Here is a 56,615-nt window from a genome sequence, read left to right on the forward strand (position 1 = left end):
ATCTGTGGCCGTTCCCTGGTGGGCCACGTCCTCGCCGCCGCCGGTGAACTCGACCCGGCGCACCTGGTCGTCGTCGTGGGCCACGCCCGCGAGAAGGTGACCGCGCACCTCGCCGAGATCGCTCCCGCCGTCCGTACCGCGGTGCAGGAGGAGCAGAACGGCACGGGGCATGCCGTGCGGATGGGTCTGGAGGAGTTGGGCGGTTCCGTGGAGGGGACCGTGGTGGTGGTGTGTGGTGACACGCCGTTGCTGACGGGTGAGACGTTGCGCCGGCTGTCGCAGACGCACGCGGCGGACGGGAACGCGGTGACGGTGCTGACGGCGGAGGTGCCGGACGCCACCGGTTACGGGCGGATCGTGCGGGACGGCTCCGGTGCGGTGACGGCGATCGTGGAGCACAAGGACGCGTCGGCGGAGGTGCTGGCGGTCCGGGAGATCAATTCGGGTGTGTTCGCGTTCGACGGTGCGCTGCTGGCGGATGCTCTGAAGCAGGTGCGTACGGACAACAGTCAGGGTGAGGAGTACCTGACGGATGTGCTGGGGATCCTGCGGGGGGCGGGGCACCGGGTGGGTGCGTCGGTGGCGGGGGATCACCGGGAGATCGCGGGGATCAACAACCGTGTGCAGTTGTCGGAGGCGCGGCGGATCCTGAACGACCGGTTGTTGACCGCGGCGATGCTGTCGGGTGTGACGGTGGTGGATCCGGCTTCGACGTGGGTCGATTCGGCCGTGACGTTCGAGCGGGATGTGGTCGTCCATCCGGGTACGCAGTTGCATGGTGCGACGCATCTCGCGGAGGGGTGTGAGGTGGGTCCGAACACGCGGTTGACGGACACCGTGGTGGGTGCGGGGGCGCGGGTGGACAACACGGTGGCGGTGGGTGCCGAGGTGGGTCCGGAGGCGTCGGTGGGTCCGTTCGCGTATTTGCGTCCGGGGACGCGGTTGGCGCGTAAGGGCAAGATCGGTACGTATGTGGAGACGAAGAACGCGTCGATCGGTGAGGGGACGAAGGTTCCGCATCTGTCGTATGTGGGGGATGCCACGATCGGCGCGTTTTCGAACATCGGTGCGGCGAGTGTGTTCGTCAACTATGACGGGGAGCACAAGCACCACACGACGGTCGGCTCGCACTGCAAGACGGGTTCGGACAACATGTTTGTGGCACCTGTCACGATCGGGGACGGCGCTTACACGGCTGCCGGCTCGGTGATCACGAAGGATGTGCCGCCCGGTTCGCTGGCCGTGGCCCGTGGTCAGCAGCGGAATATCGAGGGTTGGGTGGCTCGCAAGCGTCCGGGGAGTGCTGCGGCGCAGGCCGCCGAGGAGGCTTCCCGGGGGTCGGCCGAGGAGGGCTGACCGGATTTTGCCGGCTCGAAGACGGCGTACCGTGATAAGTGCACATCTGCACGCCCACCTGCTGCGACACCTCTGAGGAGACAGTGCTGTGACCGGGATCAAGACGACCGGCGAGAAGAAGATGATGCTCTTCTCCGGCCGCGCACACCCCGCGCTTGCCGAGGAGGTCGCCCGTCAGCTGGGGGTCGGGGTCGTTCCGACGAAGGCCTTCGACTTCGCCAATGGCGAGATCTATGTGCGGTATCAGGAGTCGGCTCGTGGTGCCGACTGTTTCCTGATCCAGAGCCACACGGCTCCGATCAACAAGTGGATCATGGAGCAGTTGATCATGATCGATGCGCTGAAGCGTGCTTCGGCGCGGTCGATCACGGTGATCGTGCCGTTCTACGGTTACGCGCGGCAGGACAAGAAGCACCGGGGTCGTGAACCGATCTCGGCGCGTCTGATCGCGGATCTGATGAAGACGGCGGGTGCGACGCGGCTGCTGGCGGTGGATCTGCACACGGATCAGATCCAGGGCTTCTTCGACGGTCCGGTGGATCACCTGTTCGCGCTGCCGCTGCTGGCGGACTACGTGGGTGCGAAGGTGGACCGTTCGAAGCTGACGGTGGTGTCGCCGGACGCGGGTCGTGTGCGGGTGGCGGACCGCTGGTGTGACCGGCTGGGTGCGCCGCTGGCGATCGTGCACAAGCGCCGGGACAAGGACGTGGCGAACCAGGTCACCGTGCACGAGGTGGTCGGTGAGGTGAAGGGCCGCGTGTGTGTGCTGGTGGACGACATGATCGACACGGGTGGCACGATCTGTGCGGCGGCGGACGCGTTGTTCGCGCACGGTGCGGAGGATGTCATCGTGACGGCGACGCACGGTGTGCTGTCGGGTCCGGCGGCGGACCGTCTGAAGAACTCGCGGGTGAGTGAGTTCGTGTTCACGGACACGTTGCCGACGCCGATCGAGCTGGGTGAGTCGCTGGACAAGATCAAGGTGTTGTCGATCGCGCCGACGATCGCGCGTGCGGCGCGTGAGGTGTTCGAGGACGGTTCCGTGACGAGTCTGTTCGACGAGCAGTAAGGGTTCTGCGGTCGGGCGTCCGTGCGGGCCCCGATGATCGTTTTGGGTGCGGCCTCCTGGTCCGAGTAGACTGCTTCAGTTGCTCGGCGAGGGAGGCCGTACCGCTTCGGTGAAGTCGTACGGCGGTCCGTTATCGACGCGCTCTTCGTAGCAGGCCGTTCGTGGCCGGGTGACCACGTCCGTTTCTGACTTCGAGGAGTGACCATGTCCGAGGTAAAGATCTCCGCGACCACGCGCACCGAGTTCGGCAAGGGTGCCGCGCGCCGTATCCGTCGTGAGAACAACGTTCCGGGTGTCCTGTACGGGCACGGTTCGGACCCGCTGCACCTGACCTTCCCGGGCCACGAGCTGCTGCTGGCGCTGCGTACGCCGAACGTGCTGATCGCGCTGGACATCGACGGCAAGTCGAACGAGCTGGCGATCCCGAAGGCTGTGCAGCGTGACCCGCTGAAGGGTTTCCTGGAGCACGTCGACCTGCAGCTGGTGCAGCGTGGTGAGAAGGTCCAGGTCGAGATCTTCGTGCAGGCCGAGGGTGAGCTGGCGCCGGGTGGCAACCTGCTGGAGCACGTCCTGTCGGCGCTGCCGGTCGAGGCCGAGGCGACGCACATCCCGGATGGTGTGACCGTGTCCGTCGAGGGTCTGGCGGCCGGTGCCTCCGTCCTCGCCAAGGACATCGAGCTGCCCTCCGGCGTGACGCTGGCCGTCGAGGAGGACACGGTGGTCCTCCAGGTGCTGGCCGCGCAGGCCGAGGAAGCGCCCGAGGGCGAGGGTGAAGAGGCCGCCGAGGCCTGATCCTCCGGGTGAGTCGTTTCGTCGGCCGCTGTTCCCGTGCGGGGCAGCGGCCGACGTGCAGGGAGGCGCGTGTGCGCGGGTGCGGACGGCGCGTGTGGAGGAGGCATGGGCGTGACGACGGACGAGGCCGGCGCGGCGGGTCCCTGGCTGGTGGTGGGGCTGGGGAATCCGGGGCCGGGGTATGCGATGAACCGGCACAACGTGGGGTTCATGGTGGCGGATCTGCTGGCGGAGCGGATGGGCGGCCGGTTCAAGCGGGCGGGGAAGGCCCAGGCGCAGGTGGTGGAGGGCAGGATCGGTCCTCCGGGTCCGGGGAACCGTCGGGTGGTGCTGGCGAAGCCGATGTCGTACATGAATCTGTCGGGTGGTCCGGTGAACGCGTTGCGGGACTTCTACAAGGTCCCGGTGGGGCGTGTGGTGGCGGTTCATGACGAGCTGGACATCGACTACGGGACGCTGCGGTTGAAGCTGGGTGGCGGGGACAACGGTCACAACGGGCTGAAGTCGCTGACGGGTGCGTTCGGGCGGGATTATCACCGGGTGCGGTTCGGGATCGGCAGGCCGCCGGGGCGGATGCCGGTGGCGGATTTCGTGCTGAAGGACTTCTCGTCGGTGGAGCGCAAGGAGCTGGACTACTTCGTGGACCGTGCGGCGGACGCGGTGGAGTGTCTGGTGATCGAGGGGTTGGAGCGGGCGCAGGGGACGTACAACTCGTGACCTGCTGAGGGGGCTTCGGTGGGGTTGTCCGGTGTGGCCCCCCAGTGGAGTTGACCGACTGCGAGGTCATGGCCAAGGATCTCGGCCATGTCTCCCGCTGCCCGTTCCTCCCGTGGCACCTCCGCCCTGCGCTTCGGCCGGTTCGCGGCGATGGGCACGGTCGCCGCGCTGATCCTGATCGCGGGGGTGTGGGCGTCGTGGGGTACGGCGCAGCACGCGATGCTGACGAAGGGGCGGGAGCGCGGCACGGTGGAGGTCGCGCGGTGTGCCGGGGGGACGTGTGCCGGTCCGTACGCGCCGCTGTCCGCGGGTTCGCAGCCGCGTGCGGAGGTGCGGCTGGAGCGTTCGGTGGCCGTGGAGGAGGGCCGGACGTACACGGTGGTGCTGAAGCCGGGGGGCGTGGAGGGGGTCCGTGGGGGGCCTGCGGGGATCCTCTACGCGTGGGTGCCGCTGGGGGGTGCGCTGCTGCTGGCGTCGGTGGTCGTGGCGGGTGGTCTGCGGCGGACGCGGGTGGCGTGGGTGATGGCGTTGTCGGGGGCGGCGCTGCTGACGGGGGCGTTCGTGGTGGTCTGAGACGGGGTGTGCCCCCGGTCCCGTACGGGGTGTACGGGACCGGGGGCACTGTCGTCTTCCAGCGGCGTCTTCCGGGTCAGCCGGTGTTGCGCAGGCCGGCGGCGACTCCGTTGACGGTGAGCAGCAGGGCGCGGGCGAGCAGCGGGTCGGGCTGTTCGCCGGCTTCGGCGGCGTCGCGCTGGCGCTTGAGGAGGGCGACCTGGAGGTAGGAGATGGGGTCCAGGTAGGCGTCGCGGATGCTGAAGGTCTGCCTGAGGACGGGGTCGGCGTCGAGGAGTTCCTGTTCGCCGGTGACGCGCAGGACCTCGGTGACGGTGAGTTCGTGTTCGGCCTTGATGGTGTCGAAGACGTGGCGGAGCTCGTCGGGGACGAGGGTGTCGACGTAGTGCTGGGCGATGCGCAGGTCGGTCTTGGCGAGGGTCATCTCCACGTTGGAGATGAAGTTGCGGAAGAAGTGCCACTGCTGGTGCATCTCGTCGAGCACGGTGTCGAGGCCGGCTTCGCGCAGGGCCTTGAGGCCGGAGCCGACGCCGTACCAGCCGGGGACGATCTGCCGGGACTGGGTCCAGCCGAACACCCACGGGATGGCGCGCAGTCCGTCGAGCGAGACGCCGGAGCCGGGGCGGCGGGAGGGCCGGGAGCCGAGGTGCAGGTCGGCGAGCTGGTCGACGGGGGTGGAGGCCAGGAAGTACGTGGGCAGGTCGGGGTCCTCGACCAGCCGCCGGTAGGCGGTGTGGGCGGCGTCGGAGACGAGGTCCATGGCGGCGTCCCAGCGGGCGAGCGCCTCGACGGACTGGCGGGGTGCGGTGTGCAGGGCGGACGCCTGGAGGGTGGCGGCGACGGACAGTTCGAGGTTCTCGCGGGCGAGGGCCGGGATGAGGTACTTGTCGGAGATGACCTCGCCCTGTTCGGTGACCTTGATCTCGCCTTCGAGGGTGCCCCAGGGCTGGGCGAGGATGGCGTCGTGGGTGGGGCCGCCACCGCGGCCGACGGTGCCGCCGCGGCCGTGGAAGAGGCGCAGGCGGACGCCGTAGCGGTGGGCGACGTCGCGCAGGCGGCGCTGGGCGCGGTGGATCTCCCACTGGCTGGTGGTGATGCCGCCGAACTTGGAGGAGTCGGAGTAGCCGAGCATGACCTCCTGGACGTCGCCGCGCAGGGCGACGAGGCGTCGGTAGGAGGGGTCGGCGAGCATGTCCTCGAGGATGGTGTCGGCGGCCTTGAGCTCGTCGGTGGTCTCCAGGAGGGGCACGATGCCGATCTTGGCCCAGCCGGCGTGCAGGTCGATGAGTCCGGCCTCGCGGGCGAGGACGGTGGCGGCGAAGACGTCGTCGGCGCCCTGGCACATGGAGATGATGTAGGACTCGATGACTTCGGGTCCGAAGACGGTGAGGGCGCGCTTGACGGTCTGGAAGACGCCGAGGGTCTTCTCGCCGGCGGCGTCGACGGGGGCCGGGGTGGGGGCGAGGGGCCGCCTGCTGCGGAGTTCCTTGGCGAGGAGCTTGGAGCGGTAGTCGCGGGGCATGTCGGCGTAGCGCCAGGATTCCTCGCCGAGTCGGTCGAACAGCTGGCCGAGGGCGTGGTGGTGGGCGTCGGCGTGTTCGCGTACGTCCATGGTGGCGAGCTGGAGGCCGAAGGCGGCGAGGGTGCGGATGGTGCGGGCGAGGCGGCCGTCGGCGAAGAGTCCGCCGCGGTGTTGGCGCAGGGAGGTCTGGATGATCCGCAGGTCGGCGAGGAGTTCGCCGGTGCCGAGGTAGTCGCGGCCGGGTTCGTGGGGGGTGCCCTTGGCGAGGCGGAGCTTGGTGTTCTCCAGCTTCTGGCGGATGCAGGTGGCCTTGAGCCGGTAGGGCTCCTCGGCGTTGAGGCGCTTGTAGCGGGGGCTGATCTCGGGGAGGGCGTCGAGGTCGGCCTGGAGGGAGGTGAGCAGTTCCTCCGTGGCGCCCGCGTAGCGGATGGAGTTGGAGAGGAAGCCGCGCAGTTCGTCGATCATCTCCAGGGCGTCGTTGATGCCGTGTTCGTGCTGGAGGATGAGGACGTCCCAGGTGACCTGGGGGGTGACGTTGGGGTTGCCGTCGCGGTCGCCGCCGATCCAGGTGCCGAAGGTGAGGGGGCGGGTGTCGTCGGGGAGGTGGACGCCGACGCGTTCCAGTTCGGCCGTCAGGTCCTCCAGGACGTCGCCGACCGCGCCCGCGTGGAGTTCGTCGAGGTAGTAGATGGCGTTGCGGGCCTCGTCGGCGGGTTCGGGGCGGGCGACGCGCAGTTCGTCGGTCTGCCAGACGAGGTCGATGTTCTCGGCGAGGCGGGTGTCGAGGCGGCGCCGGTCGCTGGCGATGACGGGGGTGTCGAGGAGGGCGGCGATCCGGCGGAGCTTGTTGAGGACGGAGCGGCGGGCGGCCTCGGTGGGGTGTGCGGTGAACACGGGCCGGATGTTGAGGTTGCGGACGGTGTCGCGCAGGTGCTCGGGGTCGGCGTCCTTGAGGCGGTCGGCGGTGCGGGAGAGCAGTCCGCCCTCGGCGGCGCGGCGGGCGCGCAGTTCCCGGCCGCGGTGTACCTGTTCGGTGACGTTGGCGAGGTGGAAGTAGGTGGAGAAGGCGCGGACCAGCTTGGCCGCGGTCTGCAGTTCGGTGCCCCGCAGCAGCTCGGCGGCGGCCTCGCCGTCCTCACGGGTGAGTCGGCGTACCTTCTCGACGAGGTCGAGCAGTTCCGGGCCTTCCTGCCGTACCAGGGTCTCTCCCAGGAGATCACCCAGCCGGCGGATGTCGGCACGCAGCTCGCTGTTCGTGGTCGCCGTGGATACGGTCTGATCGTCGGCACTGCTCACAGGTGCGGCTCCTTGCAGTGTTGAAGCTCGTCTGGAGGGAACCCGGACGAGCGTCTCGCACGGCGTGTGCCGCCTGCGGGCCGGACGTCCGGGAAGGAAATCAGAGCGGACCGCGCTGTCCGACCGACTTCCAAGGATAGGTGTCGACCCGGACGCGCAGGCTCACGGGCTCTTGCCGTCGGGCGACGCACTGCCATACTTACGTTGCCGTAGGTTACGGAACCGTAGGGAACACTGCTGCTCCGTTCGCCCGGCACCCACCCTCAGTCCACATACCCCACAGGGGAACGCATGACCTCACGTCCCGATGTGCTCGACGAAGTCTCGAAGCAACGCCCGTCCGACGACGCAGTGTCCTCCGCCACGCTGGGCGGGGAGCGCAAGCGCTCCATCGAGCAGATCACGCTGCTGCTCTTCATCACGGTGCCGTTCCTGGCGCTGGTGGCGGCGGTGCCGCTGGCGTGGGGGTGGGGGGTGAGCTGGCTGGACCTCGGTCTGCTGGTCTTCTTCTACTTCCTGGGGTGCCACGGCATCACGATCGGTTTCCACCGTCATTTCACGCACGGTTCGTTCAAGGCGAAGCGGCCGCTGAAGATCGCGCTGGCGATCGCCGGGTCGATGGCGGTGGAAGGGCCCCTGGTGCGGTGGGTGGCCGATCACCGCAAGCACCACAAGTTCTCCGACGACGAGGGCGACCCGCATTCGCCGTGGAAGTACGGGGAGACGGTCCCGGCGCTGATGAAGGGCCTGTGGTGGGCGCACATCGGCTGGATGTTCGACGAGGAGCAGACGCCGCAGGACAAGTACGCCCCGGATCTGATCAAGGATCCGGCGCTGCGGGCGATCTCGCGGCAGTTCATCCTGTGGACGGTGGTGTCGCTGGCGCTGCCGGCGCTGATCGGCGGTCTGGTCACCATGTCGTGGTGGGGGGCGTTCACCGGGTTCTTCTGGGGATCGCTGGTGCGGGTGGCGCTGCTGCACCACGTGACGTGGTCGATCAACTCGATCTGTCACGCGGTCGGCAAGCGGCCGTTCAAGTCGCGGGACCGTTCGGGCAACGTGTGGTGGCTGGCGATCCTGTCGTGCGGTGAGTCCTGGCACAACCTGCACCACGCGGACCCGACGTCGGCGCGGCACGGTGTGGAGCGCGGGCAGCTGGATTCCTCCGCCCGTCTGATCCGCTGGTTCGAGCAGCTGGGCTGGGCCTCCGACGTGCGGTGGCCGTCACGCTCGCGTATCGATTCCCGGCGTCACACCCCGGAGGGCGGCGCCCGGCGGGGGAAGGAAACCGCCGAGACGGCATGATGGTCGTCGTGGCGACCGACTCCAGCAGCACCCCGAGCAATGACAAGCCGCGGCGTGCGCGCCGCACCCGGATGACCGGCGCGGAGCGCCGCCAGCAGCTGCTGGAGATCGGCCGCACCCTCTTCGCGGCGAAGGGTTTCGAGGGCACGTCGGTGGAGGAGATCGCGGCGCGGGCCGGGGTCTCCAAGCCGGTGGTGTACGAGCACTTCGGCGGCAAGGAGGGCCTGTACGCGGTGGTGGTGGACCGGGAGATGCGGCGGCTGCTGGACATGGTGACCGGTTCGCTGACGGCCGGTCACCCCCGGGAGCTGTGCGAGCAGGCGGCGTTCGCGCTCCTGGACTACATCGAGGAGTACACGGACGGTTTCCGCATCCTGGTCCGTGACTCGCCCATCCCCCAGTCGACGGGGTCGTTCGCGTCGCTGATCTCGGACATCGCCACCCAGGTGGAGGACATCCTGGGCCGTGAGTTCAAGTCCCGTGGCTTCGACCCGAAGCTGGCCCCGCTGTACGCGCAGGCGCTGGTGGGGATGGTGGCGCTGACGGGGCAGTGGTGGCTGGACGTGCGCAAGCCGAAGAAGGCGGAGGTGGCGGCGCACCTGGTGAACCTGGCCTGGCACGGGCTGGACGGCCTGGAGCCGAAACCCCGGCTGATAGGCCACCGCAAGAGCTGAACCAGCTCGGCGACCTCGTCCGTCGCGCGGCCCGCGGCAAGGAGACCATCGCTCTGCGCATCGGCGGGTATCGGGTCCTTTACGCCATCGACGACCACATCATCCGCATCCTGGTCGCCCGTGTGGGGCGTACGCCCTGAGATCAACTCCGCTTGCTCGCCACCGCGAAGACGCGGCGGAAGGGGAACGGGGTGCCGTGGGGGCCGGGCGGGTAGGCGGCGCGCAGGGCTGCCCGGTAGTCGGCGACGAAGGCCTCCCGGGCGTCCGGGTCGCCGTCGAGGGCGGTGAGGACGGGCCGCAGGGCCGTGCCCCTGACCCAGTCGAGGACCGGGTCCTCCCCCCGCAGCAGGTGGATGTAGGTGGTCTCCCAGGCGTCGGTCGCGCAGCCGAGGGCGGTGAGGTGCTCCAGGTAGGTCTCCGGGCGGAGTACGGCCTCCTCGTGGCGCAGCACGCCGGACAGGCGGGCGCGCCAGGGCGGGGAGGCGGCCAGTTCGCGCAGCAGGGTGTGGCTGGGGGCGTCGAAGTTGCCCGGCACCTGGAAGGCGAAGGCGCCGCCGGGGGTGAGCCCGTCGACCCAGTCGCCGAACCGGTCCGCGTGCCCCGGCACCCACTGCAGGGTGGCGTTGCTGACGATCAGGTCGTGCGGCTCCCGGGGCACCCAGGTGCGGACGTCGGCGTGGGCGAAGTCGAGCCTGTCGCCCGCGTGGTCGGTGCGGGCCCGGTCGAGCATCTCGGGCGAGTTGTCGTAGCCGGTGATGCGGGCGGTGGGCCATCGGGCGGCGAGGAGGGCGGTGACGTTGCCGGCGCCGCAGCCGAGGTCGGCGATGCGGGCGGCCTCCCGCGGGAGGTCCGGGACGCGGGCGAGCAGGTCGGTGAAGGGCCGGGTGCGGTGACCGGCGTGACGGAGGTACTGGGCGGGGTCCCAGAGGGGGGTGGTGTCGGGCACGGGGCCTCCCGGTGGCCGGAGGGGTGACGGGTACCCCCACCCTCACCCCCGCACCTCTCGACGTCAAGAAGCTCGACATCAAGAGACTTCACGTCGACACAACCACTACACTGCTTGTCATGGAGGACGAGGTCGATCGGCTGGTCGCAGCGTGGCGCCGGGAGCGCCCGGACCTCGACGTGGAACCGCTCGAGGTGCTCAGCCGGGTGAGCAGACTGGCCCGGCACCTGGACCGGGCGCGCCGCCTCGCGTTCGCCGAGCACGGCCTGGAGTCCTGGGAGTTCGACGTCCTGACCGCGCTGCGCCGCGCGGGCACCCCGTACCAGCTCTCCCCGGGGCAGTTGCTGACCCAGACGCTGGTCACGTCGGGCACCATGACCAACCGCATCGACCGCCTCGCCAAGAAGGGCCTGGTGGAGCGGCTGCCCGACCCCAGTGACCGGCGCGGCGTCCTGGTCCGGCTCACCGACGAGGGACGGGACCGCGCCGACCAGGCGCTGGCCGGGCTGCTGGCGCAGGAGCGGGCGATCCTCGCGGAGCTCACTCACGCCCAGCGAGGCGAACTGGCCGGGCTGCTACGCCAGTTGACCGCCCCGTTCGACAACATCCCCGGTTAGGTCGACGGGGCCGACCCCGGCCCGCCGGGCGAGGGCCACCGCGGCGAGGGTGGAGTGCACGCCCAGCTTCCCGAGGACGTTCTGCATGTGCGTGCGCACCGTGTGCGGGGACAGGAACAGGCGCTCGGCGACGGCCTTGCGCCCCAGTCCCGCGACCATGCACCGCAGCACCTCCCGCTCGCGCGGGGTCAGGGACTCCACGAGCCGTTCGCTCTCGGTGCGGTGCCGCCGGGCGGCGGTCAGTTCCCGCAGCACGCCCGTGAGCAGCGCGGGCGGCAGGTGCGTCTCGTCGCGCAGCACGCCCCGTATGACGGTGAGGAGCCGGTTCAGCGAGCAGTCCTTGGCCACCCAGCCGGAGGCTCCCGCCTGGAGGGCGAGCGCGGCCCGGGCCGGGTCGTCCTTCTCGGCGAGGACGACGGTGCGTACCTGCGGCTGCGCCGCGCGCACGCCGGTGACCAGCGCTATCCCGTCGACGAGCCCGTCCTCGTCGCCCGCCTGCACGGGGACGGCCGGCCGGCCGCCGGGCACCTTGCCGCCCAGATCGGCGTCGACGAGCGCGACGTCGAACCGCCGCCCCTCGGCCGCCGCCCGCTCCAGGCAGCGCAGCGCGGCAGGGCCGCTGCCCGCCGCGGACACGTCGACGTCGGGCTCCGCGGCCAGGGCCGCGGCCAGCGACTCGGCGAAGATGCGATGGTCGTCGACGACCAGGACTCGAATGCGAACCACGAAACCCCCTCCCCCGTGCTCTTCCCAGAGCAGGGGACTACCCCATCGTCACGGGACGACACCGGCGCGGATGGGGCGCCGAGGCCGCTGTCACCTCACCTGCTGGACGCGGGACGGGCCGCCGCGGCCACACCGCCGCCGCCGTACGGTCGCCGCCACCCCCGCCCGCGACGCCGCACCCGGCTGTCTCGCCCCCTGAACGGCACCGGCCCCCACCGGCACTGTTCATCAGAGTACGGGCGGGGGCCGGGAGCGGAAGGCAATTTGCAGAACTGGCGGCCTTGCGCGTTTATGGTGAGCCGCATGTTTCGTCTTGAGACAGAAGTCGACAGGGCCCGACGTGATCTGCTCCACCGGCGGCTGAAGGCCACCAACACGGCGGCGTCACCGGTGCTGCGCGCCCTGCGCGGAACCCCGGGCGAACGACAGGCGCCTTTGCACGTGTGGGCGTCGGACGCGAACGGTGATCTCGCCGGCGGCCTGGTCGGCCACACCTGGACGACGTGGCTGCACGTGACGTACCTCTGGGTGGACGCCCGCCACCGCGGGGCAGGCCTGGGCTCCCGCCTGCTGAGCGAGGCGGAACAGCTCGCCGCCGGCCGCGGCTGCACGGCCTCCCGCGTGGAGACCTGGGACTTCCAGGCCCCGGACTTCTACCGCCGCCACGGCTACGACGTGGTCTGCGTGATCCCCGACTACCCGCCGGGGATCACGGAGTACACCCTGACCAAGCGGCTGGCCTGAGCGTCAGCGCACCCGCCGCGCACCCGCCGAGGGCACGGCCTCGAAAACGCGGGGGGCGGTGTACCCGGCCGTCGCGAACGCCTCCTCGACGGCCTTGGTGATCCCGGGGACGCCGGCCTCCTCCGTCAGGACGATGGCCGAGCCGCCGAAGCCGCCGCCGGTCATCCGCGCGCCGAGGGCGCCGGCGTCCACCGCCGTGTCCACCACCAGGTCCAGCTCCGGGCAGGAGACGCGGAAGTCGTCACGCAGGGAGGCGTGCCCCTCGATCAGCACCGGGCCGATGGCGCGAGTGTCCCCGGCCTCCAGCAGCGCCACCACCCGCTCGACCCGCGCGTCCTCCGTCACCACGTGCCGGACCAGCCGGCGGACCTCCTCCTCGTCGCCGAGGCGCCCGAGCGCCGCGTCGAGTTCCTCGTGCGGCAGGTCCCTGAGCGCGTCGACGCCCAGCAGGGCCGCGCCCTTCTCGCAGCCCGCGCGGCGCTTGCCGTACTCGCCCTCGCTGTGGCTGTGCTTGACCTGCGTGTCGACGACGAGCAGGCGCAGTCCCTCGGCGGCCAGGTCGAAGGGGATCTGACGCTGGGACAGGTCACGGGTGTCGAGGAACAGGGCGTGGCCGCTCTCGCAGCACGCGGAGGCCGTCTGGTCCATGATGCCGACCGGGGCGCCGACGTAGACGTTCTCCGCCCGCTGGCACAGGCGGGCCAGCTGCCGGCCGCGCAGGTCCAGTTCGTACAGGTCGTTCAGGGCCAGCGCGACGACGACCTCCAGGGCGGCCGACGACGACAGGCCGGCGCCGGCCGGGACCGTGGAGGCGAGGTGGATGTCGGCGCCGGTGACCGGGTGCCCGGCCTCGCGCAGCGCCCACACCACGCCCGCCGGGTAGGCGGTCCACCCCTTGTCGGTGCCGGGGGTCAGGTCCTCCACGCGCAGCCGCGCGACGGGCGCGTCCACGTCGGCGGAGTGCAGGCGCAGGACGCCGTCGTCCCGCCGGGACACCGCCGCGACGGCGGTGTGGGGCAGCGCGAACGGCATGACGAAGCCGTCGTTGTAGTCCGTGTGCTCGCCGATGAGGTTGACCCGGCCCGGTGCCGCCCACACCCCCTGCGGCGCGGCCCCGTACAGCTGCTCGTACCGCTCGGCCACCGACCCCGCGACGGCCGCGCTGGACTCGCTCATGCCCTGACCCCTGATCCTTCGTTGCCTACTGGTTGACCTGCTCGGCGCGCGCCCGCGTGAACTCCCACGCGTCCGCGACGATCCCCGCGAGGTCCGCGCGTGACGGGTTCCAGCCGAGCTTCTCGCGGGCCGTGGCGGCGGACGCCACCAGGACCGCCGGGTCGCCGCCCCGGCGCTCCGCGACGACCTCGGGGATCGGGTGCCCGGTGACCCGGCGCGCGGTCTCGACGACCTCGCGGACGGAGAAGCCGTTGCCGTTGCCGAGGTTGCAGATCAGGTGCTCGCCGGGCGCGGCGGCCCCCAGCGCGAGCAGGTGGGCCTCGGCGAGGTCGGCGACGTGGATGTAGTCGCGCACGCAGGTCCCGTCGGGCGTCGGGTAGTCGTCGCCGAAGACGGAGATGGCCTCCCGCCGGCCCTGCGCCACCTGGAGCACGAGCGGGATGAGGTGCGACTCGGGGTCGTGGCGCTCGCCGTACCGCCCGTACGCCCCGGCCACGTTGAAGTAGCGCAGGGAGACCGCGCCCAGGCCGTGGGCCTTCGCCTCACCGGTGATCATGTGGTCGACGGCGAGCTTGGAGGCGCCGTAGGGGCTGGTGGGGCTGGTCGGGGCGGATTCCAGGATCGGCACCTGCTCGGGTTCGCCGTACGTGGCGGCCGTGGAGGAGAACACCAGCCGGCGCACGCCCGCCTCGCGCATCGCCGCGAGCAGCGCCATGGTGCCGCCGACGTTGTTGTCCCAGTACTTCTCCGGCTTGACCACCGACTCGCCGACCTGGGAGTAGGCGGCGAAGTGCAGCACGCCGTCGAAGGACGGGTTCAGCCATGTGGCGGAGTCGCGGACGTCGCCCTCGATGAACGTCGCGTCCGCGGGGACGCCCTCGCGGAAGCCGGTGGAGAGGTTGTCGAGCACGACGACCTCGTGACCCGCCTCGATCAGATGCTGGGCGACGACACTGCCGACATACCCCGCACCCCCGGTGACCAGGTATTTCCCGCTCATGAACCCGCTACCTCCCGCAGTCGCTCGGCCGCGCGCTCCGGCGGCACGTCGTTGATGAACACGTTCATGCCGGATTCGGAACCCGCGAGGAACTTCAGCTTGCCGGAGGTGCGGCGGATGGTGAAAAGCTCCAGATGGAGCGCGAAGTCGTCACGCGTGACGCCGTCGAACTCCTCCAGCACGCCGAACGGCGCCTGGTGCCAGGCCGCGATGTACGGCGTGGGGGGCTCACCTTCGCCGAAGATCCGGTCGAAGCGCCTCAGGAGTTCCAGATAGACCTGGGCGAACTCCGCGCGCGCCGCCTCCTCGAGGCCGAGCAGGTCGGGCACCCGGCGCCGCGGGTACAGGTGGACCTCGTAGGGCCAGTGCGCCGCGTACGGCACGAACGCCACCCAGTGTTCACCCTCCAGGACGATCCGCTCGCCGGCGAGTTCCCGCTCCAGCACGGCGTCGAACAGGTTCTCCCCGCCCGTCGCCTCCTTGTGTGCGGCCACTTGGCGGAGCGTCAGGGCAGTGCGGGGGGTGGTGAAGGGGTAGGCGTAGATCTGCCCGTGCGGGTGCTGGAGGGTGACGCCGATCTCCGCCCCCCGGTTCTCGAAGCAGAACACCTGTTCCACGGAGGGAAGATGCGACAGCTCGGCCGTCCGGTCGGTCCAGGCGTCCAGGACCAGCCGCGCCTGCCGCTCGTCCAGGCGGGCGAAGGAGGCGTCGTGGTCGGAGGTGAAGCAGACGACCTCGCACCGGCCCGAGTCGCCCGCCAGCGAGGGGAAGCGGTTCTCGAAGACGACCACGTCGTACGAGGAGTCGGGGATCTCGCTCAGCCGCTCCCCTTCCGAGGGGCACAGCGGACACTCGTCGGCCGGCGGGTGGTAGGTACGGCCCTGCCGGTGGGAGGCGACGGCGACGGAATCGCCCAGCAGCGGATCGCGGCGGATCTCGGACGTGGTGACGGTGGCGTCCAGCGGGCGGCGGTCCACGGCGTCGCGCACGGTGTCGTCGGCGAGGTCGTAGTAGATGAGCTCACGGCCGTCGGCCAGCCGGGTCGACGTCTTCTTCACAGCCGCACTCCTCCACACCCACCAACCACTCAACACAATCAAACATAACACATCACAACTCACCAGCGAACTGCTGCCACCGCAATCAAACAAAGAACATCACCGACGGTGTTCAATCACTGAACACGGAAGCACACGTTCCGCACCGGTTCAGTCACCGAACGAAGCGAGTGTGTATGCGAACCCCCACATATCTGGCTGCCGAGCTTCGACTCCCCACCAACTGGCTGGACTACACGATCCTCGGGATCTACTTCGTCGTCGTGCTGGGCATCGGCCTCGCCGCCCGCCGCTCGGTCAAGACCAGCCTCGACTTCTTCCTCTCCGGCCGCTCCCTGCCCGCCTGGGTCACTGGTCTCGCCTTCATCGCGGCCAACCTCGGCGCCACCGAGATCCTCGGCATGGCCGCCAACAGCGCCCAGTACGGCGTCTACACCACCCACTGGTACTGGATCGGCGCCATCCCCGCGATGGTGTTCCTCGGCCTGGTGATGATGCCCTTCTACTACGGCAGCAAGGTCCGCTCGGTCCCCGAGTTCCTGCTGCTGCGCTTCGACCGGGCGGCCCACCTGTTCAGCTCGATCCTCTTCGCGGCCGCCGCCATCCTGATCGCCGGCGTCAACCTGTACGCCCTCGCGATCGTCGTCGAGGCGCTCCTCGGCTGGCCGCAGTGGGTGGCGATCGTCGTCGCCGGGTTCTTCGTCCTGGCCTACATCACCCTGGGCGGCCTGTCCTCGGCGATCTACAACGAGGTCCTGCAGTTCTTCGTCATCCTGGCCGCGCTCATCCCCATCACGGTCCTCGGCCTGAAGAGCGTCGGCGGCTGGGACGGCCTGTCCGACTCCCTCACCGAGTCGCGCGGCGCCGACTTCATGACCTCCTGGGGCGGCACGGGCATCGGCAGCGACAACCCGCTCGGCGCGAACTGGCTGACCATCGTCCTCGGCCTCGGGTTCGTCCTCTCCTTCGGCTACTGGACGACCAACTTCGCCGAGGTGCAGCGCGCCCTGTCCGCGAAGAACCTCTCGGCGGCCCAGCGGACCCCGCTCATCGCGGCGTACCCGAAGATCTTCATCGTGTTCCTGGTGATGATCCCCGGCCTGGTCGCGGCGGTCCTCGTCCCGCAGATCGGCACCGCCGACTCGGACCTGCAGTACAACGACGCCATCCCGTACCTGATGCAGCAACTGCTGCCCAACGGCGTCCTGGGCATCGCCGTGACCGGCCTGCTGGCCGCGTTCATGGCGGGCATGGCGGCGAACATCTCCTCCTTCAACACCGTCTTCACCGCCGACATCTGGCAGAAGTACGTGGTGAAGCACCGCGAGGACGCGTACTACGTCCGCTTCGGCCGCCTGATCACCGCGATCGGCGTCCTCGCCTCCATCGGCACGGCGTTCCTGGCCAGCTCCTTCTCCAACATCATGTCCTACCTCCAGACGCTGTTCTCCTTCTTCAACGTGCCGATGTTCGTCGTCTTCATCATCGGCATGTTCTGGAAGCGCGCCTCGATGAAGTCGGGCTTCTGGGGCCTGCTCGCCGGCACCACCGCCGCGATGGTCAACTACTTCGTCATCTACAAGCAGGGCATCATCGACATCCCCACCGACCAGGGGGCCAACTTCGTCTCCGCGATCGCCGGGTTCGTCGCGGGAGCGGTGGTCATGGTCGCCGTGTCCCTCTTCACCGCGCCCAAGCCCACCGAGGAACTCCAGGGGCTGGTCTACGGCACGACCTCCCCCGGCATGGCGGAGCCGCCCGCGAAGGGCGACGACGCGTGGTACCGCAAGCCGGCACTGCTCGGCTGGGGTGCGGTCATCCTGGCCGCCGCCTGCTACATCCCGTTCTCGTTCTGACCGCGGGAGGATTGAGGGACCATGTCCGAGCACTACTCCGAGCGTGATCTGCAGCGGGAGATCACCGAGCTGGAGACCAAGTCGACCACGGCGGCCCGGCTCTTCGACATCCGTCGGATCATCGGCGGGCTGTTCGTGCTGTACGGCGTCATCGTGATGATCGCCGGATTCACCGCGTCCGACGCGGACATCGACAAGGCCGAGGGCGTCAACATCAACCTCTGGACGGGGCTGGGGATGCTGATCCTCGGCCTGCTGTTCCTGCTGTGGCTGTGGCTCCGGCCCACCGCCCCACCACCGCCGGCTGCCCTGCCGGACGAGAGGGAGGAAACCGGCGGGGAGTGAGGGGACACGGCGCGGGCGCGGCGCAGGGTGGGGCTCCGCAGCCCCACCCTGCGCTGGTGCCCGGCGTTGCTGTGGGCCGGGGGTGTTGGCGCAGCCCGGCGCCTGCGGGGTGCCGTCGCGCCCGCCCTCCCCCACCGCCCCAGCGGCACGACTGCCCGCGGAGAGCGGAGAGCGGAGGCGGCAGGGTGGAGGGGCGACTGCCCGCGGACGAGCGACGGCGGGTGGGGGTGTGGTCGCGTGCGGCGGGGAGGGGACGGGGCGGGGGTGGCCGCCCGCAGTGGCCGGCGCGTCCGCACCGGCCGGCCCCACCCACAGGCACTCCCGCGCCAGTCCGAGGACGGACACCGCCGACGCGGCCCCGCACCACCCACCCACCGTGGGCGCTCGGCGCACCCCCACCGGAGGGACAGCGGCGCCGCAGGCATACGACCGACGGCCGGAGCCGTCAGACCGGCGGAGCCACCCGGTCCAGCAGCCCCGTCCGCGCGGCCAGCGCCGCCGCCTCCAGACGCGAGCCCACGCCCAGTTTCATCAGCACCCGCTGCACATGCGTACGCGCGGTGGACGGTGCGATGCCCATCCCCGCCGCGATCAGCCGGGTGTCCTCCCCGTCCGCCACCCGCACCAGCACCTCCACCTCCCGGGGCGTCAGCATCCGCAGCAACCGCGCACCCTCGTCGTCCGGCTGCGCCGCGGGGTTCAGCAGCTCGCCGAACGCCCCCTGCAACAACTGCGGCGCCACCGCCGCCTCCCCCGCCCGCGCCTTCATGATCGCCCGCTCGACGCCCTCGATCCGCTCGTCGTGCCGCACGTATCCCGACGCCCCCGCGGCGAACGCCGCCGCGATCCCCCGGGGCGAGGGCACCGGCCCCAGCACGACCACCGCCACCGCCGGCCGCTCCCGCTTGATCTTCACCACCGGATCGAACGTCCCCGGTTCGGCCGGCGCCGCCGTCCCCAGCAGGCACACCTCCGGCGCCCGGCTGATCACCAGATCCGCCGCCCCCGCCGCCGGCGCCGCCGCGGCCAGCACCCGGTGCCCCCGCAGCTTCAGCGCCGAGGCCAACGCCTCGGCGAGCAGCCGGTGGTCGTCGACCACCATCAACCGCACACCCATCGAACTACCAACCCCCCACGACAGCGCCCCCCGGAGCCCCGGATGCCCCCGGAAGCTACACGCTTGTTCGACGTCGCGCTCCCCCTACCGGCGAGAATCGCCCCGGATCACCGAAAATCCCGTGTTCGCCGGCGACGGGCGTGTGATGAGCGGTACGCGTGCGGCCCCGCCCCTGGACAGGGACGGGGCCGCACGATCACACAGGACCGGACAGGCGGGGCGGTCAGCCCGTTCCGAACGCGATCACCAGGTACTCCTTGTCCTTCGTCGTGAAGTCACTGGCGAACACCTTGGACATGTACAGGCCCCCCTGCGAGTAGAGGATCTCCGCGGACGTCGGCGACATCCGCGTCTCGACACTGCGCACGGCGTCCGTCGCCGGGTTCTCCATCAGCACCGTCTGCTTGAAGGTGCCCCCGTCGATGCTGACGATCTGCCCGCCCTTGTCGTAGGGGGGACGCTTGTAGGCGATCACGTTGCCGCCGTCCATCCGCAGCGGCACGAGGTCGTAGCCGTCACCCGCGTCGGCCCGCTGACCGGTCTGCTTGCCGGTCGCCAGGTCGAAGGCCACGACCTCGTTCGTCTGGACGTACGACTCCCCGCCGCCCTCGTGCTCCTCGGTGGCGATGTAGAGCCTGTCGTTGCCGACCGTCAGCGCGGTGCAGTCCTCCAGCCTGTAGATGGCGTCGCAGCGTGCCGCGAAGTCCTCGCCGGGGGCGGAGATACGCGTCCGGAGCTTGCCGGTCTTGTTGTCGATGGAGAAGAAGTCCGAGATGCCGCTGCCGTCACCGGCGGAGTCACCGACGTCGGCGGCCACGACCAGCGGGTCGGTGGACACGACGGCGGCGTAGTCGATGCCCTCGTCCATCTTGTACTCGCTGATGACGTTGCCCGTCTTCGCCTCGACGGTCTGGATGTGCAGCTGCCGCTGGTCGTAGGAGCCGCACTTGCGGACCGCGACCAGCTTCGCCCCGCCGCCGTACCCCGAGTCGAAGCAGGCGTCGGACGTCTTGGGCGCCCACAGCTGCTTGCCGGTGGCGATGTCCCAGGCGGCGCCGCCGCTGGTGCTGCCGGCGGCGACGGTGGGACCGCTGAGGGTGACGTTGTTGAAGTTGATCGGCATCGTGCCGGACTTCGCGTTCTTGGACCAGAGCTGCTTGCCCGCCTCCAGGTCGATCAGCGTGACCTGGGTGCAGGACTGCGGGTTCTCCTTGGTCGGCATCTGCGCCTTGTGGACGATCGCCGTCTTGTTGTCCTCGGTGACGTGGGCGGTCGCGCTGCACACCGGTCCGGGAAGGGCGAGCGTCCACTTCTCGGTGCCCTTGGCGCGGTCGTAGCCGACGACCTCGGCGATACCGCTCTTGGCGTACACCGTGTCGGTCAGCCAGGAGCCGGACGTGGTGACGGTCGAGACGCCCGCGGGGGTCTTCGGCGCGGGCACCTGGAACAGCACCTTGGAGCTGGTGTCGGCCGGGGCCTTCTCCTTGGCCGCGCCTCCGGAGGAGGAGCCGCCGGAACCGCCCCCGCCCTCGCCGTTCTTCTCTTCCTTGCCGTCGCCGCCGTTCGCGGTGGTCTTCTTGTCGTCGTCCTTGCCGGACGAGGCGTACCAGACCCCGCCGCCGACGATCAGCGCGATGGCGACGACCGCGGAGACGATGATGGCCAGCTGCGCGTTGACCTTCCGCCCGCCCCCCTGCGGCGGCTGCGGCTGCATGGGCATGGTCGGCGGCTGCGGATACCCGTACGCCTGCTGCCCGTACGCCTGCTGCCCGTATCCCGGCTGCCCGTAGGCACCGGGCTGCGGGTGCCCGTAGGCCCCCGGCTGCTGCCCGTACGGCCCGGCCTGCTGCCCCGGGTACCCGTATCCGGCGGCCGGCGGCTGCTGCGGGTATCCGTACCCGGGCCCCTGGGGGGCCGCCGGGGGCGCGGACGGCGGAGGAGTCCCCGGCGCCTGCGGATATCCGTATCCGGGCTGCGGGGCCTTGCTCAGATCGGGCCCTCCCGCGGGCGGCTGCGCGGCAGGCTGCGAGGGCGACGCCTGCCCGGGCGCCTGCGGCGGAGGCTGGTCGGCAGGCTCCTGCGGAGGCTGTGCCGGCGGCTGTGCGGGCGGCTGCGCAGGCTGTGCCGGCGGCTGCGGCGGCTCCTGCGGCGGCCCGAACCCGGGCTGCTGCGGGGGCTGGTTGGGCGGCTGGGTCATGACGTGAGTACCTCGAAGAAGGGGAAGGAGAAGGGGACGGCGGGCGGCGGGAAGGTGACGCGTGCGGCTCTCACTTGCCGTAGGCGAGCATCAACTTCTCCTTCGTGTCGTCATTCCCGGTCAGCCGGGTGGTGGAGAGGTAGAAGCGCCCGCCGGCCCAGTCGATGTCCTTGCTGTAGAAGCCGTTCTCGATGTCGGCGACACCCTGCGGGTTCTGCATCAGCTTGGCCGGCTTGTGGCTGCCGCCGGTGACGGGGAGGGCCACGATCTGGCCGCCCGCGCTGTACGAGGGCTCGACGTAGGCGATGAGCTTGCCGCCCTCGACCTTCATCGGCACCATCGAGTCCTTGGCCGGGGAGGATTCGCGCCACCGCTCCTTGCCGTCGGCGAGGGAGATCGCGACGATCTCGTTGGCTCCGGTGGTGGCCTCGGTGGGCAGGTAGAGGGTGTCGCCGTCGACGACGACGCTCCGGCAGCCCTGGAGGTCACGGGCGAGGACGGCCCAGCCGCAGCCGGGGTCGAACTTCTCGTCGACCGAGACCTGCGAGCGCAGCGTGCCGGCGGCGGTGAAGGCGGCGATGTTCCAGGCCTTCTTGTCGCCGTCCTCCTCCTTGGTCGCGTAGACGACGAGCGGGTCGACGGAGAAGGCCCGCTCGACCCTCCAGCCCTTCTCGTACGCGTAGGTCCACTTGACCTTGCCGGTCCTCGGGTCGAGCTCGCGGACCTCGTCGTGCGCGTTGTCGCCGCCGACGCCGCAGGAGGCGACCTGGATCAGCCGCCGGCCGCCCGCGAAGCCGGAGGGGAAGCAGGGGGCGTCGCCGTACTTCTTGGCGTCGAACAGCTTCTTGCCGCTGGTCACGTCGTACGCCGTGCCGGACTGCGAGCGGCCCACCATCAGCGTGTTGCCGGCGAGGGACAGCTCGATGGAGAGCGCGGAGTCGAACAGGTCGCCGTCGGCGACCTCGGCCTGCCAGCCCTTCTGACCGGTGTCGAGGTCGACCAGCTGGAGCTGGTTGCACTTGGCGCGGTCGCTCTTGCCGCTCTTGTAGGCGACGACGACCTTGTCGTCGGCCGTCTTCTGCGTGGTGACCGAGCAGATCTCCTGCGGGAAGGCGATGGTCTCCCAGGCGGGCTTGCCGTCGGCGACGTTGTACGCGAAGAGCTCCTTGTAGGCGGCCTTCACCGCGGTCTTGCCGGTGATCCACATGCCGGGGGCGTCGGCGCCGTTGCCGGGGGCGTCGGGTGCCTCCTTGTACCAGAGCACCTTGGACTCGCCCGCCTTGCGGCCTTCGTTGAGGTCCTCGGCGTCCTCGCCGCCGTCGCCGCTGCCGTCGCCCGGGTTGACCGGGGCGCCGCCGGACTCGCCCGGCTCGGGGTCGTCGGTCGGCTGGGAGACGGGCTTCTTGTCCTTCCCGCCGTCGTCCCCGGAGACGGCGTACACGGTGCCGCCGATCACGAGCAGCGCGGCCGCCGCGGCACCGACGACGAGGGCGGTCCTGCCCTTGAAGGGGTTGCGCGAGCCGCCGGGCGGGGTGCCGGGAGACCCGGGGAACTGCGGCTGCGGGTAGCCGTATCCGGGCTGTCCGTACGGACCCGGCTGCGGCGGCTGCCCGTAGGGGCCGGAGGTGTAGGGGCCGGGCGCGTAGGGGCCCGGCTGCGCCGGAGGCTGGTGCGGGTAGCCGTATCCGGGCTGCGGCGCGCCGGGCGGGGGCGGCGGTGGCGTCTGCGGAGCCCCGAACCCACCGCCGGGCGGCGGGTCCTGGGGCGGGCCGAAACCGCCCTGGGGCGACTGGTCGGGCGGCTGAGACATCAGCGCGTTCCCCCTTGCTCACTGACTTTTAGCCACGCCCTGAGGTGTGGTGGACCCAGAGCCGTCTTCAGACGTTTCTCAGACCGGCCCTTTGTATCACCCGGCACCGACACATCACCGGGCCGTGTCCGCCCCTGTTCCCAAGGGAGGACCGGCCCGTGATACCTCCGTTACGCGCCTTCACGCCCCCTTCACGCGACCCGCGCGCCTACCCTCATCGCCCGGCTCAGGCGTCCTCCGCCAATTCCAGCCAGCGCAGCTCCAGTTCGTCCCGCTCACCGGACAGCTCCCGCAACTCGGCGTCCAGTTCCGCCACTTTCGCGAAGTCGGTGGCGTTTTCCGCGATGGCGGCGTGCAGCCCGGTCTCCTTCTCGGAGATCTTGTCGAGCCGGCGCTCGATCTTCTGCAGTTCCTTCTTGGCGGCGCGCTGGTCGGCGGCGCTCCTCTCCGGCGCGGAGCCCTGGGCCGCCGGGGCCTGGGCAGCGGCGGCGGCGGCCGCGCCGGCTGCGGTGGCCTCCTCCATCCGCTTGCGCCGCTCCAGGTACTCGTCGATGCCGCGCGGCAGCATCCGCAGGGTGCTGTCGCCGAGGAGGGCGAACACGCGGTCGGTGGTGCGCTCGAGGAAGAACCGGTCGTGGGAGATGACGACCATCGAGCCGGGCCAGCCGTCGAGGACGTCCTCGAGCTGGGTGAGGGTCTCGATGTCGAGGTCGTTGGTGGGCTCGTCGAGGAACAGGACGTTGGGCTCGTCCATCAGCAGCCGCAGCAGCTGCAGCCGCCGCCGCTCACCGCCGGAGAGGTCGCCCACCGGCGTCCACTGCTTGTCCTTGTTGAACCCGAAGGTCTCGCACAGCTGCCCGGCGGTCATCTCGCGCCCCTTGCCGAGGTCGACGCGCTCGCGCACCGCCTGGACGGCCTGGAGCACCCGCCAGGTGGGGTCGAGTTCGGCGACCTCCTGGGACAGGTAGGCGAGTTTGACGGTCTTGCCGACGCGGATGCTGCCGCCCGCGGGCTGCACCTCGCCCTCGCTGCGCGCGGCCTGGGCCAGCGCCCGCAGCAGGGACGTCTTCCCGGCGCCGTTGACCCCGACCAGGCCGATCCGGTCGCCGGGACCGAGCTGCCAGGTGACGTGCCGGAGCAGCACCTTGGGCCCCGCCTGGACGGTGACGTCCTCCAGGTCGAACACGGTCTTGCCGAGCCGTGTGGAGGCGAACTTCATCAGCTCGCTGCTGTCGCGGGGCGGCGGCACGTCCTTGATCAGCTCGTTGGCGGCCTCCACCCGGAAGCGCGGCTTGGACGTCCGCGCGGGGGCGCCGCGCCGCAGCCAGGCCAGTTCCTTGCGGACCAGGTTCTGCCGCTTGACCTCCTCGGTGGCGGCGATCCGCTCGCGCTCGGCGCGGGCGAAGACGTAGTCGGAGTAACCGCCCTCGTACTCGTAGACGTCACCGCGCTGCACGTCCCACATGCGGGTGCAGACCTGGTCGAGGAACCAGCGGTCGTGGGTGACGCAGACGAGCGCGGACCGGCGCTCGCGCAGGTGCCGGGCAAGCCAGGAGATGCCCTCGACGTCGAGGTGGTTGGTCGGCTCGTCGAGGACGATCAGGTCCTGTTCCTCGATGAGCAGCTTGGCGAGCGCGATCCGCCGCCGCTCACCGCCGGACAGCGGTCCGATGACCGTGTCCAGGCCCTTGGGGAACCCGGGCAGGTCCAGTCCGCCGAACAGCCCGGTCAGTACGTCCCTGACCTTGGCGTTCCCCGCCCACTCGTGGTCTGCCATGTCCCCGATGACCTCGTGCCGGACGGTCGCCTGCGGGTCGAGGGAGTCGTGCTGGGTGAGCACCCCGAGCCTGAGCCCGCCGGAGTGCGTCACCCGCCCGGTGTCCGCCTCCTCCAGCCGGGCCAGCATCCGGATGAGCGTGGTCTTGCCGTCGCCGTTGCGGCCCACCACTCCGATCCGGTCCCCCTCGGAGACACCGAGGGAGATCCCGTCGAGCAGCGCGCGCGTGCCGTACACCTTGCTGACGTTCTCGACATTGACCAGGTTGACGGCCATTTTTCTCCTGCCCGGTGGATCGATCAGCTTTCAAGCGTAGGGCCTGGCGGAGAGTGGTCGACGCGCGAGCAGTTCGTCACTCGTTGTGATGACGTGATCGGAAACCGACGGCTACCGTAGAGGGCAGGCAGCAGGATCCCGTCCATGGGAGGAACCATGACCGCCGAGTCCGTAGAGCACCGTGTCCAGTGGCCGGTGCCGCCGCTGGACGGCTACACCGTGGATGACCTGTTCACGCTGCCGGATCTCCCGCCGCACACCGAGTTGATCGACGGGAGTCTGGTTTTCGTGAGTCCACAGCGCCGTTTCCACGGCAACGTGATCGACTTGCTCGTCAACGGCCTGCGCAGCAGTCTGCCCGGCGAATTCAAAGTCAGCCGGGAGATGACCGTCGTCCTCGACAAGCGCAACGGACCCGAGCCCGATGTGAGCGTGCTCCAGGCGGATTCGATCACCGGTCCGGGACAGACGAGCTATCAGGCCGAGGACATCCGCCTCGCCATCGAGGTCGTCTCCCCCGACTCGGAGTCCCGCGACCGCACGACCAAACCGCAGAAATACGCCAAGGCCGGAATTCCGAACTTCTGGCGCGTCGAGGAGAACGGATCCACCGGAAGGCCCGTCATCCACGTCTACGAACTCGATCCCATGACCCAGTCCTACGTACACATGGGTATGCACCGTGACCGGATCATGGTCGAGAAGCCCTACGCCATCGACATCGATCTGACGGCCATCGACGCGCTCTGAACCAAGGTCTCACACCACCGTCGCCCCCGGCACCGGCCCTGCCGCCGTACGCACCGTGCGGCAGCTTCCCGATACCCGCAGCGCCCCCGCGATCCCCTCCGCCGCCTCCGCGTCCCGCGCCAGGAACGCCGTCGTCGGTCCCGACCCCGACACCAGAGCGGCCAGGGCCCCCGCCGCCCGCCCCGCGGCCAGCGTGTCCGCCAGTTCGGGGAACAGGGAGAGCGCCGCCGGCTGGAGGTCGTTGGAGACGGTGGCGGCGAGCCCGTCCGCATCGCCCTTGACGAGCGCGTCGAGCAGGTCCCGCGAGGCCACGGGCTCCGCGATGTCCCGCCCCTCCGCCAGCCGGTCGAACTCCCGGAACACCGCCGGTGTGGACAGCCCCCGCGAGGCCATCGCGAACACCCAGTGGAAGGTGCCGCCCACCTCCAGCTCCGTCAGCCGCTCGCCCCGCCCGGTACCGAGCGCGGCCCCTCCCACCAGGCTGAACGGCACGTCGCTGCCCAGCTCGGCGCAGATGTCGAGGAGTTCCCCGCGCGAGGCGCCCGTGCCCCACAGCGCGTCGCAGGCCAGCAGCGCGGCCGCGCCGTCCGCGCTGCCGCCCGCCATGCCGCCGGCGACGGGGATGTCCTTGGCGATGTGGAGGTGGACGTCCGCGTCCCGGCCGTACCGGCCGGCGAGCGCCACGGCGGCGCGGGCGGCCAGGTTCGTACGGTCCAGCGGGACCTGCCCGGCGTCCGGGCCCGCGCAGGTGATCCGGAGTCCGTCCGGCGACGGCGTGGCGGTGACCTCGTCGTACAGGCCGACCGCGAGGAAGACGTTGGCCAGGTCGTGGAAGCCGTCGGGGCGGGCGGCGCCGACCGCGAGCTGGACGTTGACCTTGGCGGGGACGCGGACGGTGACGCTCACGGCTGACCCGGCTCCTTGTTCTCGGCGTGCTCGGCGTTCTCGGCGTTCCGGGCGTTCTCGGCGATGCGCGCGAACTCCTCGACGGTCAGGGACTCACCGCGGGCCTGCGGCGACACCCCCGCCGCGACCAGCGCGGCCTCCGCGGCGGCGGCCGAACCGGCCCAGCCGGCGAGCGCCGCCCGCAGGGTCTTGCGGCGCTGCGCGAAGGCCGCGTCGACGACGGCGAACACCTCGCGCCGGGAGGCGCCGGTCTTCAGCGGCTCCGCGCGGCGCACCAGCGACACCAGCCCGCTGTCGACGTTCGGCGCGGGCCAGAACACGTTCCGGCCGATGGCGCCGGCCCGCTTGACCTCCGCGTACCAGTTGGCCTTGACGGAGGGGACGCCGTACACCTTCGAGCCGGGTGCGGCGGCGAGCCGGTCGGCGACCTCCGCCTGGACCATGACGAGGGTGCGTTCGATGGAGGGGAAGTGCTCCAGCATGTGCAGCAGCACCGGGACGGCCACGTTGTAGGGGAGGTTCGCGACCAGCGCGGTCGGGGCGGGTCCCGGCAGCTCGGTGACGTGCATCGCGTCGGAGTGCACCAGCGCGAACCGCTCGGCGCGCTCGGGCATGCGGGCGGCGACGGTCGCGGGCAGCGCGGCGGCGAGGACGTCGTCGATCTCCACGGCGGTGACCCGGTCGGCGGCCTCCAGCAGCGCGAGCGTCAGCGAGCCGAGCCCGGGGCCCACCTCGACGACCACGTCGTCGGGGCGGACCCCTGCGGTGCGGACGATGCGGCGCACCGTGTTGGCGTCGATGACGAAGTTCTGGCCGCGCTGCTTGGTGGGCCGCACGCCGAGGGCGGCCGCCAGTTCGCGGACGTCGGCGGGGCCGAGGAGGGCGTCGGGGGTGGGGCTGGTCACGGGACAAGGGTACGGGGCGGGCGAGGGGCCCCAGGTCACCCCCGCAGCAGCCGGCCGCGGTGCGGCCAGGCGCCCGCGCCGCTGCGGACGTACAGCTTCTTCGCGCGGTACGTCTGCTCCGCCGGCGGCAAGTCCTGGGGCCGTCCGCCGCCGGCGAGGCCCCGCCAGGTCGGGGTTTCGAGCTGGTAGAGCCCGCCGTACGTCCCGGTCCGGCAGATGTTCCTCGTGCGTCTCGAACCGCGGGGTACTGCTCACGCCGACTCGCTCCAGGACCGGCCACGGGGTCCCGATCGGGCTCCGGAACCTAGCCGCGGGCCGCCGTCCCGGGCGACACGACCACGGAACGTGCGCGCGGCCGACCACGGCACGGGCACGGCCCGCCCGGTCAGTAACCGAAGGCGCGGGCCGTGTTCGCCCCGAGGGCCGTGGCCAGGGTGTCCTCGTCGATGCCGCGTACGGCGGCCATGGCACGCACCGTGACCGGCACCAGGTACGGGGCGCCCGGCCGTCCGCGGTAGGGCACCGGGGTGAGGAACGGCGCGTCGGTCTCCACCAGGACCAGTTCCAGCGGGGCCACGGCGAGCGCGTCCCGCAGGTCCTGCGCGTTCTTGAAGGTGACGTTCCCGGCGAACGACATGTAGTACCCGGCGGCCGCGCAGATCTCCGCCATCTCGGCGTCCCCGGAGTAGCAGTGGAAGACGGTGCGCTCGGGGGCGCCCTCCTCCTTCAGCACGCGCAGGACGTCGGCATGGGCGTCGCGGTCGTGGATCACCAGGGTCTTGCCGTGCCGCTTGGCGATCTCGATGTGGGCGCGGAAGGACCGCTCCTGCGCCTCCTTGCCCTCGGGCCCGGTGCGGAAGTAGTCGAGTCCCGTCTCGCCGACGCCCTTGACGTGCGGCAGCGCGGCCAGCCGGTCGATCTCGGCGAGCGCCTCGTCCAGTCCCGCGTCACCGCCGGGTGCGCGGGCGCCCTGCCGGGACCAGCCGTCGGGGTCGCCGTGGACGATGCGCGGGGCCTCGTTGGGGTGCAGGGCGACCGTCGCGTGGACGGCGTCGTGGGCGGCCGCCGTGTCCGCCGCCCACCGGGACCCGTTGAGGTCGCAGCCGACCTGCACCACCGTGGTGACACCCACCGACGCCGCCTTGGCGAGAGCCTCCTCGACCGTGCCGGACTGCATGTCGAGGTGGGTGTGCGAGTCCGCGACCGGCACCCGCAGGGGTTCCGGGAGCGGCGGGGCGGCGTTCTTGTCGGGGGCGTTCGCAGGCATGCCCCGATCCTACGGAAGCCGTGCCGCCGGCCCGTGCGCGCCGGATCTCCGGGCCGACGCCCGGCTCACGCACCCCGCGGGCGCGGGGCTCGGCCGGTCATGCGGCTGCCGCCGCGTGGGCGCGACCGGCCACCACCACCCGAAGCCCGGCACCGCACCGCACCGCACGCCACGGCATCGCGCGGCACGGCACCGCACGGCACGCCACCGCACCGCACCGCACGCCACGGCACGGCACGGCACGGCTAGCGGCGCTCGCCGGAGCCGGGGACGCCGGCCGTCTTGGCGGCGACCACCGCGTCGAACACCTGCCGTTTCGGCACGCCCGCCTCCACCGCCACCGCGGCGATCGCCTCCTTGCGCCGCTCCCCCGCCTCCTCCCGCACCCGCACCCTGCGCACCAGCTCGGCGGCGTCGACCTCCTCGGGCCCCTTCTCGGGCGCGCCATCGACGACCACGGTGATCTCCCCGCGCACCCCCTCCGCCGCCCACGCGGCCAGCCCGGCCAGCGGGCCGCGCTTCACTTCCTCGTACGTCTTGGTCAGCTCCCGGCAGACGGCGGCCCGGCGCTCGGCCCCGAAGACCTCGGCCATCGCGGCGAGGGTGTCGTCGAGGCGGTGCGGGGCCTCGAAGTAGACGAGGGTGCGCCGCTCGTCGGCCACCTCGCGCAGCCGGCCGAGCCGTTCGCCGGCCTTGCGGGGCAGGAAGCCCTCGAAGCAGAACCGGTCGACGGGCAGTCCGGACAGGGCGAGCGCGGTGAGCACGGCGGACGGGCCGGGCACGGCGGTCACCTTGATGTCCCGCTCGACGGCGGCGGCGACGAGCCGGTAGCCGGGGTCGGACACGGACGGCATCCCGGCGTCCGTCACCAGCAGGACGCGCGCGCCTCCCGCCAGCTCCTCGACCAGTTCGGGGGTGCGGGCGGACTCGTTGCCCTCGAAGTACGACACGACGCGGCCCCCGGGGGTGACGCCGAGGGCCTGGGTCAGCCGCCGCAGCCTGCGCGTGTCCTCGGCGGCGATCACGTCGGCGCCGGTGAGTTCCGCGGCGAGCCGGGGCGGCGCGTCGGAGATGTCGCCGATGGGGGTGCCTGCGAGTACGAGGGTTCCGGTCACGGGCCCATCCTCCCAGTTGCGGATGGATGCGGGTCGTACCGCCCATGAGCGGGACTCACACAGCGCTGTTCCCTACGATGGCGCGGTGACCAGTACCGCGTCCTCCACGGACACCCGTCAGGAGCAGTCGCCGTTCGAGCAGCGGCAGACGTGGCAGCAGCGGCTGCGTCGGTTCGGCTACCGGGCCTCGGACCCCAGAGGCGACGTCCGTGACCGTCTGGTCCCGCCGTACACCCGGCCCTCGGGCCGGCTGTGGTCGACGCTGGGGGTGCCGCCGCTGCCGGCGAAGCGCCTCACGCGCTGGTCGGCGTGGGGCGGTCCGCTGCTGGTGACGCTGCTGGCGGGGGTGCTGCGGTTCTGGAACCTGGGCAGCCCGAAGGCGGTGATATTCGACGAGACGTACTACGCCAAGGACGCGTGGGCGATCGTCCACCGCGGCTTCGAGGTCAACTGGGACAAGAACGCCAACAGTCTGATTCTGAACTCGGGCGGCGACGTCCCGATCCCCACCGATGCCGCGTACGTGGTGCATCCGCCGGTCGGGAAGTACGTCATCGGGCTGGGCGAGCTGATGTTCGGCTTCGACCCGTTCGGCTGGCGGTTCATGACCGCGCTGCTGGGCACGCTGTCCGTGCTGATGCTGTGCCGGATCGGCCGGCGCCTGTTCCGTTCGACGTTCCTCGGCTGTCTCGCGGGCGCGCTGATGGCGGTGGACGGGCTGCACTTCGTGATGAGCCGAACCGCGCTCCTCGACGGTGTGCTGATGTTCTTCGTGCTGGCGGCGTTCGGCTGCCTGCTGATCGACCGGGACCGGGCGCGGGCGAAACTGGCCGCCGCGCTGCCGGTGGACGCCGACGGGCGGGCCCGGCCCGACGCGGAGACCGCCGAGAACACCCGGATCGGGCCCCGGCCCTGGCGGCTGGCGGCGGGCCTGATGCTGGGCCTGGCGATCGGCACCAAGTGGAACGCGCTGTACATCATGGCGGCGTTCTGCGTGATGGCGGTGCTGTGGGACGTCGGCGCACGCCGGGTCGCCGGCGCCCGGCGCCCCCGGGTGGCGGTGCTCAAGCGCGACCTGGGCTGGGCCTTCCTGTCCACGGTGCCGGTCGCGGTGGTCACCTACTTCGCCTCCTGGATCGGCTGGATCCTCTCCCCGTCCGACGGCAGCGGCGGCTACTACCGCGACTGGGCGACCCGGGACGGACGCGACAGCGACTGGTCCTGGCTCTTCCCCGACTGGTGGCGCAGCCTGTGGCACTACGAGACCCAGGTATACGACTTCCACGTCGGCCTGTCGTCGCCGCACACCTACGAGTCCAACCCGTGGAGCTGGATCGTCACGGGCCGCCCGGTGTCGTACTTCTACGAGTCCCCGGCCCCTGGCGCGGACGGCTGCCCCGTCGACGCGGGCGAGAAGTGCGCCCAGGAGGTCCTCGCCATCGGCACCCCGATGCTGTGGTGGGTGGGCTGCTTCGCGCTGCTGTACGTGCTGTGGCGGTGGTTCTTCCGCCGCGACTGGCGCGCGGGCGCCATCGCCTGCGGCATCGCGGCCGGCTACGTCCCCTGGTTCCTCTACCAGGAACGCACGATCTTCTTCTTCTACGCCATCGTCTTCCTTCCCTTCCTCTGCCTGGCCGTCGCGATGCTCCTGGGCGCACTCGTCGGCCCACCCCGCTCCAGCGACACCCGCCGCGTCGCGGGCGCCACGGCAGCGGGCGTCCTGACCCTCCTGATCGCCTGGAACTTCATCTACTTCTGGCCCATCTTCACCGGCACCCCCATCCCGATCGACGACTGGCGGGCGCGGATGTGGCTGGATACGTGGGTGTAGGGGCGGGCCGGCGGCTGGATCGGGGTGGGTTGGGTCTCCGTTGGGACAACAAACGGAAACAGCCGTCCCGGTCGGCTCCGGCAGCGCATAGGGTGCTCACGCGCCGGGCTTTCTGAACACGTTCAGAAGGCGTGGGGGTCCGGCACGGGGAGGGGGATCGCCCGATGGGCAAGGGGGTCAAGGTCGCCGTCGTCGGTGGGGTGTTCGCCGTGATGGTGGGCGGCGCGGGGTACGGGGCGTTCAACCTCGTGTCGGCCGTGAACGGCGGCGGGGGTGGCGGGGCGGCGGAGACGAGGAAGTCGGGGCCGCCGGACCGGGACGAGGTCAGGAAGACGGCCGAGGCGTTCTTCGGGGCGTGGGAGAAGGGGCAGCCGGAGCAGGCGGCGTCGTACACGAACGACGCGCAGGCGGCCGGCGGGCTGCTCGCGGGGTACGGCGAGGAGGCGCACATCGGCGGCGTCGAAATCACGCCGGGCACGGCCACCGGCACCAGCGTTCCGTTCACCGTGAAGGCGACCGTCTCCTACGGGGGGAAGTCGAAGCCGCTGAGCTACGCCGGTGAACTGACCGTGGTGCGGGGGGAGACCACCGGGCGGGCGCTGGTCGACTGGAAGCCGTCCGTGGTGCACCCGGACCTGAAGGAGGGCGACACGCTCGTCACCGGGGAGTCGGCGCAGCCGCCCATCGAGGCCGTGGGCCGCGACGGTTCGGTGCTGACGAAGGAGAAGTTCCCCTCGCTCGGCCCGGTCCTGGACACCCTTCGCCAGAAGTACGGCGCGCAGGCGGGCGGCACCCCGGGTGTCGAACTCGTGGTCCGGCACGCGGAGTCGGCGACCGGAGAGGCCTCCGCGGACACTCCGTTGCTGACGCTCGCCGAGGGGGAGCCGGGGAAGCTGCGCACCACCCTCAGTGCCCGGGTGCAGGCGGCGGCCGAGAAGGCGGTGGGGAAGTTCGCGGAGTCGTCGGTGGTGGCGGTGAAGCCGAGCACCGGTGAGGTGCTCGCGGTGGCCAACCACCGTGCGGACGGCTTCAACGCGGCGTTCCAGGGCAAGGTCGCCCCCGGCTCCACCATGAAGATCATCACCGCGGCGATGCTCATCGACAACGGCGTGACGTCGATGAACGGCCCGGCCCCCTGTCCGCCGAGCGCGGTGTGGCAGAGCCAGACCTTCAAGAACCTCGACGGCATGGACCCCGACGAGGGTGCCACGCTCGCCGACAGCTTCCGGCGCTCCTGCAACACGGCCTTCATCAAGCTCGTCGACGAGCAGCCGCTCACCGCGGAGTCCCTCACCCGGGAGGCGGGGGAGCGGTTCGGGCTGGGCCGGAACGACTGGAAGACCGGCATCGCCTCCTTCGACGGCAGCGTTCCCGCCGTCGAGGGCCCCGACCGGGCGGCGAACGCCATCGGGCAGGGCCAGGTGCAGATGAACCCGCTGAACATGGCCTCGGTGACGGCCACCGCCATCACCGGCGCCTTCCGCCAGCCCTACCTCGTCTCCCCGGAGCTCGACGACCGGCAGCTGGCGCGGGCCAAGGGCCTCCCGGCGGGCACGGCCGCCCAGTTGAAGCGGATGATGCGGCTCACCGCCACGCAGGGCACCGCACGGGAGGCCATGGCCGGCCTCGGCGGCGACATCGGCGCGAAGACGGGTTCCGCGGAGGTCGACGGCAACGCCACGTCGGACAGCTGGTTCACCGGCTTCCGGGGTGATGTCGCGGCGGCGGCCATGGCCCAGCAGGGCGGCCACGGCGGCGACGCGGCCGGTCCGATTGTCGCAGCCGTGCTACGAGCGGGCAGCTGATCACACCGGGGGGTTGACGGGACTCTAGGGTGGGGTGCGTCGCGGCGCACCGAAGCGCCCAGGGGGGACACGAGCGCCACACGAGCCACGCGGGAGACGGGTGACCCGGCGGGGCAGCGGAGGAACGGAACCAGTGGGGAACAGAGTGCGCGCAGCCGGTGAGGGGCGGAAGACGAGGCCGGCCGTGATCGGCGCGGTGATCGCCGTGGTCGTCGGCGGCGGTGGCTTCGGCGCCTACGCGCTGCTCGGGGGCGGTACGGGCGCCGAGGACGGCACCCGGACGGCCGCCGCGCAGGAGGAGGTCAGGACGGGACCGCTGTCCGCCGCCGAGGTCACCACCGCCGCCGAGCGCTTCCTCACCGCCTGGGGCGCCGGGAAGGTGTCCGAGGCCGCCGCCGCCACCAACGACCCCGCGGCCGCCACCGCCCTGCTGACCGCCCATGCCAAGGACGCCCGGGTCGAGGACCTCACCCTCACCCCGGGCACCGCCGCCGGCGACACCGTCCCCTTCTCGCTGAAGGGCACGGTGTCGTACGAGGACACCGTGAAGCCGCTGGCGTACGACAGCGCGCTGACGGTGGTGCGCCGGGCCGGGGACGGTGAGCCGCAGGTCGAGTGGCAGCCGTCCGTCGTGCATCCCGATCTCAAGGAGGGCGACCGGCTCGTCACCGGTGAGGCGGGCACCCCGCCGGTGAAGGCGCTGGACCGGGACGGCGGCGAACTGACCCCCGAGCAGTACCCGTCCCTCGGGTCGGTGCTGGACGGGCTGCGGGAGAAGTACGGGAAGAAGGCGGGCGGCGAGGCCGGCGTCGAGCTGCGGATCGTGCGCGGCGAGGCGTCGGAGAAGGCGAAGCTGTCCGACAAGACGCTGCTGGAGCTGAGCCAGGGCACGCCGGGCACCGTGCGGACGACGCTCGACCCGTCGCTCCAGGCCGCCGCGGAGGCGCAGGTGGCGGCGAGGAAGCGGGCGTCGGTGGTGGCGCTGCGTCCGTCGACCGGCGAGATACTCGCGGTGGCGAACTCCTCGCGTGGTTTCAACACCGCCCTCCAGGGGTCGCTGGCCCCGGGCTCCACGATGAAGGTGGTCACCGCCTCGATGCTGATCGAGAAGGGGCTCGCCTCGATGGACGAGAAGCATCCGTGCCCGAAGTTCTTCAGCTACGGCGGCTGGAAGTTCCAGAACCTCGACGAGTTCGAGATCAAGGGCGGTACGTTCCGGGCGAGTTTCGCCCGCTCCTGCAACACCGCCTTCATCAGCCAGGCGCCCCAGCTGGAGAACGACGACCTGACCGAGCACACCCAGCAGGTGTTCGGCCTGGGGAAGAACGACTGGCAGGTCGGTGTGCCGACCTTCGACGGCGCGGTGCCGGTGCAGAAGGACGCGCCGATGGGGGCGTCCCTGATCGGCCAGGGCGGGGTCCGGATGAACCCGCTGAACATGGCGTCGGTGTCGGCGACGGTCAAGGCGGGCGTCTTCCACCAGCCGTACCTGGTCTCCCCCGAGGTCGACGGGCGCAAGCTGGCGACGGCCTCGCGCACCCTGTCTCCCGGCGCGCTGGCGCAGCTGCGGGAGCTGATGGCGTACACGGCGACGTCCGGCACGGCGGCGGAGGCGATGGCCGGGGTGAGCGGCGACAAGGGCGCGAAGACCGGGTCGGCCGAGGTCGACGGCCAGAAGAAGCCCAACGGCTGGTTCACCGCGTACCGGGGCGACCTGGCCGCCGCCGGTGTGGTGCAGGCGGGTGGGCACGGCGGCAAGACGGCCGGGCCGATGGTGGCGGCGCTGCTGAAGGCCGGCGGCTGAGCGACCGGCCGTGGCGGCGGCCGGAGGGTCAGTGCGGGACGGGTTGCGCGGCGGCGACGTGGGTGCGGCGCAGGAACCGCGTCAGGGTCTTGGTCTCGAACTCCACGACCGACACGCCCTGCGGGCTGTGGAACTCCACCACGGCCTGCACCCGGCCGCACGGCCACACCCGTATGCCGCCGTCGGTCACGGGGGCGCGCAGGCCCCGCTCCAGCAGCTCCCGCTCCACGGACCACTCGCGGGGCACGGCGCCGGGCAGCCGCACCCGTACGCACCGGGGGTCGTTCTCGGTGTCGTACCGCAGCACCACGGGGACGGCCCCGCCGTTCTCCAGCCGGGGATCGGCATCCGTGACGATGTGGACGCGCGCGTACTGCTCGACTACGGACATCCGTGGGCCCCTTACGCTGAGTGACGGTGCACCGAAGACGTGCATATCGTGTACCCACTGTCCGTTCCATCGTGCACCCGTTTCGGAACCCGCGCTTCCGAGTGGCGAACGGCACAGGCCCCGACCGGCGTCTCCGGGCGGACGGGCGAGCAGCGAGGGCGTCGGCCCGCGCCCGGTACCGGCCGCGCCCGCGCGTTCGTAACGATTGCGCGGGGCCTCGCCCGCCCAGGAATCGCAGGCGGGCGGGCGCTGTTGGATGCGATGTCACGAAGGGTGGCGCAGACGTGCGCCACCGGGGAGCGGAAGGACCGACAGGGACGTGGACGTCGACGTGCACGGCACAGTGGCCGAGGGTTTCGAGCCGGTCCGGGAGGCGTTCGCGCGCAACTTCGGCCGGCTCGGCGACCGGGGCGCGGCCGTCGCCGTGTACCGGGACGGGCGCCGGGTCGTCGACCTGTGGGCGGGGGTGAAGGACGTCGACGGCACCGCGCCCTGGCAGCGGGACACCGCGCAGGTGGTGCGCTCGGCGACCAAGGGCGTCGCCGCCGCCGTCCTCCTGATGCTGCACGGGCGCGGCGAGCTGGACCTGGACGCGCCGGTCGCCGCGTACTGGCCGGAGTTCAAGGCGCACGGCAAGGAACGGCTGCTGGTGCGGCACGTGTTGAACCACCGCGCCGGGCTGCCGGTCCTGGACGAGCCGCTCACCCCGGCCGAGGCGGCCGACCCGCAGCGGTCCGCCGCGGCGGTCGCCGCCCAGGCGCCCGTGTGGGAGCCGGGCACGGACCACGGCTACCACGCCCTGACCTACGGCTGGCTGCTCGACGAACTGGTGCGGCGCGTGACCGGCCGGGGATCGGGTGAGTGGATCGCGTCGGAGATCGCCGGCCCGCTGGGACTGGACCTGTGGGTGGGACTGCCGGGGGCGCAGGCCCACCGGGTCGGCACGGTCGGCCGGATCGAGGGACCCGAGCCGTCCGGCGCGCTCCGCGCCCGCCCCAAGCGTTCGGTCAGCGACGCCTACGCCGACCCCGCCTCGCTGACCCGCCGCGCCTTCGCCGCGATCAGCCCCTTCCCGGACCAGAACGACCCGGTGTTCCGCGCCGCCGCCCTGCCCGCCGCGAACGGGGTCACGACGGCGGACGCACTGGCCCGCTTCTACGCGGCACTCATCGGCCCCGTCGACGGCGTCCGCCTCCTCGACGCGGCCGGCGTCGCCCGCGCCCGCGCCGAGGAGTCGGCGGGTCCCGACCGGGTCCTGGTCGTCGGCACCCGCTTCGGGCTCGGCTACATGCTGCACGGCAGCGCCTCCCCGTACCTGGCCGCCGGGTCCTTCGGCCATCCGGGCCGCGGCGGCTCCCTCGGTTTCGCCGACCCGGAGTCGGGCGTCGCCTTCGGCTACGTCACCAACGGGTTCCGCAGGACGGTGACGGCGGATCCCCGGGCCCAGGCGCTGATACGGGCGGTGCGAAAGGCCCTGGGGAACTAGACCGTTCGGCGCTTGCCCGTGCCGTCGCGCGGAACGCCGTACGCCCGGCCGGCCGGTTCTCACACGGTCACGGCCACGGAGGCGATCACGCCGATGGTGACGATGAGGCCGCGCAGGACGCCCGGCGGCAGACGGCGCCCCAGCCTGGCTCCGGTGAAGCCGCCGACGACGGATCCGAGGCCGATCACGCCCGCCACCGCCCAGTCGACCTCCGTCACCGCGATGAAGACGACGGCGGCGATGCCGTTGACCAGGGCGGCGAGGTAGTTCTTGAGGGCGTTCAGCCGCTGGAGGCCGTCGGGCAGGAACGTGCCGAGCAGGCCCATGAGCAGTACGCCCTGGGCCGCGCCGAAGTAGCCGCCGTACACGCTCGTCCCGAGCACCCCGACCGCCACCGGCAGCACGCTCTCCCCCTCGGGGTGGCTGCCGCGCCGCCGGATCCACTTCCCGAGCCGGGGCTGGAGGAGCACGAGCACGCAGGCGAGCAGGATGAGCACCGGGATGGCGGCACGGAACGTGTCGGCCGGCAGCTTCAGAAGGAGGAGCGCGCCGATGAGCCCACCGCAGAGGGCGACGGCACCGAGCCTGATCATCCTCGTCCGCTGTCCCGCGAGTTCGGCGCGGTAGCCGTAGGCCGCGCTGAGGACGCCCGGGACGAGCCCGATGGTGTTGCAGACGTTCGCCAGGACGGGCGGGTATCCGAAGGCGAGCAGCGTGGGGAAGGTGATCAGGGTTCCGGAACCGACTACGGCGTTGATGCCTCCCGCCGCGACGGCCGCGGCCGCGACGGCCACTGTTTCGAGAGCGTGCACGGGTCGCCTTCCAGGCGTGGCTCACCGCCGGGACGCGACGGGTCCCGGCAGGGTGAGCAGGGTCGGAGAGGTGAGGGTCGGCACCCGTCGCGGGCCCTAAGAAGATCGTGACCTGCCCCAACTCCCAAGTCAATCCTCGGGTTTACTTGGTTCCCTCCAAGCTGTAGCTTGCCCGCCCATGACCCTCGACGACCTCCGCGTCTTCGTCGCCGTCTGCCGTACCGGCAGCCTGAGCGCCGTCGCCCGTGACCTGTCCTGCACGCAGTCCGCGGTGAGCCAGCACATCAGGCGTCTCGAGCGCGAGACCGGCATCGCCCTGCTGGAGCGCCATCCGCGCGGCGTGGTACCGACGCCGGCGGGGCAGCTCCTGCACGGTGCGGCAGCGGACGGTCTGGGCGACATCGACCACGCCCTGCGCCGGCTGCGGGACCTGGTGCGCGGCGAGGCGGGCTCCGTGCGCGTCACCACCGGCGCCACCACGGTCCGCCACTTCATGTCCGAGGCCGTCGTCGCCTTCCGCCGCCGACACCCCGGGGTGAGCCTGGAGTTCCGGACCGCGCACTCCAGCCGCAGCTGCTTCGACGCCCTCCTCGCCGGCGGACTCGACATCGCCTGGATCACCCTGGGCGAGCCGGTCCGCGGAATCGAGCAACGGCCCGTCGTCGGACTGCCGTGGGTCCTCGCCACCTCCGCGGACGACCCGTTGGCCGCGAAGTCCCGTATCGGCATCGCCGACCTGGCCGACATATGCCTGATCGGGCTGCCCGAGAACGCCACGTCCCGCTCCCGGCTGGACACCTGGTTCGCGGCGTCCGGCATCGAGCCGGCCTCGGACACCAGCGTCGCCGACTGGGACACCGCGATCCTGCTGGCCGAACTCGGCCTGGGCCACGCCCTGGTCCCCGACCTGCCCGGCTGGCACGGCCCGGCCCACCCCCGTCTGCGGCTGATCCCCGTCCCGGACCTCCCCACCCTCTGGACGGGCTGGGCCGTACGCCGCTGGGACGCACTGCCCCCGCTCGCGCGGACCTTCGCCGACACGGTGGAGGAGAGCTGCGGCGAGGTCTTCCGCACCGGGTGAACGTCACCCGGGAGGTGACCCTGCCGGGGGGAGGTCCGTGGATCACCCTGCGGATCGTGACCCCGTGACCCCGTGACACCGGCACGGCGCCGGGGGAGGGCGGCCGGGCGGCCCACGCCCCCGGACCGCCCGCCGGTCTCGACGGAGGTGGAACCCGTTCCGGTGCTCCCCCGGGTTCTACATGTGGATGGGGTGCGAGGTCCGCCCCGACGCGTCGTCGATCTCGCCGTGCGCTTTGGTCAGCATCTGCATGGCGAGTTCGTTCAGCGCCCGCGCACCGGCGATCTCCTCCCCGACCCGGGGCTGATTCGCGTCGGTGTGGTGGCGGCTGGCGTGCCCGTTCGCGCGTACTTCGGTCCCGTCGGGCAGCCGGACCAGAGCGGCCGCACGCGTGCGCTGGTCGTCCTCCTTGAACTCCAGCTCCACATGCCATCCCACTGCGGTGTGCGTCATGACGATCACCTCCGGAATTCCTCTCCCTCCAGGGTGCTCCCTCCCCCGAACGGCCGCACCCGCACCCGCACGTGCACCGTCCGCCCTCACCTCACCCCGCGCGCAGCATCAGCCCGATCCCGACGACGAGCAGCCCGGCCGCCGCGATCAAGCGGCGCACCGAACCGCTCCTTGAAGAACACCGCCCCGATGACGGCGCCGACGATGATCGACGACTCGCGCAGGGCCGCGACGGGGGCGAGGGCGGCGCGGGTCTGGGCCCACAGGACGAGCCCGTACGCGAAGACGGACAGGGCGGCACCGAGGAGTCCGAGTCCGGCGTGCGGCCGCAGGCGGGCTGCCGCGGCGCCCCGCCGGCGCCAGAGGGCGTAGGCCGGGATCACCGCGCCCTGGACGGCCATCAGCCAGGCGACGTAGCCGAGGGACGAGCCGGAGGCGCGCACGCCGAGCCCGTCGACGACGGTGTAGACGGCGATGGCCAGGCCGGTGGCGAGGGCCGCCCCGATCGCCGCCCAGTCGGGCCGGTGTCCGCGCAGTCCCCACAGGGCGACGCCGCTCAGGCCCGCGCAGGACAGGGCGATCCCGGCGGTGGCCCAGCCGTTTGGCACCTCGTGGGCGAACACGGCGGCCAGCACGCTGACGACCAGCGGCGCGCTGCCCCGGGCGAGGTCCTCCGCAGGTACCGGGAGTGGGAGGAGCGCGAGATCAACCGGATCATCGACGAGCGGATGGCGAGCGCGGCAGCCGGCATCCCGATCGAGGACGTCATGAGGGAAACGCTGGAGCGCGGTGCGTAACCAGTACCGCACAGTCTTCCGGCCGGAGGCTCAGGCGGAGCTTCGTAAGATCCCGAAGGACATGGCGCTCCGGGTCCTGGTCAAGCTCACGGAGCTGGAGACCGATCCGCTCGGCTTCCCCACCACGGCGCTCGGCTTCCCCACCACGGCGCTCGTCTCCCGACCGGACAGGCGCCGCCTCCGTGTCGGCGACCACCGCGTCATCTACACCGTCGGCAACGGGCAGTTGACGGTCTGGGTCGTTCACGTCGGGCACCGCTCCACCGTCTACGAGACCTGACGCGGGGCCCCGGGACTCCCGTGACCCCGCGTCAAGAGAGAAGCCGGTGAGGGCACCCCGTCCCCACGGAGCCCTCACCGGCTGGTTTCTGTGCGCGTCCGGGCCGTCAGACCCGTACGAGCTCCTTGTCCTCGTCCTTCGGATCGCCGTGGGCGCTCAGGGACTCGCCCTCGACGTCCACGTTGGGCAGGGCGCGGTCCAGCCACTTCGGCAGCCACCAGGCCTTCTTGCCGAGCAGGGCCAGCACGGCCGGGACAATCGCCATGCGGACGACGAACGCGTCGAAGAGGACGGCGACGGCGAGGCCGAAGCCGATCATCTTGACCATCGAGTCGCTGGAGCCGATGAAGCCGGCGAACACGGCCATCATGATCACCGCGGCGGCGGTCACCACCCGGGCGCTGTACTTGAAGCCGGTCACCACGGCCTGGCGCGGGTTCTCGCCGTGGACGTAGGCCTCGCGGATCCGGGTCACGAGGAAGACCTCGTAGTCCATGGCCAGTCCGAAGACCACGCCGACCATGAAGATCGGCATCATCGACATGATCGGGCCGGTCTCCTCGACGCCCATCAGGCCGGACAGCCAGCCCCACTGGTAGACCGCGACGACCGCGCCGAGGGCCGCCATCACGGAGAGCAGGAAGCCGAGGGCCGCCTTCAGCGGGACCAGGATCGAGCGGAACACCACGATCAGCAGCAGGAAGGCCAGGCCGACCACGAGCACCAGGTACGGCACCAGCGCGTCGTTGAGCTTCTGCGAGACGTCGATGTTCATCGCGGTCGCGCCGGTGACGAGGACCTCGGCGTCGGTGTCGGCCTTGATGCCGGCGCCGGCGTCGCGGATGTCGTGGACCAGGTCCTCGGTGGTGACGGAGGAGGGCTTGGCGTCGGGGATCACGGTGATCGTCGCCGTGTCACCGGCCTTGTTGGGCTGCGCGGGCGCGACGTTCACGATGTTGTCGAGGCCCTTGATCTCCTCGCCGGCCTGCTGGAACACGGCCTGCGGGTCGTCGCTGTCCTTGGCGTCGACGACGACCACGAGCGGGCCGTTGAAGCCGGGGCCGAAGCCCTCGGAGAGCAGGTCGTAGCCGCGGCGCTGGGTCGTGGACGTCGGCTGCGAACCGTCGTCGGGCAGGCCCAGTTCGAGGGAGGCGGCCGGAATGGCGGCGGCACCCAGGCCGACCACGCCGAGCAGCAGCACGGCCAGCGGGCGGCGCACGACGAAGCTCGCCCAGCGGGTGCCCATGTTGGGGCGCCCCGCCTTCTTCTCGCCGCCCCCGCGGCCACCGCCGAGCAGCTTGCTCTTCTCGCCGGCGGGGCGGACCCGGCGGCCGGCGTAGCCGAGCAGGGCGGGGATCAGGGTGATGGCGATCAGGACCGCGATGGCGACCGTGGCGGCGGCGGCGATGCCCATCTTCGTCAGCATCGGGATGTTGACGACGGACAGGCCGACCAGGGCGATCACGACGGTCAGACCGGCGAAGACCACCGCGGAGCCGGCGGTGCCGACGGCCCGGCCGGCGGCTTCCTCGCGTTCGCGGCCCTCGGCCAGTTCGGCCCGGTAGCGGGAGACGACGAACAGGGCGTAGTCGATGCCGACCGCGAGGCCGATCATCGAGGCCAGGATGGAGGTGGTGGAGCCGAGGTCGAGGGTGCTGGCCAGGGCGGTGATGCTCGCGACGCCGATGCCGACGCCGACGATCGCGGTGAGCAGCGGCAGCCCGGCGGCGAGCAGGGAGCCGAGGGTGATGACGAGGACGATCGCGGCGATGCCGATGCCGATGATCTCGGCGGTGCCCGTCTCGGGGATGGCCTGGAGGGCGTCACCGCCGATCTCGACGGTCAGGCCGGCGTCGCGGGCGTCCTCCGCGGCGGCCTTCAGGGCCTCGCGGGAGGTCTCCTCCAGTTCCATGCCGGAGACCTCGTAGGTCACCGAGGCGTAGGCGATGCTGCCGTTCTGGCTGACGCCGCCACCCTGGTAGGGGTCGGTGACACGGGCGACCTCGGAGCCGCCGGCGAGCGCGTCGACGGTGTCCTGGACGGTCGCCTTGTTGCCGGCGTCGGTCATCTTCTCGCCGTCCGGCGCCTTGAAGACGACGCGTGCGGTCGCCCCGTCGGCGCTGGAGCCGGGGAAGCGCTCCTCCAGCAGGTCGAAGGCCTTCTGGGCCTCGGTGCCGGGGATGGAGAAGGAGGAGTTGCCGGCCGCGGGGGCGCCGGCCGCGCCGACGCCCGCGAGCGCCAGCAGCGCCACCCAGAAGAGGGCTACGAAGTGCCGTCGCCTGAAGGCGAACCGGCCGAGTCGGTAGAGGAAAGTGGCCACGAGGGCGTACTCCCGGTCAGGTCGAGGTTGCTTCGGGGCAGAGGTGATCAGCCCGACGACGTGTGAGCGGTGACGTCAGGTGGTGACTGCCTTGGGTCGGCTGACCTGGGGGACGGTCAGTGAGAGGGCGCGCCGAGGGCGGGGAGGACCACGGCGTCGATGTACGAGGTGAGGAACTCCCGCGTGGGCGGCAGGTCGTCGATCAGCGTCCGCGTGGCGAACGCGCCGACGAGCATGTGCACCATGTAGTCCAGCGCCGGGTTGTCGGGGCGGATCTCGCCCCGGTCGACCGCGCGCCGGATCATCCGCCGGAACTCTTCCATCTCCGGTTCGACCAGGAGTTCCTTGAACGCCCGGCGGAGATCGTCGTTGTGGTGCACCGCCATGGCCAGGGCCCGCATCAGCGCCGCGTTCTGCGCCATGACGCAGTCGTCCTCGCGGCCGATGATGCCGTACAGGTCGCCCCGCAGGGTGCCGGTGTCGATGTCGGCGATGCTGCCGGGCTTCTGGCTGTGCAGGGCTCTGACCACCAGCTCGGCCTTGCCGCCCCACTGGCGGTAGAGGGTGGCCTTGCTGGAGCGGGTGCGGGCGGCCACGGCGTCCATGGTCACGGCGTCGTAGCCGACCTCGCGGAGCAGTTCGAGCACGGCGCCGTACAGCTCGGCCTCGCGCTCGGGGGTGATCCGGCTGCGACGTGCCGTCGCTGTCTCGCTCATTGCGTTCACCCTTCCGCTCCGGCGTCCCCGCGTCGAGAACGACACGGTTTCGTACAGGACGAAGGTACGCCACTCCGCTAACGAAACGAAACGGTTTCGTTCGTGGTGTGCGTCACGGTTGTCGGTCCGGCATAAGTTGCTGCGGTCCGCTCCCCGGAAAAGCATGGGGAGAGTGACCTATCTGCGTCTGCCGCACCTCAAGGACGGCCTGCTGTGCTTCGTGGCCGAGGACGACCTCTGGCTGGCACCGCTCGACGGGCCCGGCCGCGCCTGGCGGCTCACCGTCGACCGCACCAAGCTCGGTCATCCCCGCTTCTCCCCGGACGGCCGGCACATCGCGTACACGAGCTGGCGCAGCCTCGACCCGGAGGTGCACCTCGTCCCGGTGGACGGCGGACCGGGCCGGCGCCTCACCTACTGGGGCAGCTCCGACACCCGGGTCTGCGGCTGGTCACCCCCCGACGACGACGGCCACGCCGAGATCCTCGCCGTCGCCTCGCACGGCGAGCCCTTCTCGTACTTCACCTGGGCCTACAAGCTCGCCTGCGACGGCAGCCCCGGCCGCAAACTGCCCTGGGGCCCGGTCTCCGACATCCAGGTCGCCGACGTCGCCGGGGAGCGCAGGTCCCTGCTGCTCACCGGCACCCCGCCGCACGAACCGGCCTCCTGGAAGCGCTACCGGGGCGGCGCCACGGGCAGGCTGTGGCTGCACGGGCACCGGCTGCTCGACGGCCTCGAGGGCCATCTGCACTCCCCCGTGTTCGCCGGGGGCCGGATCGCCTTCCTCTCCGACCACGAAGGCGTCGGCAACCTCTACTCGTGCGCGTACGACGGCTCCGACCTGCGCCGCCACACCGACCACGACGCCTTCTACGCCCGCCATGCCTCCAGTGACGGCACTCGGGTCGTCTACCAGTGCGCCGGCGACCTGTGGATCGTGGACGACCTGTCCGCGGGCTCCGTCCCGCGCCGGCTCGACGTGCGGCTGCACAGCCCGCGGGCGGGGCGGCGCCCCTACCAGGTGCCGGCCGCCCGGCACCTGGACGGCCTCTCCGTCGACGAGACCGGCCGGGCGAGCGCCGTCGTCGTCCGCGGCAGCCTGTACTGGCTCACCCACCGCGACGGCCCCGCCCGCACCCTCACCGACACGCCGGGCGTACGGGTCCGGCTGCCGGAGATGCTGGGGGCCGGCGGCCGGGTGGCGTACGTGACGGACGCCGAGGGCGAGGACGCCGTCGAGATCGCCTCCCTGCCCCGGGCCACCGGCCAGCGCCCGCCCCGGCGGCTGGCCGCCGGGAAACTGGGGCGGGTGCTGGAGATGGTGGCCGACCCGGACGGGCAGCGGCTGGCCGTCGCCGCCCACGACGGACGGCTGCTCCTGGTCGACACCGGCGAGCCGGAGGCCGGGGACGGAACCGTGAGGGACGCCTCGGGCAGCACCGAGGGGCATGCCTCGGGCGGCACCGCGGGCGGGGAGGAGGGGGAGGTCGTCGAGCTGATCCACTCCGGCAACGGGCCGGTGCGCGACCTCGCCTTCTCCCCCGACGGCGCCTGGCTGGCCTGGTCCCACCCCGTGATCGGGCGGTCCCTGCGGCAGATCAAACTCGCCCGGATCAAGGACCGGCTGGTCCTCGACGTCACAGGCGGCCGCTTCGAGGACGAGAACCCGGTCTTCACCAGCGACGGCCGCTACCTCGCCTTCCTGTCCTGGCGCGGCTTCGACCCGGTGTACGACGTGCACACCGGCGACCTGTCCTTCCCGCTGGGCTGCCGCCCCCATCTGGTGCCGCTGTCGTCGGCGACCCCCTCCCCGTTCGCCCTCACCCCCGAGGGCCGCCCCGCCGCCGGGGGCCTGGACCCGGTCGAGCGGGAGGACGCCGAGGAGGGCGGCACGGTGACCGTCGAGGCGGAGGGCCTGGAAAGCAGGGTCACCCCCTTCCCGGTGGCCGCCTCCAAGTACTCGGGCCTGCACCCGGTCGCCGGCTGCGGTCTGGTGTGGCTGCGCTGGCCCATCTCCGGCGCGCTCGGCGAGACCTTCGTCAACCCCGACGACACCAGCGGCCGGCCCGCCCTGGAACACTTCGCCATCGGCAAGGCCAAGAGGTCCGAACTCGTCGCCGACCTGGACTTCTTCGCGGTCAGCGGCGACGGCACCCGGCTGGTCGTGGTCGACGAGGGCGAACTGCGCGCGGTGCCCGCCACCGAGCCCGGCGACAGCGACTCCACCGTGTGGATCGACGCCCGCCGCATCATGCACGAGGCCGACCCGGCGGCCGAGTGGCGCCAGGCGTACGCGGAGGCCGGGCGGCTGATCCGCGCCTACTTCTGGGAACCGGACATGTGCGGCATCGACTGGGACGCGGTCCTGGACCAGTACCGTCCCCTCGTCGAACGGGTCGCCACCCCCGACGAGTTCGCCGACCTGCTGCGCGAGGTCCTCGGCGAACTCGGCACCTCCCACGCCTACGTCGGCGCCGCCCGCCGCAACGAGGGCCCGCCGCACTACCAGCGCCGCCAGGGCCTGCTCGGCGCCAACCTCGTACCCCGCGAGGAGGGCTGGACCGTCAAGCGGATCCTGCCCGGCGACTCCTCCGACTCCCGCGCCCGCTCCCCGCTGGCCGGCTCCGGCATCCGCGAGGGCGCGGTCCTCACCCACGTCGACGGCCGCCCGGTGAACCCCGTCACGGGCCCCTACCCGCTGCTCGCCGCCGCCGGCGGTACGACCGTGGAGCTGACGTTCCTCCCCGCCGGCGGCGAAGGCCCCGCCCGGCGGGTCGCCGTCGTGCCCCTGGTCGACGAGACGCCGCTGCGCTACCAGGACTGGGTGGCCAAACGCCGCGCGGTCGTCCGGGAGTTGAGCGGCGGCCGCTGCGGTTACCTGCACATCCCCGACATGGGCGGCTCCGGCTGGGCCCAGTTCAACCGCGACGTGCGCATGGAGATGTCCCGGCCCGCGCTGATCGTGGACGTGCGCGGCAACGCCGGCGGGCACATCAGCGAACTCGTCGTCGAGAAACTCACCCGCACCATCATCGGCTGGGACCTCACCCGCAACGCCCAGCCCGTCTCGTACGCCTCCAACGCCCCGCGCGGGCCGGTCGTGGCGCTGGCGGACGAGGCGACCAGCTCCGACGGCGACATGATCACCGCCGCCTTCAGACTGCTCGGCCTGGGGCCCGTGGTGGGCCAGCGCACCTGGGGCGGCGTGGTCGGCATGACCGGCCGGCACCAGCTCGGGGACGGCACGGTGATCACGGTGCCGATGAACGCGGCCTGGTTCGACGCGTACGGCTGGTCGGTGGAGAACAAGGGCGTGGAGCCGGACCTGGAGGCGCTGCGCACCCCGCTGGACTGGGCCGAGGGCCGGTACGCGGTCCTCGACGACGCGGTACGCCTCGCCCTGGAGCAGTTGGAGGCCGAGCCCCCGGCAACTCCACCCGGTTACAAGGATGTTCCCGACCGGTCCCGGCCGAAGCTGCCGCCGCGGCCGTGAGCGCAGGGACGCGGCGGTGACGTGAGAAGGGGCGCCCCCTTCGCCAGGGGCACCCCTTCCGCCTGCGCTTCAGTGCCTCAGCTCAGTGCTTCACATCCATGCAGCTCAGTGCTTCAGCGCTTCAGTGCTCGCGTGCGTGCGCGACGTCAGACCTCGTGGTCCTGGTCGAGGCGCTCCTCGGACTCACGCTGACGACGCTGGTCGCCCATGTCCTCGTCGCGCCGGCGACCGCGGTTCTGCAGCTGCTCCTTGCCCTGCTGGGCACGCTGCTTGGCCTGCTGCTGGAACTGCTCGGACTTCTCCTGGAACTGGTCCTTCATACCCATGTGGGTTCACTCCCGTTGTGCGTGGGGGAACTTGCCCGATCAGATTCACACGGGTGGTGACCCTGCGCATGTCGATCAGTCACGTACCGTAGCGCGGTGCTGTTCGTCGGCGTTTCCGCCCGCTCCGACCAGTCCCGTGCGGACGCCCTCGAGCCGGCCGGCGAACCGCCGCATCTCCCGCTGCCCCACCGTCCCGAGGACTGCGGGGAGGTAACCGCGCACGCCCTGCATCCCGCGCAGCCACCACTGCCCGTACACGTGGGCCGACCGCCGCTCTATCCCGGCCACCAGCCGGTCCACGGCGGGGCCCAGCGGATAGGTCTTGTTGGACGGCCACGGCAGCCGCTGCCGCAACTCCCGCATGACGTCGTCCTGGTCGGCGCCGCGCACCATGTCGGTGTCGGTCCACGACAGGTAGCCGACGCCCACCTTCACGCCCTGGTAACCGACTTCGGCCCGCAGGCTGTGCGCGTACGCCTCCACACCGGACTTGGAGGCGCAGTACGCGGTCATCATCGGCGCCGGGGTGATCGCGGCGAGCGAGGCGATCTGCAGCAGGTACCCGCGGCTCTCGACGAGCAGCGGCAGGAACGCCCGCGCGGTGACCGCCGATCCGATCAGGTTCACCTCGATCACCCGCCGCCAGGACTCCGGGTCGGACTCGGTGAACGGTCCGCCCGTCGCCACACCGGCGTTGGCGACGACGATGTCGACCCGGCCGAACCGCTCCTTCACCTGCGCGGCGACCCGCGCCATCGCCTCGTGGTCGGTGACGTCCGCGTACCAGTGGTCGCTGTCGCTGTGCAGCCGGGTGGAGACGTCCTTCAGGGCGTCCGGCTCCAGCCCGACCAGCGCCACCTTCACGCCCCGGGCGGAGAGTTTGCGGGCGAGCAGCTCTCCGACGCCGCGCGCCGCTCCGGTGACGACGGCGACCTTCCCTTCGAGACCGACCCTGCTCATGCGTTCTCCTCGGCGGGTGTGACGTGCTGGTGGGCTGATACGTGGGCGGCGGCGAGGGACCGGATCTTCCCGGTGACCAGGTCGGGCGCCTCGACGGGCGTCATGTGGCCGACGCCGGGCAGTTCGGTGACGCCGAGACACTGCGGCAGCGCGGCGGCCAGCGTCCGGGCGTGCACGGGCGGGGTGAGCCGGTCGGCGGTCCCGACGACGATCTCGGCGGGCACGCGGACCTCCCGGGCTCCGTGGTCGAGGTCGAGGGTGCCGAGCACCCGCGACCAGGCGTGGCGTACCGAGCGGGGGCAGGCGTGCACGATGCGCGCGCAGGCCTCGACCATGTCCGGTGCCGAAGCGGCGCCCATCGTCGCGTACTTGAGGATGCGGCGGGCGATCGGCGTGACCGGCCCGAGCGGGGCGCGGGAGCACAGGACGCGGCGCGTCAGCCAGGTCCGTACCCGTCCCGCCGGGACGGGCATCACCGTCGACTCGTCGACCAGCCGCGAACTGCCGGTGCTGCACAGGAGCACGGCGGCGGCGTGGGCGGCGAAGGCGGGCCGGCCGGCGGCGGCCATGACGGTCATGCCGCCCATGGAGTGCCCGGCGATCACCGCCCGCTCCCCGGGTGCGAGGACGGTGGTGAGGACGGCCTCCAGGTCGTCGGCGAGGGTGTCGGTGGTGCAGGCGGGGCTCGCGGGCGTCCGTCCGTGGCCGCGCTGGTCGTAGGCGATGACCCGGTGGTCGGTGGACAGTTCGCGGATCTGGGCGGCCCAGAAGGCGGTCGAGCAGGTCCAGCCGTGGGCGAGCACGACCGCGGGGGCCCGCTCGGGTCCGTGGACCTCGACGTGCAGCCGGGTGCCGTCGGCGGAGACGGCGGTCAGTTCACGCGCCGGGGCGGGCGGGGCGTACGGGCCGGAGGTGACGTGGGCGAGGCGGCTCATGCGGTCACCCCGGTGTTCTCCGGGGTGGTGTCCCGTTCGGCAGCGGGGACGGCGCGCAGCACGGCGTACTCGGAGAGGTCCACGCGCCGTGTCTCCCGCCGGAACTCACTGGTGGTCCCCGGCCAGATGGTGGTGTTGCGCCCGCTCGCGTCGAGGTACCAGCTGGTGCAGCCGCCGGTGTTCCACACGGTGCGCTTCATCCGCTCCTGCACCCGGTGGTTCCAGGCGCGGACGGCGCTGGGCCGGGCGTCGAGGGCGACGCGGCCGCCGAGGACGTCCAGTTGGCGCATGTAGTCGGCGAGGTAGTTCAGCTGGGACTCGATCATCAGGATCATGGAGGAGTTCCCGAGGCCGGTGTTGGGCCCGATGATCGTCATCCAGTTGGGGAACCCGGCGGCGGCCGCGCCACGCAGCGCCTGCATCCCGCCCGCCCACGTCTCCGCGAGCGTCTTGCCCTCCGCGCCGACGACCCGCTCGGCGATGGGCATGTCGGTGACGTGGAAGCCGGTGCCGAACACGATCGCGTCGACCTCGGCCTCGGTGCCGTCGGCCCCGACGACGGTCGAGCCGCGCACCTCGCTCAGTCCACTGGCGACCACGTCCACGTTGGGCCGCGCGAGCGCCGGGTAGTAGGTGCTCGACAGCAGGATCCGCTTGCAGCCGATCCGGTAGTCGGGGGTGAGCTTGGCGCGCAGGGCCGGATCCTTGATGGCGCGGCCCATGTTGCGCTTGGCGAGCTGCTCGACGAAGCCGAGCTCGCCCGGGTGCTTGGTGAACGCCTGGACCTGCAACTCCCGTACGCCCCACAGCAGTCCGCGGCGCATCTTGGTGGTGAAGGGCAGGGTGCGGTGCAGCGCCCGCTCGGCGGCGGTGATGGGCCGGTCGACGCGGGGCAGGACCCAGGCGGGGGTGCGCTGGAAGAGGGTCAGCCGGGACACGAGCGGCTGGACGGCCGGCACGATCTGGATCGCGGACGCGCCCGTGCCGACCATGGCGACCCGCTTGCCGCGCAGATCGTAGTCGTGGTCCCACTGTGCCGAGTGGAACACCTTGCCGGGGAAGGTGTCGAGGCCGGGGATGTCCGGCAGCTTGGGCTCGGAGAGCGGGCCGGTGGCGGAGACCACGACGTCCGCGCTGAGGTTGCCGCTGCTGGTCTCGATCTCCCAGCGCAGCCGCTCGGTGTCCCACGTCATCCGCTTCACCTCCGAGTCGAGGCGGATGTGCGGGCGCAGACCGAAGACGTCGGTGACGTGCTCCAGGTAGGCGCGGATGTGCTCCTGCCCGGAGAAGGAGCGGGGCCAGTCGGGGTTGGGCGCGAAGGAGAACGAGTACAGGTGCGAGGGCACGTCGCACGCGCAGCCGGGATAGCTGTTGTCGCGCCAGGTGCCGCCGACGCTGCCCGCCCGTTCCAGGACGACGAAGTCGGTGATCCCCTCGCGGCGCAACCGCACGGCGGCCCCGAGCCCGCCGAATCCCGACCCGACCACCGCCACCCGCACATGCTCGGCCATCCCGAAGCCTCCACGCATCGCTCGAACCCTGCCAGTGAACACTGGCGCAATGGGGAGAGTAGAGCAGTGGCGTACTCATGGGTAGGGGGCGTGCGCAGGAAACTTACCGCCGGTACGCCCTAGGCTGCACACGTGGCAGACGACAGCGCGGTAGCCGGCGAACGGCGCGAGTACCGCATGGAGGAGCTGGCCAGGCTGGCCGGCATCACGGTGCGCACGCTGCGCTTCTACCGCGAACGCAAGCTGATCCCGCCGCCCCGCCGCGAGGGCCGCATCGCCTGGTACGACGACCACCACCTGGCCCGGCTGCGCACGATCACGGCACTGCTGGAACGCGGCCACACCCTGAACGGCATAGCCGAGCTGGCCGAGGCCTTCGACCACGGCCGCGACGTCGGCGAGCTCCTCGGCATGGACGCCCCCACCGAGGAGACCCCGGTCCGCCTCACCCCCGAGGAACTCGCCGACCACTTCTCCGGCCAGGTCACCCCGGAGAACCTGGCCGCCGCACTGGACCTCGGCTACGTCGGCGTCGACGGCGAGGAGATCGTCCACATCAGCCGCCGCCTGCTGGACGTCTCCTCGGCGCTGGTCCGCGAGGGCATCCCGCTCGCCGAGGTGCTCCACACCGGCGCCGAGGTCCGCGCCCACGCCGACGTCCTGGCCGACCTCTTCGCCGGCCTGATCCTGCGCCACGCCCCCGAGGAGGCCCTGCACCGCCTGCGCCCGCTGGCCCGCAGCGTGGTCGACGCGGAACTGTCCCTGGCCCTGGACCGGCGGCTGCGCAAGCGGGACTAGCGGCTCCTCACGTGCCCGAGGTCGACGGGCACCCGCGGCGGCCCTTCCCGCCGCACACGCACCAGCAGCTCCGGCAGCTGCGGCGGCCACAAGGGCTCGGGGTCCCCCGACAGCTCCTGCGGCGACCACCAGCGCCACCGCAGGATCCGGTCCTCGGCGTGCGCGGCGGCCAGGTCACCCGCGGGATCGCGCCGGGGACCGTACGCGAGGAAGACGTGCTCGCTCTGCCGCACCGGCACGCCGGCCCGGGTGAAGTCGTGCTCCCACAGGCACAGCACGGTGCCGTCGAGCACGATGTCGTCCCACCCGGTCTCCTCGCGCAGTTCCCGCCGCGCGGCCCGCTCCGGCGTCTCACCCGGATCCATGCCACCGCCGGGCATCGCCCAGTGGACTCCGACCTCCTCGTTGTCGTACCGGAACATGAAGACGGCCCCGTCCGGATCCAGCACCGCGACCCTGGCCGCCTGCCTCGGCGTCCGCATCAGCTCACCCGTGCTCGTAGACCACCGTCACCGGCGCGTGGTCCGACCACCGCTCGGCGTGCGTCGCGGCCCGCTCCACGTACGCCTTGACGGCCCGGCGCGCGAGGCCCGGCGTCGCCATCTGGTAGTCGATCCTCCATCCCGTGTCGTTGTCGAAGGCCCGACCCCGGTAGGACCACCACGAGTACGGCCCGTCCACCTCCGGGTGCAACGCCCGCACGACGTCGACGTAACCGCCCTCGCCCGGCTCGAGCACGCGCGAGAGCCACTCCCGCTCCTCCGGCAGGAACCCGGAGTTCTTGGTGTTACCCCGCCAGTTCTTCAGGTCGGCCTTCTCGTGGGCGATGTTCCAGTCCCCGCACACCACGACCTCGCGCCCCTCACCGGCGGCCCGCTCCCGCAGCCCCTTCAGATAGGCGAGGAACTCACCCATGAACCGGACCTTCTCGTCCTGCCGCTCGGTCCCGACCTCCCCGGAGGGCAGATACAGCGAGGCGACGGTCACACCGGGCAGATCCACCTCCACGTACCGCCCGCTGCCGTCGAACTCCGCCGACCCGAACCCCACCTGAACCCGGTCCGGCTCACGCCGGGTGTACAGCGCCACCCCCGCACGCCCCTTCGCGGCGGCGGGCGCGTGCACGGCATGCCATCCCTCGGGCTCCCGCACCGGCTCCGGCAACTGCTTCGCCTCCGCCCGCACCTCCTGGAGGCAGAGCACATCGGCGGAGGTCCCGGCCAGCCACTCCACGAATCCCTTCTTGGCGGCGGCCCGCAGTCCATTGACATTGACGGAGGTCACAGTAAGCACCAGGGCACGATACGACACCGCTCGTCCGGGCATGTTTTACGGTATTCGGCATGGATATCCGCCGGGTCCCGTACGACCACCCCGACGCCGTGAAGCTGGACGCCGAAGTCCAGGCCGAATACCACGTCCGCTACGGCGACGGCGGCGACTCCACCCCCATGCACCCGGCGGACTTCGCACCCCCGAACGGCGTCTACCTGATCGCCTACGACGAGGCCGGCGTCCCCGTGGCCTCCGGCGGCTGGCGCGTGAAGAACGCCAACGCCGAGGGCAACCGTGACGGCGACGCGGAGCTGAAGCGCATGTACGTGATCGAGCAGATGCGCGGCCGGGGCCTTGCCCGCCGCATCCTGGCCGCCCTGGAGGACGACGCCCGCGCGGCCGGCCGTCTGCGCATGGTCCTGGAAACCGGCACGCAGCAGCCGGAGGCCATCGCGCTGTACGCCTCCAGCGGCTACGCCCCGTGCGAGAAGTTCGGCTACTACCGCTTCCACGAGGACAGCCGCTGCTACGCGAAGCCGCTGTGACCGCGGCCCCGGTCAGGCCAGAGTGAACTGCCCGTGCACGGGGTCCCGGGACGTGCCGTACGGCCAGTCCACGATCACCAAGGCCGGAATCCCCGCCTGCTCGGCTTGACCCGGATCACGACCCCGACCCTGCGCGTCTCTCCCGCCCCGAGGGGCCGTGCGAGCCCGGAGTCGCACTCCCGCCAGTTCAGCACCCCGAGCCTTCCTTGGCGGGAGCACGACCGGGCGACGAATCCGCATCCATGCGGGCCACGGTAGGAACACGCGGTCCCCCCGATCATGAGCGCCCGTACTCAAAGACCACTCCGCCGACGCACCGCACGACCCGAGTACCGCGCACCGCCCGGACGAGATCTGAGTACACGTACTCAAGCGTCCTGGCGACCGATACGGATGGGGCAGAGGAAGGTCTTCCGCTACCGTCCATGACGATCACGACGACACAGCGCTCGCACGCTCGCCTCGGCTCTGCGACGCACGACACGGGGAGGCTCCACGCATGGCGTGGGAGGAATGGGAGCAGTCGAAGGCCGCGGCTGCCCAACAGCAGACCGCCCAGATGCAGTTAAACCAGCTTCCCGCCGACCAGGGCGGCGGTGCGCCCGACCTCATCTCGAACCGGCCTGCCTGGACGAAAGCCGGAGGGGACATCGGCGCGCTGCGTGAGGACATCAGCAAGGCGACGGCGAAGCTGAAAGACGGCCAGACAGGTCTCGGCAGCGACGCCGGCTGCCTGACCGCCACGGCCCAGAAGGACATCTACGCCTCGTGGGAGACCTACATCACCAAGGTCAGCGGGCGTTGCGGGAAGCTGTCCGGTCTTCTGGTGAAGGCGGGCAACGACCAGTCCGAGACAGAGCAGTCGATCACGGCCCAGATCACCACGCTGGACGCGATGTACGCGGACACGCCGGCTGTCGGCGGCCAGACGAAGGGGCGATGACGCCCCTCATGGATCTCGCGACGCTCAAAGCACTCAAGCCGGCCGAGTACTCCGAGGCTGCCGACGGCTACCGCAGTACCGCGAAAATGGCGAGCGCGGCCAAGGATGACATCGAGAACCGGATCGCCGTGGCCATGCGAACCGACCTGAAGGGCAAGGCTCAGGAAGAGGCGAGTAAGCAGGTCGCCCTCCTCGGCCAGAACTTCCACTACATCCAGACCCAGTGCGGCCTCATCGGCACCGCTCTCGAAGCGTTCTCTTACGAGCTGGAAGCGGCCAAGAGGAAACTCGACACCGCGTTGGCGCACGCCAAGACGGCGGGTCTCACCGTGAACCCCGACGGCTCGGTCACCTACCCGGCGGGCGGGGAGAAGTCCGACGACGGCAAGACCCCTCCGGGAGGCACGGTCAGCGGGCTGACGGACGGCACGGCCTCCGCTGTCGGCCGCCAGGCCGCCAACTTCGATCCCAACCCCAACCACCGCCTCGCCCGGGACTGCGCCGACCTCATCGCCAGCGCCCTCAAGGACGCCACGGAAGCCGACGAGAAGTGGGCACCGAAGCTGCGCGCCCTGAAGGCGGACGACGACCTCACCGTCTCCGCCGAGGACTGGGCGGACACGTCCTCGGACACGGCAGGCGTACGCGCAGCCGGTGGGGAGTACCTCAACTCCCTCCCACAACCGCCGAAGGACGGCAGCCCCGAACAGAACGCCACGTGGTGGCGAGGCCTCAGCGAGGAAGAGCGCTGGAGCTACCTCGCTGCCTACCCGGGAACGATCGGATGGATGGACGGCCTTCCGGCCGACGTGCGCGACGAGGCGAATCGAACCGTGCTGGCCGGAACACACGGTGCCGCACAGGCCGAACTGAATTCCTTGTTGGCCAAGGAACCCAAACCCGCTTACACCGAGCGTGAGATCATCAACGCGCAGACAGGCGAGCGCTGGACGGCGAAGATCCCCACAGAGGAGTGGAGAGCCTGGAACGAGCAGTACCAGGAGATGAAGAAACCAGTCGACGGCATGAACGCAATCCAAAGCCGCATCGAGGCGGCCGGGAAGAACGGATTACCTGAAGCATATCTGCTTGGCTTCAGCGCAGAGAACGACGGTCGCGCGATCGTGGCCAACGGAAATCCCGGCACCGCCGATCACACGGCAGTCTACGTTCCCGGCACCGAGTCTGACCTGGCAGGCATCGCAGGGAACATGGATCGCATGGAGAACCTCTGGCGCAAGGCCAATGACGAAGCAGACGGCGGGTCCGTTTCCACCATTACCTGGCTGGGCTATGACGCGCCCGACGCCGTGGTAAAGGACGCTCCCTTCGAGCACTACGCGTATGACGGCGCACCCGCGTTCCGGAACTTCATGGACGGACTCGAAGCGTCACGCGTTGGCGACATCCCCTCGCACACCACGGTGATTGCCCACTCATACGGGACGACCCTCGTCGGCGCCGCGGCAGAGACAGGTCGCCTCAATGCCGACGACGTGATTCTGGCGGGTAGCCCGGGGGTCAAGGTGTCCCGCGCAGACGAACTCGATGTACCCGCGGGACACGTATGGAACGCGGAAGCCGACGGAGACGTGGTTCCGGACATCGGCCGCTGGGGCCACGGTGGAGATGGCTTCGTCATTCCCAGTGATCCCGGGTTCGGCGCCAACCAGATGTCCGTCGACAGCGAAGGGCACAGCGACTACTGGAAGAAGGACAAACAGATTCTGGAGAACCAGGCTCTGATCGTCGTCGGGAAAGGTGATGACGTTCCTTTGAATCCGCCGCCCGACCCATGGGCGCACGTTAAATAGCTCGCACCCCAGCCCGATTAAGTAGGCCTAAGTGAGACGAGAATTGAGTGCTCTTGCACTCACTGTTCCACTGTTCATTACCACACTCACCGGATGCGGCATGGCTGACAAAGAATCCAAGGAAGCCCCTTTCGCCGGCACCAGCACGTCAAGCGACGCATCTGACGCGCTGGAAAAGGTATCCAGCGGCATTTATGATCTGATCGGCGTCAAAGGGAGGGCATCCGACAGTCGCCCGGGAGTGTCGGAATGTCCAGGAAAGGACCCGCAGACGCATTTCTCGGTCTTCCATCCGTGGAGCTTCTACCCGGCTTCGCCAAGCGACCTCGATGTGGCCATGGAACGGC

At 71.3% G+C, this 56,615-nt stretch carries 49 protein-coding genes and 3 pseudogenes (2 of these 52 only partly in view); 25 read left to right on the forward strand and 27 right to left on the reverse strand.

Annotation, left to right across the window (positions count from 1 at the left end):
• The 5 genes from glmU to ACZ6A9_RS27180 all read left to right on the forward strand — a co-directional run.
• Window positions 1-1,356 carry the 3' portion of a bifunctional UDP-N-acetylglucosamine diphosphorylase/glucosamine-1-phosphate N-acetyltransferase GlmU gene (gene glmU, locus ACZ6A9_RS27160; RefSeq protein ID WP_468990245.1) on the forward strand. It extends 90 nt beyond the left edge of the window, so only the last 1,356 of its 1,446 coding nucleotides appear in the window; its start codon lies off the left edge, out of view; it ends in the stop codon at window positions 1,354-1,356.
• Between the two features lie 88 nt (window positions 1,357-1,444).
• Window positions 1,445-2,425: a ribose-phosphate diphosphokinase gene (locus ACZ6A9_RS27165; protein ID WP_468990247.1), complete on the forward strand. Its 981-nt coding sequence runs from the start codon at window positions 1,445-1,447 to the stop codon at window positions 2,423-2,425.
• A 204-nt stretch (window positions 2,426-2,629) separates the two neighbouring features.
• Entirely contained in the window at window positions 2,630-3,217 is a 588-nt protein-coding gene (locus ACZ6A9_RS27170) for a 50S ribosomal protein L25/general stress protein Ctc (protein ID WP_468990250.1), read from the forward strand.
• Window positions 3,218-3,322: 105 nt separating this feature from the next.
• Window positions 3,323-3,934 (forward strand): aminoacyl-tRNA hydrolase, encoded by a 612-nt coding sequence (gene pth, locus ACZ6A9_RS27175; protein WP_468990252.1) that lies wholly within the window; start codon window positions 3,323-3,325, stop codon window positions 3,932-3,934.
• Window positions 3,935-4,021: 87 nt separating this feature from the next.
• Window positions 4,022-4,507 carry a hypothetical protein gene (locus ACZ6A9_RS27180; RefSeq protein ID WP_468990254.1) on the forward strand — a complete coding sequence of 162 codons (486 nt, stop codon included), beginning with the start codon at window positions 4,022-4,024 and terminating at the stop codon, window positions 4,505-4,507.
• Between the two features lie 76 nt (window positions 4,508-4,583).
• Here the strand turns inward: ACZ6A9_RS27180 and ppc are convergent, their stop codons facing one another.
• Entirely contained in the window at window positions 4,584-7,325 is a 2,742-nt protein-coding gene (gene ppc, locus ACZ6A9_RS27185) for a phosphoenolpyruvate carboxylase (RefSeq protein WP_468990256.1), read from the reverse strand.
• 291 nt (window positions 7,326-7,616) lie between these two features.
• On the opposite strand from ppc, the gene ACZ6A9_RS27190 reads away from it, so the two are divergent.
• Complete coding sequence (locus ACZ6A9_RS27190) at window positions 7,617-8,630, forward strand: acyl-CoA desaturase (RefSeq protein ID WP_468990258.1); 1,014 nt, start codon at window positions 7,617-7,619, stop codon at window positions 8,628-8,630.
• Window positions 8,627-9,304: a TetR/AcrR family transcriptional regulator gene (locus ACZ6A9_RS27195; protein ID WP_468990259.1), complete on the forward strand. Its 678-nt coding sequence runs from the start codon at window positions 8,627-8,629 to the stop codon at window positions 9,302-9,304. The genes ACZ6A9_RS27190 and ACZ6A9_RS27195 overlap by 4 nt, the downstream gene beginning before the upstream one ends.
• 142 nt (window positions 9,305-9,446) lie before the next feature.
• Here ACZ6A9_RS27195 and ACZ6A9_RS27200 read toward each other — a convergent pair whose 3' ends face one another.
• Window positions 9,447-10,250 (reverse strand): trans-aconitate 2-methyltransferase, encoded by an 804-nt coding sequence (locus tag ACZ6A9_RS27200; protein ID WP_468990261.1) that lies wholly within the window; start codon window positions 10,248-10,250, stop codon window positions 9,447-9,449.
• Between the two features lie 119 nt (window positions 10,251-10,369).
• On the opposite strand from ACZ6A9_RS27200, the gene tamR reads away from it, so the two are divergent.
• Window positions 10,370-10,867 (forward strand): MarR family transcriptional regulator TamR, encoded by a 498-nt coding sequence (gene tamR, locus ACZ6A9_RS27205; RefSeq protein WP_392043286.1) that lies wholly within the window; start codon window positions 10,370-10,372, stop codon window positions 10,865-10,867.
• Here tamR and ACZ6A9_RS27210 read toward each other — a convergent pair.
• Entirely contained in the window at window positions 10,826-11,593 is a 768-nt protein-coding gene (locus ACZ6A9_RS27210) for a LuxR C-terminal-related transcriptional regulator (protein WP_468990265.1), read from the reverse strand. The genes tamR and ACZ6A9_RS27210 overlap by 42 nt on opposite strands.
• Before the next feature lie 303 nt (window positions 11,594-11,896).
• Between ACZ6A9_RS27210 and ACZ6A9_RS27215 the strand changes: the two genes are divergently transcribed.
• Window positions 11,897-12,337, forward strand: coding sequence for a GNAT family N-acetyltransferase (locus tag ACZ6A9_RS27215; RefSeq protein WP_468990268.1), 441 nt, complete (start codon window positions 11,897-11,899; stop codon window positions 12,335-12,337).
• A gap of 3 nt (window positions 12,338-12,340) precedes the next feature.
• Here the strand turns inward: ACZ6A9_RS27215 and galK are convergent, their stop codons facing one another.
• The 3 genes from galK to galT are packed head-to-tail and all read right to left on the reverse strand — an operon-like array spanning window position 12,341 to window position 15,571.
• Complete coding sequence (gene galK / locus ACZ6A9_RS27220) at window positions 12,341-13,513, reverse strand: galactokinase (protein WP_468990271.1); 1,173 nt, start codon at window positions 13,511-13,513, stop codon at window positions 12,341-12,343.
• Between the two features lie 25 nt (window positions 13,514-13,538).
• Window positions 13,539-14,513, reverse strand: coding sequence for a UDP-glucose 4-epimerase GalE (gene galE, locus ACZ6A9_RS27225; RefSeq protein WP_468990274.1), 975 nt, complete (start codon window positions 14,511-14,513; stop codon window positions 13,539-13,541).
• Window positions 14,510-15,571 (reverse strand): galactose-1-phosphate uridylyltransferase, encoded by a 1,062-nt coding sequence (gene galT, locus ACZ6A9_RS27230; protein ID WP_468990276.1) that lies wholly within the window; start codon window positions 15,569-15,571, stop codon window positions 14,510-14,512. The genes galE and galT overlap by 4 nt, the downstream gene beginning before the upstream one ends.
• 176 nt (window positions 15,572-15,747) lie before the next feature.
• Here galT and ACZ6A9_RS27235 point away from each other — a divergent pair, with 176 nt between their 5' ends.
• Together ACZ6A9_RS27235 and ACZ6A9_RS27240 are read left to right on the forward strand one after the other, a co-directional pair.
• Window positions 15,748-17,427, forward strand: a complete 1,680-nt coding sequence (locus tag ACZ6A9_RS27235; protein WP_468990279.1) for a sodium:solute symporter family protein — start codon at window positions 15,748-15,750, stop codon at window positions 17,425-17,427.
• 21 nt (window positions 17,428-17,448) lie between these two features.
• Window positions 17,449-17,772 carry a hypothetical protein gene (locus tag ACZ6A9_RS27240; protein WP_468990281.1) on the forward strand — a complete coding sequence of 108 codons (324 nt, stop codon included), beginning with the start codon at window positions 17,449-17,451 and terminating at the stop codon, window positions 17,770-17,772.
• A gap of 445 nt (window positions 17,773-18,217) precedes the next feature.
• Here ACZ6A9_RS27240 and ACZ6A9_RS27245 read toward each other — a convergent pair whose 3' ends face one another.
• The 4 genes from ACZ6A9_RS27245 to ACZ6A9_RS27260 form a co-directional block, all read right to left on the reverse strand.
• Entirely contained in the window at window positions 18,218-18,889 is a 672-nt protein-coding gene (locus ACZ6A9_RS27245) for a helix-turn-helix transcriptional regulator (protein WP_468990283.1), read from the reverse strand.
• A gap of 223 nt (window positions 18,890-19,112) precedes the next feature.
• Entirely contained in the window at window positions 19,113-21,086 is a 1,974-nt protein-coding gene (locus tag ACZ6A9_RS27250; RefSeq protein ID WP_468990288.1) for an outer membrane protein assembly factor BamB family protein, read from the reverse strand.
• Between the two features lie 70 nt (window positions 21,087-21,156).
• Window positions 21,157-22,896 (reverse strand): outer membrane protein assembly factor BamB family protein, encoded by a 1,740-nt coding sequence (locus ACZ6A9_RS27255; protein WP_468990291.1) that lies wholly within the window; start codon window positions 22,894-22,896, stop codon window positions 21,157-21,159.
• Between the two features lie 226 nt (window positions 22,897-23,122).
• Entirely contained in the window at window positions 23,123-24,949 is a 1,827-nt protein-coding gene (locus ACZ6A9_RS27260) for an ABC-F family ATP-binding cassette domain-containing protein (RefSeq protein WP_468990294.1), read from the reverse strand.
• Between the two features lie 156 nt (window positions 24,950-25,105).
• On the opposite strand from ACZ6A9_RS27260, the gene ACZ6A9_RS27265 reads away from it, so the two are divergent.
• Complete coding sequence (locus tag ACZ6A9_RS27265; protein WP_468990297.1) at window positions 25,106-25,699, forward strand: Uma2 family endonuclease; 594 nt, start codon at window positions 25,106-25,108, stop codon at window positions 25,697-25,699.
• Between the two features lie 9 nt (window positions 25,700-25,708).
• On the opposite strand, the gene ACZ6A9_RS27270 is transcribed toward ACZ6A9_RS27265, so the two are convergent.
• From ACZ6A9_RS27270 to rsmI, 5 genes and pseudogenes are all read right to left on the reverse strand, one after another.
• A complete protein-coding gene (locus ACZ6A9_RS27270; RefSeq protein WP_468990299.1) occupies window positions 25,709-26,605 on the reverse strand; it encodes a 4-(cytidine 5'-diphospho)-2-C-methyl-D-erythritol kinase in 897 nt (298 codons plus the stop codon).
• Entirely contained in the window at window positions 26,602-27,510 is a 909-nt protein-coding gene (gene rsmA, locus ACZ6A9_RS27275; RefSeq protein ID WP_468990303.1) for a 16S rRNA (adenine(1518)-N(6)/adenine(1519)-N(6))-dimethyltransferase RsmA, read from the reverse strand. The genes ACZ6A9_RS27270 and rsmA overlap by 4 nt, the downstream gene beginning before the upstream one ends.
• Window positions 27,511-27,545: 35 nt before the next feature.
• Window positions 27,546-27,719 (reverse strand): annotated as a pseudogene (locus ACZ6A9_RS27280) (transglycosylase family protein); the annotation flags it as partial.
• Between the two features lie 176 nt (window positions 27,720-27,895).
• Window positions 27,896-28,777 carry a TatD family hydrolase gene (locus ACZ6A9_RS27285; RefSeq protein WP_468990306.1) on the reverse strand — a complete coding sequence of 294 codons (882 nt, stop codon included), beginning with the start codon at window positions 28,775-28,777 and terminating at the stop codon, window positions 27,896-27,898.
• 245 nt (window positions 28,778-29,022) lie between these two features.
• Complete coding sequence (gene rsmI / locus ACZ6A9_RS27290) at window positions 29,023-29,892, reverse strand: 16S rRNA (cytidine(1402)-2'-O)-methyltransferase (protein ID WP_468990309.1); 870 nt, start codon at window positions 29,890-29,892, stop codon at window positions 29,023-29,025.
• Between the two features lie 85 nt (window positions 29,893-29,977).
• Here rsmI and ACZ6A9_RS27295 point away from each other — a divergent pair, with 85 nt between their 5' ends.
• From ACZ6A9_RS27295 to ACZ6A9_RS27305, 3 genes are all read left to right on the forward strand, one after another.
• Entirely contained in the window at window positions 29,978-31,723 is a 1,746-nt protein-coding gene (locus ACZ6A9_RS27295; protein WP_468990312.1) for a dolichyl-phosphate-mannose--protein mannosyltransferase, read from the forward strand.
• A 164-nt stretch (window positions 31,724-31,887) separates the two neighbouring features.
• The gene (locus tag ACZ6A9_RS27300; protein WP_468990316.1) at window positions 31,888-33,528 is read left to right on the forward strand and encodes a penicillin-binding transpeptidase domain-containing protein; all 1,641 of its coding nucleotides are present in this window, start codon (window positions 31,888-31,890) and stop codon (window positions 33,526-33,528) included.
• Window positions 33,529-33,661: 133 nt separating this feature from the next.
• Window positions 33,662-35,332: a penicillin-binding transpeptidase domain-containing protein gene (locus ACZ6A9_RS27305; RefSeq protein ID WP_468990319.1), complete on the forward strand. Its 1,671-nt coding sequence runs from the start codon at window positions 33,662-33,664 to the stop codon at window positions 35,330-35,332.
• A gap of 28 nt (window positions 35,333-35,360) precedes the next feature.
• On the opposite strand, the gene ACZ6A9_RS27310 is transcribed toward ACZ6A9_RS27305, so the two are convergent.
• Complete coding sequence (locus ACZ6A9_RS27310; protein ID WP_468990323.1) at window positions 35,361-35,723, reverse strand: SsgA family sporulation/cell division regulator; 363 nt, start codon at window positions 35,721-35,723, stop codon at window positions 35,361-35,363.
• A 319-nt stretch (window positions 35,724-36,042) separates the two neighbouring features.
• Between ACZ6A9_RS27310 and ACZ6A9_RS27315 the strand changes: the two genes are divergently transcribed.
• Window positions 36,043-37,209 carry a serine hydrolase domain-containing protein gene (locus tag ACZ6A9_RS27315; protein ID WP_468990325.1) on the forward strand — a complete coding sequence of 389 codons (1,167 nt, stop codon included), beginning with the start codon at window positions 36,043-36,045 and terminating at the stop codon, window positions 37,207-37,209.
• A gap of 59 nt (window positions 37,210-37,268) precedes the next feature.
• Here ACZ6A9_RS27315 and ACZ6A9_RS27320 read toward each other — a convergent pair whose 3' ends face one another.
• Window positions 37,269-38,021: a sulfite exporter TauE/SafE family protein gene (locus ACZ6A9_RS27320; RefSeq protein WP_468990328.1), complete on the reverse strand. Its 753-nt coding sequence runs from the start codon at window positions 38,019-38,021 to the stop codon at window positions 37,269-37,271.
• 178 nt (window positions 38,022-38,199) lie between these two features.
• On the opposite strand from ACZ6A9_RS27320, the gene ACZ6A9_RS27325 reads away from it, so the two are divergent.
• Window positions 38,200-39,102, forward strand: a complete 903-nt coding sequence (locus ACZ6A9_RS27325; protein WP_468990330.1) for a LysR family transcriptional regulator — start codon at window positions 38,200-38,202, stop codon at window positions 39,100-39,102.
• Between the two features lie 177 nt (window positions 39,103-39,279).
• On the opposite strand, the gene ACZ6A9_RS27330 is transcribed toward ACZ6A9_RS27325, so the two are convergent.
• Window positions 39,280-39,555 (reverse strand): DUF1876 domain-containing protein, encoded by a 276-nt coding sequence (locus ACZ6A9_RS27330; protein ID WP_228969969.1) that lies wholly within the window; start codon window positions 39,553-39,555, stop codon window positions 39,280-39,282.
• Window positions 39,556-39,646: 91 nt separating this feature from the next.
• Window positions 39,647-40,232: pseudogene (locus ACZ6A9_RS27335) on the reverse strand (EamA family transporter); the annotation flags it as partial.
• Between ACZ6A9_RS27335 and ACZ6A9_RS27340 the strand changes: the two are divergent.
• Window positions 40,221-40,352, forward strand: a pseudogene (locus tag ACZ6A9_RS27340) (type II toxin-antitoxin system prevent-host-death family antitoxin); the annotation flags it as partial. The pseudogenes ACZ6A9_RS27335 and ACZ6A9_RS27340 overlap by 12 nt on opposite strands.
• A complete protein-coding gene (locus ACZ6A9_RS27345; RefSeq protein WP_468990336.1) occupies window positions 40,345-40,632 on the forward strand; it encodes a type II toxin-antitoxin system RelE family toxin in 288 nt (95 codons plus the stop codon). The pseudogene ACZ6A9_RS27340 and the gene ACZ6A9_RS27345, both read left to right, overlap by 8 nt.
• A 106-nt stretch (window positions 40,633-40,738) precedes the next feature.
• On the opposite strand, the gene ACZ6A9_RS27350 is transcribed toward ACZ6A9_RS27345, so the two are convergent.
• Window positions 40,739-42,952 carry an MMPL family transporter gene (locus ACZ6A9_RS27350; protein ID WP_468990338.1) on the reverse strand — a complete coding sequence of 738 codons (2,214 nt, stop codon included), beginning with the start codon at window positions 42,950-42,952 and terminating at the stop codon, window positions 40,739-40,741.
• Between the two features lie 116 nt (window positions 42,953-43,068).
• Window positions 43,069-43,668 carry a TetR/AcrR family transcriptional regulator gene (locus ACZ6A9_RS27355; protein ID WP_468990341.1) on the reverse strand — a complete coding sequence of 200 codons (600 nt, stop codon included), beginning with the start codon at window positions 43,666-43,668 and terminating at the stop codon, window positions 43,069-43,071.
• Window positions 43,669-43,840: 172 nt separating this feature from the next.
• On the opposite strand from ACZ6A9_RS27355, the gene ACZ6A9_RS27360 reads away from it, so the two are divergent.
• Complete coding sequence (locus tag ACZ6A9_RS27360) at window positions 43,841-47,161, forward strand: S41 family peptidase (RefSeq protein ID WP_468990343.1); 3,321 nt, start codon at window positions 43,841-43,843, stop codon at window positions 47,159-47,161.
• Window positions 47,162-47,307: 146 nt separating this feature from the next.
• Here the strand turns inward: ACZ6A9_RS27360 and ACZ6A9_RS27365 are convergent, their stop codons facing one another.
• The 4 genes from ACZ6A9_RS27365 to ACZ6A9_RS27380 all read right to left on the reverse strand — a co-directional run bounded on the left by ACZ6A9_RS27365 (window position 47,308) and on the right by ACZ6A9_RS27380 (window position 50,893).
• The gene (locus ACZ6A9_RS27365; RefSeq protein ID WP_468990346.1) at window positions 47,308-47,487 is read right to left on the reverse strand and encodes a hypothetical protein; all 180 of its coding nucleotides are present in this window, start codon (window positions 47,485-47,487) and stop codon (window positions 47,308-47,310) included.
• Window positions 47,488-47,562: 75 nt separating this feature from the next.
• Window positions 47,563-48,447 (reverse strand): SDR family oxidoreductase, encoded by an 885-nt coding sequence (locus tag ACZ6A9_RS27370; protein ID WP_468990349.1) that lies wholly within the window; start codon window positions 48,445-48,447, stop codon window positions 47,563-47,565.
• A complete protein-coding gene (locus ACZ6A9_RS27375) occupies window positions 48,444-49,382 on the reverse strand; it encodes an alpha/beta fold hydrolase (protein ID WP_468990352.1) in 939 nt (312 codons plus the stop codon). The genes ACZ6A9_RS27370 and ACZ6A9_RS27375 overlap by 4 nt, the downstream gene beginning before the upstream one ends.
• Entirely contained in the window at window positions 49,379-50,893 is a 1,515-nt protein-coding gene (locus tag ACZ6A9_RS27380) for a flavin-containing monooxygenase (protein ID WP_468990354.1), read from the reverse strand. The genes ACZ6A9_RS27375 and ACZ6A9_RS27380 overlap by 4 nt, the downstream gene beginning before the upstream one ends.
• A 177-nt stretch (window positions 50,894-51,070) precedes the next feature.
• On the opposite strand from ACZ6A9_RS27380, the gene ACZ6A9_RS27385 reads away from it, so the two are divergent.
• Window positions 51,071-51,691, forward strand: coding sequence for a MerR family transcriptional regulator (locus ACZ6A9_RS27385; protein ID WP_468990786.1), 621 nt, complete (start codon window positions 51,071-51,073; stop codon window positions 51,689-51,691).
• Here ACZ6A9_RS27385 and ACZ6A9_RS27390 read toward each other — a convergent pair.
• The gene (locus tag ACZ6A9_RS27390) at window positions 51,688-52,173 is read right to left on the reverse strand and encodes an NUDIX hydrolase (RefSeq protein WP_468990358.1); all 486 of its coding nucleotides are present in this window, start codon (window positions 52,171-52,173) and stop codon (window positions 51,688-51,690) included. The two genes, ACZ6A9_RS27385 and ACZ6A9_RS27390, sit on opposite strands and share 4 nt — an antisense overlap.
• A gap of 4 nt (window positions 52,174-52,177) precedes the next feature.
• Window positions 52,178-52,984 carry an exodeoxyribonuclease III gene (locus tag ACZ6A9_RS27395; protein ID WP_468990361.1) on the reverse strand — a complete coding sequence of 269 codons (807 nt, stop codon included), beginning with the start codon at window positions 52,982-52,984 and terminating at the stop codon, window positions 52,178-52,180.
• Window positions 52,985-53,034: 50 nt separating this feature from the next.
• Between ACZ6A9_RS27395 and ACZ6A9_RS27400 the strand changes: the two genes are divergently transcribed.
• From ACZ6A9_RS27400 to ACZ6A9_RS27415, 4 genes are all read left to right on the forward strand, one after another.
• Window positions 53,035-53,511 carry a GNAT family N-acetyltransferase gene (locus tag ACZ6A9_RS27400; RefSeq protein WP_468990362.1) on the forward strand — a complete coding sequence of 159 codons (477 nt, stop codon included), beginning with the start codon at window positions 53,035-53,037 and terminating at the stop codon, window positions 53,509-53,511.
• A gap of 499 nt (window positions 53,512-54,010) precedes the next feature.
• Window positions 54,011-54,454: a hypothetical protein gene (locus ACZ6A9_RS27405; protein WP_468990365.1), complete on the forward strand. Its 444-nt coding sequence runs from the start codon at window positions 54,011-54,013 to the stop codon at window positions 54,452-54,454.
• Window positions 54,455-54,462: 8 nt separating this feature from the next.
• Entirely contained in the window at window positions 54,463-56,268 is a 1,806-nt protein-coding gene (locus tag ACZ6A9_RS27410; RefSeq protein ID WP_468990367.1) for an alpha/beta hydrolase, read from the forward strand.
• A 100-nt stretch (window positions 56,269-56,368) separates the two neighbouring features.
• Window positions 56,369-56,615 carry the 5' portion of a hypothetical protein gene (locus tag ACZ6A9_RS27415; RefSeq protein ID WP_468990369.1) on the forward strand. Its footprint extends 215 nt past the window's final position, so the window shows 247 of its 462 coding nt (coding positions 1-247); its start codon is at window positions 56,369-56,371; its stop codon lies off the right edge, out of view.

The sequence above is a fragment of the Streptomyces sp. NPDC041124 genome (genome assembly GCF_055592385.1).

Coding starts and splice junctions, on each gene's coding strand:
- ACZ6A9_RS27170 (WP_468990250.1), top strand. CDS start 2,630: ATGTCCGAGGTAAAGATCTCCGCGACCACGCGCACCGAGTTCGGCAAG.
- pth (WP_468990252.1), top strand. CDS start 3,323: ATGGGCGTGACGACGGACGAGGCCGGCGCGGCGGGTCCCTGGCTGGTG.
- ACZ6A9_RS27180 (WP_468990254.1), top strand. CDS start 4,022: ATGTCTCCCGCTGCCCGTTCCTCCCGTGGCACCTCCGCCCTGCGCTTC.
- ACZ6A9_RS27190 (WP_468990258.1), top strand. CDS start 7,617: ATGACCTCACGTCCCGATGTGCTCGACGAAGTCTCGAAGCAACGCCCG.
- ACZ6A9_RS27195 (WP_468990259.1), top strand. CDS start 8,627: ATGATGGTCGTCGTGGCGACCGACTCCAGCAGCACCCCGAGCAATGAC.
- tamR (WP_392043286.1), top strand. CDS start 10,370: ATGGAGGACGAGGTCGATCGGCTGGTCGCAGCGTGGCGCCGGGAGCGC.
- ACZ6A9_RS27215 (WP_468990268.1), top strand. CDS start 11,897: ATGTTTCGTCTTGAGACAGAAGTCGACAGGGCCCGACGTGATCTGCTC.
- galK (WP_468990271.1), bottom strand. CDS start 13,513: ATGAGCGAGTCCAGCGCGGCCGTCGCGGGGTCGGTGGCCGAGCGGTAC.
- galE (WP_468990274.1), bottom strand. CDS start 14,513: ATGAGCGGGAAATACCTGGTCACCGGGGGTGCGGGGTATGTCGGCAGT.
- ACZ6A9_RS27235 (WP_468990279.1), top strand. CDS start 15,748: ATGCGAACCCCCACATATCTGGCTGCCGAGCTTCGACTCCCCACCAAC.
- ACZ6A9_RS27240 (WP_468990281.1), top strand. CDS start 17,449: ATGTCCGAGCACTACTCCGAGCGTGATCTGCAGCGGGAGATCACCGAG.
- ACZ6A9_RS27245 (WP_468990283.1), bottom strand. CDS start 18,889: ATGGGTGTGCGGTTGATGGTGGTCGACGACCACCGGCTGCTCGCCGAG.
- ACZ6A9_RS27250 (WP_468990288.1), bottom strand. CDS start 21,086: ATGACCCAGCCGCCCAACCAGCCCCCGCAGCAGCCCGGGTTCGGGCCG.
- ACZ6A9_RS27255 (WP_468990291.1), bottom strand. CDS start 22,896: ATGTCTCAGCCGCCCGACCAGTCGCCCCAGGGCGGTTTCGGCCCGCCC.
- ACZ6A9_RS27260 (WP_468990294.1), bottom strand. CDS start 24,949: ATGGCCGTCAACCTGGTCAATGTCGAGAACGTCAGCAAGGTGTACGGC.
- ACZ6A9_RS27265 (WP_468990297.1), top strand. CDS start 25,106: ATGACCGCCGAGTCCGTAGAGCACCGTGTCCAGTGGCCGGTGCCGCCG.
- ACZ6A9_RS27285 (WP_468990306.1), bottom strand. CDS start 28,777: ATGCCTGCGAACGCCCCCGACAAGAACGCCGCCCCGCCGCTCCCGGAA.
- ACZ6A9_RS27300 (WP_468990316.1), top strand. CDS start 31,888: ATGGGCAAGGGGGTCAAGGTCGCCGTCGTCGGTGGGGTGTTCGCCGTG.
- ACZ6A9_RS27310 (WP_468990323.1), bottom strand. CDS start 35,723: ATGTCCGTAGTCGAGCAGTACGCGCGCGTCCACATCGTCACGGATGCC.
- ACZ6A9_RS27325 (WP_468990330.1), top strand. CDS start 38,200: ATGACCCTCGACGACCTCCGCGTCTTCGTCGCCGTCTGCCGTACCGGC.
- ACZ6A9_RS27330 (WP_228969969.1), bottom strand. CDS start 39,555: ATGACGCACACCGCAGTGGGATGGCATGTGGAGCTGGAGTTCAAGGAG.
- ACZ6A9_RS27355 (WP_468990341.1), bottom strand. CDS start 43,668: ATGAGCGAGACAGCGACGGCACGTCGCAGCCGGATCACCCCCGAGCGC.
- ACZ6A9_RS27365 (WP_468990346.1), bottom strand. CDS start 47,487: ATGGGTATGAAGGACCAGTTCCAGGAGAAGTCCGAGCAGTTCCAGCAG.
- ACZ6A9_RS27370 (WP_468990349.1), bottom strand. CDS start 48,447: ATGAGCAGGGTCGGTCTCGAAGGGAAGGTCGCCGTCGTCACCGGAGCG.
- ACZ6A9_RS27375 (WP_468990352.1), bottom strand. CDS start 49,382: ATGAGCCGCCTCGCCCACGTCACCTCCGGCCCGTACGCCCCGCCCGCC.
- ACZ6A9_RS27380 (WP_468990354.1), bottom strand. CDS start 50,893: ATGGCCGAGCATGTGCGGGTGGCGGTGGTCGGGTCGGGATTCGGCGGG.
- ACZ6A9_RS27385 (WP_468990786.1), top strand. CDS start 51,071: ATGGAGGAGCTGGCCAGGCTGGCCGGCATCACGGTGCGCACGCTGCGC.
- ACZ6A9_RS27390 (WP_468990358.1), bottom strand. CDS start 52,173: ATGCGGACGCCGAGGCAGGCGGCCAGGGTCGCGGTGCTGGATCCGGAC.
- ACZ6A9_RS27400 (WP_468990362.1), top strand. CDS start 53,035: ATGGATATCCGCCGGGTCCCGTACGACCACCCCGACGCCGTGAAGCTG.
- ACZ6A9_RS27405 (WP_468990365.1), top strand. CDS start 54,011: ATGGCGTGGGAGGAATGGGAGCAGTCGAAGGCCGCGGCTGCCCAACAG.
- ACZ6A9_RS27410 (WP_468990367.1), top strand. CDS start 54,463: ATGGATCTCGCGACGCTCAAAGCACTCAAGCCGGCCGAGTACTCCGAG.